Origin of the sequence: Sphingomonas ginsenosidimutans (genome assembly GCF_002374835.1) — a bacterium.
Classification (GTDB): domain Bacteria; phylum Pseudomonadota; class Alphaproteobacteria; order Sphingomonadales; family Sphingomonadaceae; genus Sphingomonas; species Sphingomonas ginsenosidimutans.
Window position 1 is genome coordinate 395,829 of the sequence record NZ_NWVD01000002.1, and the last position, 55,932, is coordinate 451,760.

Here is a 55,932-nt window from a genome sequence, read left to right on the forward strand (position 1 = left end):
CTTCCTTCCTCCGCCCTTAGCGACGCGGTCATTGATCACGCATGGGATCACCGCGACGAAGGCATTGATGAGGAAGACAAGCTGCCGATCGAACCGGGCCGGGGAGGTTGGCGGTGCTTCCATTGCAACGAGCATTTCACGAGCGTGCACCGCGCACGGCTGCACTTCGGACGCGATGAAACGAGCGAGCCGGCCTGCATCATCAAAACCGGCGCAGAAGGGTCGCTGCTGAAGGCGCTGCGCGAGGCGGAGGAAGCCGCCGACGACGCCATCCAGGCGATGCACGCCGAAAGTACCGACGCAGCGAAGGCGTACCATGCCCAGCGGTGTCGCCATACGCAGGCACTGACCGCCGCGGAGGAACTCGGGTACGAACGCGGCCTTGCCGATGGTCGCGCGCTATCGGCACCCCCTGTATCGAAGACGCAGGGGGTGGAGCGGGAAGCCATTGAGGCGGAATGCGCCGCTTTGCTCGCCGCGTATCTCCGCAAAGAGATCGGGCGCCTCATGCAACAAGCGGAGCATTGGGCCACGAATGGCAAGCCACTCGCCGTTCATCACCGGCTGATGAAGGCGGACGATTATTTCCAGATCCTCGTGCTCATGGAGCGCGACCCGGCGAAAGGCTGGAAGCTGCCGTTCGACGAAATCCGGGAAAGCCTGAAGCGTCCGGCGATCTATGAGCCGGGAGCGTATCCGCCGAACGCCGACCTGTACCGCTACCGCGATCCTGCGTTCGTCGTCGCCGCCCTCCACCCCACCGATCAAGAGGCTATCAGGAGAGACGCGCTCGAAGAGGCGGCGAGGGTGGCGGACGCGTGGGCCGAGCCTTTCGACAGCGATGCGACGAAGCCGATTGAATTAGCCGCGCGCAAGATCGCAACCGCCATCCGTGCGCTTATGGCCGGCCACAAAGATCCGGCAGCATTATGATCGACCCGCCGTTCGTCAACGACTGGGCCTATTGCGCCTGGGGCGCGCTGGAGGTGCTGCGCGAGCGCCGCGCCGCCATGCGCGCCCGCGTCGCCGCCGGCACACTGACGCAGGCGGAGGCCGACGACAGCATCGCCGTCGCCCGCGCGATCGTCCTGCAATGGCGCTGGGCGCTCGACCCCGCCATGCCGCCCTTCCCCGCGGCGGCCGACGATCCCGCGCCGTTCGGCGCGCGCGACGTCGACATGGCCGTCCAGCAGCGCGGCCTCGCGCAATGGCGCCGCCAGCGCGCCGATGCCGCCCCCGCCGATCGCGACGCGCGCGAAGCCGCGTTGCTGGCGGAGGCGCTGGCCTGGCATCAGGACATGGGCGGCACCGACCTGCCGCGCATCGTCCACTTCGCGCTCATCGCCCGCCGCTCGCCGGCGCAACGCTTCATCCCCGATCCGGCCGAAGACGCCGGCATCTACCGCGCGTTGGGCCTGACGCTGGACGTCGAAAGGCGCGCGGCGTGACGGTGCTTCTCACCCCGGCAGAGGCCGCCGCCCGATTGCACCTGTGCACGAAAACCTTGCGCCGCCTGCGCCGGGAAGGCCACATTCGCTACGTCGCGATCACCGATCGAAAGATTTTCTACCGCCCGGAAGACTGCGACGAATTCATTGCCAGCCGCGCACGGAAGGCCGTCGAATGTCCGTCTACAAGCCGCATCACACGCAAGGCCAAGCCACGAGCCAGCGGACGCATCCTCTCGTTCACCGATCGGCGAAAGGCTGACGACGGTGGAAGATCCGGAACAGCGTAAGGAGCGCAAGCTCGCGTGGTATCGCGCAAACAGTGAGACGATCAACGCCAAGAGAAGGGCGCGCGGACGAACTGACGAAGAGCGGGCATACGCAAGGGAATATTATGCCCGCAACCGCGACGATCTGCGTGCCGCGGCCGTAGCGCGCAAGAAGCTAATCCCGATTGAGCAGGTCCGCGAGAAGGGGCGGGCTTGGGCGGCAGCAGATCGATTGAAGAACCGCGCCAAATGGCTACTGACTGGCGCGCGATACCGATCGCGAGAGCGGGGAATGGCATGCACGATCACCGTCGCCGACATAGTGATCCCAGCCGTGTGCCCCATTCTTGGTATTCCACTCGTCATGCGTTCCGGTGGCAAGCCCCGGGCCGATGCCCCGACCTTGGATCGAATTGACAACAGCCAAGGCTACATCCCCGGCAATGTCCGGGTCATTTCCGCAAGAGCGAATAGGCTCAAGAGCGACATGACCTATGATGAAGCTCGGCTGTTGGTGGAAAGGTGGTACGCACGATGAGTGTCTACAAACCCAAGAAATCGCCATACTACCATTTCGACTTTACGTGGCAGACCAACAGATACTACGGCTCGACGGGCTGCAAGTTAAAGCGCGACGCAGAACGCTATGAGGCGCGCGAGCGCACGAAGGCGATCCATGGCGGCGGCAACGCGGCGGTCATCCTCCTCGACGACGCGTGCGGTCTCTATGAGGACAAGGTCGGCGACCTGCCCAGCTGGGCCGATACCGAACGCGCCATCAAGCATCTGATCGCCGCGATCGGCGCGGCCATGCCGCTGCGCGACATCAAGCAGCTGGACCTGATGCACCTGGTGGCGAAGCGCCGCGGCACCGGGCTGGCGAACGCCAGCGTCAACCGCGAGATCGACGTGTGGCGCGCGATCTGGCGGCACGCCGCGGACGCGGAATTCGACATCGGCCGCATGCCGAATTGGGGCAAGCTCGTGCTGAAGGTCGCGGAGAAGGCGCCGCGCGAATTGAGTGATGCCGAGGAGGTGTCGCTGTTCAGCGAAATACGCGAGGATCTGTATGCCTTCTGCGAATTCGCCCTGAAGACCGGGTGGCGAAAGAGCGAGGTGCTGGGGCTGCGATGGTCCGACATCGATTTGGGGGCGCGCACGGCCGTCACCAAGATCAAGGGCGGCGACGTGGTGCGCCGGCCCCTGACGCAGGACATGCTGGTCATCATCGCCAATCAGCCAAAGGCCGGGCCATACGTGTTCACCTATGTCGCCCAGCGCACGAAGCCGGCCTTCACCGACAAGCTGGGCCGCAAGCATCCGGCCCGGATGAAGGGCCAGCGGTACCCGATGACCGATATGGTCCTGCGCCGCCCATGGGCAGCGGCGCTGAAGAATGCCGATGTGACGGAGTTCCGCTTCCACGATCTGCGCCACACGCGGGGCACGCGCATCCTGCGAACGACCGGAAACCTGAAGGCGGCCCAGCGCGCCCTCGCTCACCGCTCGATCAAAACGACGCTGCGTTACGCGCACGCCACAGACGACGACATCCGCCACGCGCTGGAGGTCAGCGATTCCCGGACTATTCCCGAAGCCCCGAACCGCAACGCCAAGAAAGCATAGCCTTGTCAGGTGTTTAGGTGATGGTGGAACGCCGTCGTGTAAACGAGCCGCTCTACCAGCTGAGCTAAGCGCCCGGCGCGTGCGCTACGCGGGAGGACCGTCTGTATCGCGCCGCCCCCGCCGATCAAGCGAAAAGGCGCCCGCTCACACCAACGGCAGCTTCGCGTCCGCCAGCGCCGCGACATAGCGGTACATCGCGTCCCGCGCCGCCGGGCTCAGCGACACGAACGCGCGCCGGCGGTCCTGGGGGTCGGGGTGGCGGTGCAGCAGGTCGGCCGCGGTCAGCTTGCCGATCCAGCGCAGCGCGGTGGTCGGCGCCACCGCCGCCGCGATGCACAGGCTCGACACCGACACCTGCGTCCCCTCCAGCGCGGCCGCGAACAGGTCCAGCAGCATGTCCCACGCCGGATCCTCGAACAGCCCCGTACCGAAGAAACGGTCGCGCAGCCGCCGCGCGCGCAGCACGTCGCGCACCGTCGCGGCGGCGATGTCGACCGACGGCGGCGGCGCGCCGAACCGGACATGCCGGTCCGCGGCGCGCGAACCGCTACCCGCGCCGCCTTCCGCCGCGATCCGCGCCAGCAACTCGGCGATGCGCCCGACCTCCGCCTGCAACCGCGCCGCGCGCTCGCGCTCGTCGTCGGCGCTGCGTACGCGGTCGCCGGGCGAGGGGCCCGTAGTGGCGATCGCCAGCGCGGCGATCCATTCGGCCTGGTCCTGGTCGGGTGCGCACAGCAACTGCACCGCATCGGTGCGGTCGCCCAGCGTCGCGACGACCGGGTCGATCTGCGCGATCGTCATCGCCACGATCAACGGCAGCCCGCGCGCCATGCATGTCGCGTCGGTCGCGGCCAGCAACGGCGCGAGCGCGGCATCCGCCACGCCGTCCAGGATCAGCACCACCGCATCCGCCGCAGCGGGGATCACCGACGCCGCATCGCCCCCGGCCGTCGGCGCGTCGATCACCGACCCGCCGATCAGCGCCACCGCCGCCCTTGCCGCGACCGCGTCCGCACCATCGCCGCCCATCACCACGAAGCGCGCGCCGGCACTGCCCGCCAGCCCGAATTGCGATCCCATCATTCCCCGTCCACTGTCGCCATCGTCCCCACTGCCGGCCCGTGGACCGGTCGGTGCGCGTCAGTCCAGAGACTTGACGATTTCCTCGACCATCTTCTTGGCGTCGGCGAGGAGCATCATGGTGTTGTCCATGTAGAAGACGTCGTTGTCGACGCCGGCATAGCCGACACCGCCCATGCTGCGCTTGACGAACAGCACGGTCTTGGCCTTCTCGACGTCCAGCACCGGCATGCCGTAGATCGGCGAGGTCTTGTCGGTCTTCGCCGCGGGGTTGGTCACGTCGTTGGCGCCGATGACGAAGGCGACATCGGTCTGCGCGAACTCGCTGTTGATGTCCTCCAGCTCGAACACCTCGTCATAGGGGACGTTCGCCTCGGCCAGCAGCACGTTCATATGCCCCGGCATCCGCCCCGCGACCGGGTGGATCGCATATTTCACGCGGACGCCATGCTCCTTCAGCTTGTCGGCCATTTCGCGCAGGACATGCTGCGCCTGCGCCACCGCCATGCCGTAGCCCGGGACGATGATAACCTGTTCGGCCTGGCTCATCAGGAAGGCGGCATCCTCCGCGCTGCCGCGCTTCCACGGCCGGTCGACCTTCGCCGCGCCGCCCGCGCCCGCTTCGGGTGCGCTGCCGAACCCGCCAGCGATCACGCTGATGAAGCTGCGGTTCATCGCGCGGCACATGATGTAGCTCAGGATCGCGCCCGACGAGCCCACCAGCGCGCCGGTGATGATCATTGCGCTGTTGTGCAGCGTGAAGCCCATCGCCGCCGCGGCCCAGCCGGAATAGCTGTTCAGCATCGACACCACGACCGGCATGTCCGCCCCGCCGATCGGGATGATGAGCAGGAAACCGATCGCGAACGACAGGATCGTGATCGTCCAGAACACCCACGGGCTCTGGTCGACCGTGAAATACGCCACCAGCGCCAAGATCGCGGCCAGCACCGACAGGTTGATGACGTGCCGCGCCGGCAGCATGATCGGCGCGCCGCCCATGTTGCCGTTCAGCTTCAGGAAGGCGATGACCGATCCGGAGAAGGTGATCGCACCGATCGCGACGCCCAGCCCCATCTCGATCCGGCTGACCGGCAGGATATAGGCCAGCGGCGTGCCAGAGAGCGGGTCGACCAGGATACGCGCGATCCCGAACGCGATCGGGTTCAGGAAGGCGGCGGCCGCCACCAGCACCGCGGCCAGGCCGACCAGCGAGTGGAACGCGGCGACCAGCTGCGGCATCGCGGTCATCGCGATCCGCCGCGCGGTGGTGATGCCGATCACCGCGCCGATCGCGATCGCGGCAACGATCTCCAGCGCCGCGACATAGTCGATCCGCGCGATCAGCGCGGCGTAATCATATCCCTCGATCAGCGTCGTCGTGACCGGCACGTGCGTCACCAGCGTGGTGACGACGGCGATCCCCATGCCGATCATGCCGAACCGGTTGCCGCGCTGGCTGGTGGTCGGGCTGGACAGCCCGCGCAGCGCCAGGATGAAGCACACCCCGGCGATCAGGTACGCCAGCGCGACCCACGGATTGACGGCGACATGCTCCACTAGATCCTGCTCCCCCTTATATCGTCATCCCGGCGAAAGCCGGATCTTTCACCACGAGCGTGCCCTTGCGGCACGAGACCCCGGCCTGCGCCGGGGTGACGATCAATGTTTCGCGACCGCCGGCCGCTCCTTCTTCTTGTACATCGCCAGCATCCGGCTGGTGACCGCGAAACCGCCGAAGATGTTGACGCTGGCCAGCACCACCGCCAGCAGCCCCAGCCACTTGCCCCAAGTACTCCCCGCCGCCGCGCTGGCGATCAGCGCGCCGACGATGATGACGCTGGAAATCGCGTTGGTCACCGCCATCAACGGCGTGTGCAGCGCCGGCGTCACCGACCAGACCACGTAATAGCCGACGAAGCACGCCAGCACGAAGATCGACAGGATCGCGATGAAGTCCATTAATCCTCCCCGGTACGGGGAGGGGGACCGTCAGCCGAAGGCTGATGGTGGAGGGGGCGGGCCGCTTGCGCCACGATGGAAGCGGCAACCGCCTCCACGTCGCGCAACACGTCCGCCGCCGACACCCGGACGACCCTGAACCCGTTCTCTCTCATGAATTGATCGCGACCGCGATCGTGCATCCTGGCCGACGCGCCCGCGTGAATATGCCCGTCGACCTCGACCACCAATCGCGCGCGGGCACAGTAGAAATCGGCGATATAGGTACCGATCGGATGTTGCCGCCGGAACCTGATCCCGCCTGGCTGGCCGCGCAGGCGCTGCCACAGCATGACCTCGGGCAGCGTCATCGAACGCCGCAGCGACCGCGCACGCGCCACCTCGGGACGAAGCGTCCGCGGCACGCCCCCTCCACCGCTCGCCTGCGGCGAGCGGTCCCCCTCCCCTTGCAGGGGAGGATACGCCATCACGACAGCAACCGCGGGTTCACCACCGCACCGTCCCTGGTCAGGCGCACCGCGTCGCCGATCTCGTCGTCGAGTACCGGCTTGCCCGCGTCCTTGTCCCAGAAGGTCGACAGGAAATTGTAGAGGTTGCGCGCGAACAGCGCGGAGGCGTCCGCGGGCAGCCGCCCGGCGACGTTGCGATGCCCGACGATCTTCACGCCGTGGCGCTCGACGATCTCGCCCGCCACCGCGCCCTCGACATTGCCGCCGCTTTCCACCGCCAGGTCGACGATCACCGATCCGGGGCGCATCGTCGCCAGCTGCGCATCGCTGATCAGCCGCGGCGCGGGGCGCCCGGGGATCAGCGCCGTCGTGATGACGATATCCTGCTTGGCGATATGCGCGGATACCAGCTCGGCCTGCGCCTTCTGATACTCCTCGCTCATCTCGGTGGCATAGCCGCCCGACCCCTCGCCCTCGATCCCGGCGACATTCTCGACGAAGATCGGCTTGGCGCCCAGCGACAGGATCTGCTCCTTGGTGGCGGAGCGCACGTCGGTGGCGGACACCTGCGCGCCCAGCCGCCGCGCCGTCGCGATCGCCTGAAGCCCGGCGACGCCGACGCCCATCACGAACACCTTGGCGGCGGAAACCGTGCCCGCCGCGGTCATCATCATCGGGAACGCGCGGCCATAGACGCCCGCGGCGTCCAGCACCGCCTTGTACCCCGCCAGGTTCGATTGCGACGACAGGATGTCCATCGACTGCGCGCGTGTGATGCGCGGCATGAACTCCATCGCCAGCGCCTCATACCCCGCGGCGGCATAGGCATCGACGCGCGCGCGCCCTCCGTTCTCACCGGCACCGAACGGGTTCAGCCCGGCGACGATCCACGCCCCCGGCGCCGCACCGCCCAGCGTCGCGGGGTCCGGACCCTGCACGCCCAGCACGATGCCCGCGCCCGCGAGCGTCGCCACGCGATCGCCCACGCTCGCCCCCGCCGCGGCGTAATCGCCGTCGGCATAGGATGCGCCCGCGCCGGCACCGGCCTCGACCGCCACCTGCGCGCCCAGCGCCACGAATTTCTTCACCGTCTCCGGCGTCGCGGCCACCCGGCTCTCGCCGGCAGCCCCCTCCTTAAGGACCGCGATCTTCATGCCGGGCTTACGAAATCAGCCAGATGACGAGAAAGGCGAGCAGGAAGCACGCCACCGATCCGTACTTCAGCAGGTTCAGCATGCTGAAATAGGTCGCCTCGTGCGCCTTGATGTTGGCGGGGTCGGCCATGTCGATCCTCTTCTATGTGAACGTGCCTAAAGCCTAGATGGCGCGCGGCGGCTAGGCAATATCGGCTACACTGCGCTTAAGTCGGCCTTTACCCCGATCCATTACGCCCTCGCGGATCGCTTATCCTCACGGGGCACGAATGACGCGCAACGGCCAACGCCTGCTGATGCTGATCGACGCGGATGCGGCGCAACAGCGCCAGCTGTCCGCGCTCGCCGCCCGCGGCGGCTGGCGCACCGTCGCGGTGCCCGATGGCGCCGCCGCGCTGGCGCTGCTGGAGACTGCCGCGGGCCGCCCGGTCGATGCCGTGCTGCTCGATCATTCCGCCAGTGAAGAGCCGGTCGCGGACGTCATCGCGGCGCTGCACGAATGCCGCCCGGCATTGCCGGTGCTGGTGCTGACGGCGCACGAATCGGTCGCCGATGCGGTCGCGGCGATGCGCGCGGGGGCGGTCGATTTCCTGGTCCGCCCGGTCGCCCCGCAACGGTTCGTCCAGGCGCTGGAGGCCGCGCTCGCGGGCAGCGTCTCGGGCGAGCTGCGCCCGCTCACCGAAAAGATCCCCGCGCTGCTCGGCTTCGACGAGATCGTCGGATCGGCGCCCGATTTCCGCGCCGCTCTGGCGGTGGCGGCCAAGGCGGCTCGCGCGCGCGTCCCCGTGCTGATCGACGGCGAACCGGGCGTCGGCAAGGAAGTGGTGGCCGAGGCGATCCACGCCGCCTCGCCGCGCGCCGCCGGGCCGCGCGTCACCGTCAATTGCGCCGCGATCGCCACCAACCTAATCGAAAGCGAGCTGTTCGGCCACGAACAGGGCGCGTTCGCGGGCGCGTTCGAACGGCGCATCGGGCAGTTCGTCCACGCCGACGGCGGCACCCTGTTCCTGGACGAGGTCGATCACCTGCCGCTCGACGCGCAGGCCGCGCTGCTGCGCGTGCTGCATAGCGAGGAGGTCGTGCCGCTCGGCGGGCGCCATGCGCGCGCGGTCGATGTGCGCGTCATCGCCGCCACCAACAAGCGGCTGCTGGACGAGGTCGCGGCCGGCCGCTTCCGCGAAGACCTGTATTATCGCCTCAACGCCGTCACCGTGACGATCCCCCCGCTGCGCCAGCGCAGTGGCGATATCCCCGCGCTGACCCGCCACCTGCTGGCGCGCATCGCGACCCAGCCCGGGCTGCGCGAACTCGGGATCACCGACGACGCGCTCGCGCTGCTCGCCGCCTATGACTGGCCCGGCAACGTGCGCCAGTTGCAGGATGCGCTGTTCCGTGCGGCGGTGCTGTGCGAGGGCGATGCGCTGACCCGCGGCGATTTCCCGCAGCTGGCGGCGATCGGCGCGCGTCCGGCGGTGCGGCTGGCGAACGGCGCGGGCACCGCCGCTGCACCGGCGCTGGCCGCGGCGGGCGGCGTCACGCTGTTCCGCCCCGACGGCAACCTGCGCCCGCTGGAGGAGATCGAGGCCGACGTCATCCGCCTCGCCATCGGCCATTACCGCGGCCGCATGACGGAGGTCGCGCGGCGGCTCGGCATCGGCCGCTCGACCCTCTACCGCAAGCTGAGCGACCTGGGGATCGACACCGCCGCCTGATCCGGGGCAGAACGCCGCGATGCCGCCGTTCCGCCACCGCTCCTACCTCGTCACCGGCGCCGCTTCGGGCATCGGGCTGGCCGTCGCGCAGCATCTGGCGGCGAACGGCGCGCAGCGGCTGGTGCTGGCCGATCGCGATGCCGATGCGCTGGCGCGGGTCGATGTCGGCTGCACGCTCGACCTGCTGCCCGGCGATGTCGCGGACGAAGCCTTCTGGGACGCCGCCGCCTCCGCGCTGGCGGGCATCGACGGCGCGGTCGTCAACGCCGGGGTGGCGGGCGCGGGGATCATCGCCGACCTGCCCTTCGCCGAATGGCGCCGCATCCTGTCGGTCAACCTCGACGGCGCGTTCCTGACGCTGCGCGCCGCGATGCGCGCCATGCGGGGGAAGGGGGGCGCGATCGTCGCCACCACGTCTGCCGCGGGGATCAAGGCCGAACCCGGCGTCGCCGCTTACGGCGCGTCCAAGGCCGGGCTGATCCAGCTGGTGAAGGTCGCCGCGAAGGAAGGCGCCGCGGACCGCATCCGCGTCAACGCCATCGCCCCGGCGGGCGTGGAAACCCCGGTGTGGGACGCGGTGCCGATGTTCGCGGACCGCGCCGCCGCGATCGGCCGCGACGCCGCCTTCGCCGAACTCGCCGCGCTGGCCACCCCGCTCGGCCGCTACGCCAAGGCGGAGGAGATCGCCGGGCAGGTCGCCTTCCTCCTCTCCGATACCGCCGCGCTGATGACGGGCGCGGTGCTGGTCAGCGACGGCGGCTACACGCTGTAGGCGCGCGGCCCCCCGTCACCACAGCACGCCCTTCACCGGCTGCAACGGCTCGGGCGCCGGGTCGCCGATCGATTGCAGCAGGTCGATCTCGATCGTCCGGCACATCGCGTTGAGCGGCAGGTCGTGCACGGTGTTCGCGAACGGATCGACTAGGTCGTCGCCGATCGCCAGCACCGCCAGGAACATCAGCCCCGCCATCGTCGACCCCAGCGGCGTCGCAAAGCCCAGCGTCTCGACCAGCCCGATCGGCAGCAGGATGCAGAAGATGTGCGTGAACAACGTGGGGAAGAACCGGTATTGATTGGGCAGCGGGGTGTTCTTCAGCCGCTCCATCCCCCCTTGCGCATTGGCGATATCGACCAGCACGCTTTCCATCGCGCCTTGCTGGATGGTGTCGATCCAGCCGTTCTTCATCGCCAGGTTGATGCGCCGCCCGGTCCCGTCGACGATGCCGTTGGCGACATTGGTGCGGCCCAGCGCGAAATCGGCCTCGCCCTTCGACAGGAAGCGCAGCACCTCCGCATCCGGGCTCTGCTTGCGCAACTGGCAGCGCAGCGCGTTGACATAGGCGACCTGCCGCAGGACGATCGTCCGCTTCATGTCGGTCGCCTCGGGATCGGGCAGGAAATTGCGCGCCTGCCGCGCCAGGTTGCGGCTGGCGTTGATCATCAGCCCCCACAGCGACCGGCCTTCCCACCAGCGCTGGTACGCCGAATTGCTGCGAAACCCCAGGAACAGCGCCAGCGCCGAGCCGAACAAGGTCAGCGGCAACGACGGCGCCCGGAACGGCAGCACGTAATACGTGGCGGTGACGATCACGTCCCAGACGAACAGAAGAGTCAACGGCTTCCAGACTTCGCGCATGATCTGGGTATAGCGGGGCGTAGCGGTGACGATCATGCGCGGGCTAACGCACATCAATCCGCTGCGTTGCAGCAGCGGATCGCGACCGAAACGATTTGTTACGCGGCCGCATACTCCGATACGCCATCCCCCCGAACGTCATCCCAGCGAAAGCTGGGATCTCCCGCGGAGAACGCACCGCCTTCCCCGCAAAGACCCCAACCTGCGCTGGGGTGACGTCGCCGGATGACGAAGCGGGCGGCGAAAGGGGGATGACGATGGCGCCCCCTACCCGATCAACGCCCGGTCGCGCAGCCCGCGCCACACGCGCAGCGCCTGCACCGTCTCGGCCACGTCATGGACGCGCAGCAGCTGCACCCCCGCCGCCGCGCCCATCACCGCCAGCGCGATCGATCCGCCCAGCCGCTCGGCGACCGGCGCCTCGTTGCTCAGCGCGCCGATCAACCTTTTGCGGCTGGCGCCCAGCATGATCGGGCAGCCGATACCGTGGAACAGCGCCAGCGCGTTGATCAGCGCCAGATTGTCGGCCAGCGACTTGCCGAAGCCGATGCCCGGGTCGATCATCACCCGCGCGCGCTCGACGCCCGCGGCGACCACGGCGTCGACACGCGCCTCCAACCAGTCGAACACCTCGGTCACGACGTCGCGATATCCGTCGCGGCCATGCCCGCCCTGCTTGGGATCGGGGGAGTGCATCAGGATCACCGGCGCGCCGGTGCGCGCGACGACGTCCAGCGTGCGCTCGTCCCACAACAGCGCCGACACGTCGTTGACAATCCCCGCGCCCGCCGCCAGCGCCGCCTCGGCCACCGGCGCCTTGCGCGTGTCGATGCTGACCAGCGCGCCGCCGCGCGCCAGCCGCTCGACGACCGGGGCGACGCGCCGCGCCTCGTCCTCTTCCCATACCAGCGCGGCGCCGGGGCGCGTCGATTCGCCGCCGACGTCGATCAGCGCCGCGCCCGCCGCCGCCATCGCCATCCCGGCCGCCGCCGCGCCGGCGGGGTCGTCGACATGCGCGCCGCCGTCGGAAAAGCTGTCCGGCGTCACGTTCAGGATGCCCGCCACCTGCGGCTGGTCGAACCGCAGCGTCCGTCCGCCCAGCACCCATGGCGCGCGCGGCGCGGTGATCCGCGCATGGAGCAAGGCGGCGCGCTCGCCCAGCGCCGCCACCCCGGACACCGGCACGACCCGTCGCTCGCCGTCGCCGGTCACCTCATAGGCGGCGAACCACTGCATCCCCCCCGCCAGCCGCGCGGCGGCACCGTCGGGCAGCCCGACCGGCGTGTCGACGAAATGGACGGGGCGCAGGTACAGGGTCATGGTTCGCTCCTAACAACCCCGTCACGCGGGCGAAACCATCATCCCGTCACCGCGGGTCACGTCGCCCTGCACGTCCCGTCACCCCGGTGAAGGCCGGCGTCTTACCGCAGCGAAAGACCCCAGCCTTCGCTGGGGTGACGGGGCGGGGGAAAACGACAGGCCCTACGGCTGCGTCGCCAGCAGGTATGTCTGCCGCAGCGTGTCGATCGGCGCCAGCGTGCCGTCGCGCTCGACGTGCCAGAACGTCCAGCCGTTGCAGGCCGGCGCGTTCTGTACCGTCGCGCCCAGCTTGTGGATCGAACCGGTCGCGCCGCAATCGCTCGCCAGCGATCCGTCGGCGCGCACCAGCGCGCGGAACCGCCGCTTGGCGTCGGTCAGCACGTCACCCGCGGTCAGATAGCCGTTCTCCACCAGCACGCCGAACGCCACCTTGGGCTGGGTGCGCGGGCTCTGCATCGTCGCCAGCGCCGATTCGTCCAGCGGCAGCGCCGCGGCGATCCGCTCCATCGCGGCATCGACATAGGCGAGTTCGCGCTCGATCCCGATCCAGCGCCGCCCCAGCCGCCGCGCCACCGCCCCGGTGGTGCCGGTGCCGAAGAACGGATCGACCACCACGTCCCCCGGCTTGGTGCAGGCCAACAGGATTCGGTACAGCAGCGCCTCGGGCTTCTGCGTCGGGTGCACCTTCACCCCGCCCTTCTTCAGCCGCTCGTTCCCGCCGCAGATCGGGAATTCCCAGTCGGACCGCATCTGCAATTCGTCGTTCAGCGTCTTCATGCTGCGATAGTTGAACGTATATTTCGCCTTCTCGCCCTTCGACGCCCAGATCAGCGTCTCGTGCGCGTTGGTGAAGCGGGTGCCGCGGAAATTGGGCATCGGATTGGCCTTGCGCCACACGATGTCGTTGAGGATCCAGAACCCCAGGTCCTGCACCGCGGTGCCGACGCGGAAGATGTTGTGATAGCTGCCGATCACCCAGATCGTGCCATCGTCCTTCAGGATGCGGTGCGCCTCCGCCAGCCACGCGCGGGTGAAGGCGTCATATTGCGCGAAGGTATCGAACTTGTCCCAGTCGTCGGTCACCGCATCGACATGGCTGCCGTCCGGGCGGAACAGCTCGCCGCCCAGTTGCAGGTTGTAGGGCGGGTCGGCGAACACCATGTCGACCGACTTCGACGGCAGCGCCTTCATCGCGGCGATGCAATCGCCCATGACGATCTGGTCCAGCGGCAGCGGGGCCTCCGCCTCCACCGTCTGGCGCGCCTTGCGCGCGACCTTCTCGATCACCCCCATCGTTCATCCCCCGTTTCGAGGGGCGAAAGTGCGGCAAAGATGGTTTCCGTCAAGCAAACATTGGTTAACGCGACTCGGCAGGAATCCGTTGTGCAGGCGGAACATTCCGGGGCCATGACCAGATATTGAGTCTGTGCGGGCGGCGCGGACTCAACCACTGGTGTGTTGCGCGAAAGACTCAACGCCACTCGCTTCGTCGCATTTGGCCCGCGACGCGCCCACCCCCGCGCCGAATCACGCCCCCGTCGCCGGCCCCGTCAGCACCAGTTCGAGTTGCGCAACCGGCGCGAAGCTGCGCCGGTGCAGCGGCGACGGCCCATGCTGGCGCAACGCGGCGAGGTGAGCGGCGCTGCCATAGCCTTTGTTGCTGTGCCATCCGTAATGCGGATGCGCCTCGGCCGCCTGGATCATGATCGTGTCGCGGGTATGCTTGGCGATGATCGAGGCGGCGGCGATCGAGCGGCTGACCGCATCGCCGCCGACGATCGCGCTAGCGGCATAGCCCCAGCGCGGCAGGCGGTTGCCGTCGACCAGCACGTGCCCGGGCGCGCGCCCCAGCGCCGCCGCCAGTTGTTCCACCGCCAGCGTCATCGCCTTCATCGTCGCCCAGTGGATGTTGAGCGTGTCGATCTCCGCCGGCTCGACGATGCCGATCCCCACCACCGCGCAGTCGGTCAGCCGTGCGCACAGCCGCGCGCGCTCGGCGGCGGGCAGGCGCTTCGAATCGTCGATGCCGCGCGGCGTGCCGCGTTCGGGCAGCACCACCGCGGCGGCCACCACCGGCCCCGCCAGCGGCCCGCGCCCCGCCTCGTCCACCCCCGCCACCGGGGGCAGGCACAGCCGTTCGTGCTTCAGCCCGGGCATGTCAGGCCAGCCGCCACGGCGGGAAGCGGCGCTGCTCGCCCGCGGTATAGAGCCGCAGCGGGTTGCCCGCCGGATCGGTCAGCCGCGCCTCGCGCCAGCCCCATGGCTGCGCCACCGGATCGTCCACCGCGATCCCCGCCGCCCGCGCGCTCGCCACCGCCGCGTCGAGGTCGACCACTTCCAGATAGACCACCGCGCGCCCGTCAATCTCCGCCGCCGCCTCGATCGACAGTGTCGTCCCGCCCGCGCTGTCGAACCGCGCATAGCGCCCGCCGCTGTCGACGATCGCGGTCAGCCCCAGCGCGCTATAGAAGGCGAGGCTCGCAGCATGGTCAGTCGCGGGCAGCGTCACCTGATTGGGGGTCGGCCCGGCCGGATCGGGCTCGCCGCGCACCCGTGCATGGCCCATCGGGCCATGGCCGCCGCCCAGCCCCGGCGCATCGTGCAGCGCGATCCGCACGAACGCGATCGCCCGCGCGATCGCGGCGGGCATCGCCATTCCCGCCGCCAGCCCGGTCGCGATCGCGCTGGCCAGCGTGCAGCCGGTGCCGTGCGTGTGGCGCGTCGCGATGCGCGGATGTTCCCAGCGCGCGATCTCCCCGCCCGCGTCGAACAGGCGGTCGACCACCGTGTCGCCGTTCGCATGACCGCCCTTCACCAGCACCGCGGCGCGCATCCGCGCAGCATAATCCGTCGCCGCGCGCGCCGGATCGCTCAGCGCACCCGCCCCGCACAGCGCCGCCAGTTCGGGAAGGTTGGGCGTCACCAGCGTCGCGCGCCGCGCCAGCCGCTCCATCGCCGCGACCGTGGCGTCGTCGGCCAGCACCGCGCCGCTGGTCGCGATCATCACCGGGTCGAGCACCACCGGGGCGTCATGGCGCGCGCTTTCCAGTTCCTCGGCCACCGCCGCCGCGATCGCCGGGCCACCCAGCATCCCGATCTTGACCGCATCGACGCCGATGTCGGCGGCCACGCACGCCATCTGCTGCACCACCATCGCCGGCGGGATGGCGTGGACGCCCTCCACCCCCACCGTGTTCTGCGCGGTGATCGCGGTGATCGCGGTCATCGCATGACCGCCCAGCATCGTCACCGCCTTGATATCCGCCTGGATACCCGCGCCGCCGCCCGAATCGGACCCCGCGACGATCAGGACGCGCGGCATCATCCCTTGAAGTGCCGCACGGCCGATGCCGGGTTCTTCGCCAGCGCCTTGCCCACCCGCGCCGGCCGGTCGAGCAATTCGCCGCCGCAGTTCGGGCAGCGTTCGTCCATGTCGTCGGCGCAGTCGGCGCAGAACGTGCACTCGAACGAACAGATGAACGCGCCGCCCTCATCGGCGGGCAGATCGGCGCCGCAACGCTCGCAATCGGGTCGCATCTCCAGCATGGGGTGCGCTCTACCGGGTCGCGGCCCGGCCGTCACCCCAATGCCATGCACCGTCACCCCAGCGAAGGCTGGGGTCTCCCGCGACCGCGGCACCGCGCCAGCCGCAAAAGATCCCAGCCTGCGCTGGGATGACGTTTGGTGTCACGCCGCCTTGCGCACCGCCTCGCAGATACGATCCACCACCTGCTCGACCACCGCCGGATCGTCGCCCTCGGCCATCACGCGGATCACCGGCTCGGTGCCCGACGGGCGGATCACCAGCCGGCCGCTCCCCGCCAGCTCGGCCTCGGCGGCGGCGATCACGGTCTTGACGCTGTCCGCCTCCAGCGGCTTGCCGCCGGCGAAGCGCACGTTCTTGAGCAGCTGAGGCAGCGGGTCGAAGCGGTGCAGCACGCGGCTCGCCGGCTCGCCCGAGCGGCGGATCTCGGCCAGCACCTGCAACGCCGCGACCAGCCCGTCGCCGGTGGTGGCATAGTCGGACAGGATGATATGCCCCGATTGCTCACCGCCGACATTATACCCCTGCCGCCGCATCGCCTCCAAGACGTAGCGGTCGCCCACCTTGGTGCGGATCAGTTCCAGCCCCTGCGTCGCCAGATGCCGTTCCAACCCGAGGTTCGACATGACCGTGGCGACCAGCCCGCCGCCCTGCAACCGGCCCGCGCGCGCCCAGCCGCCGGCGATCGCCGCCATCAACTGGTCGCCATCGATCACGCGGCCCTTTTCGTCGACCACGATCAGCCTATCGGCATCGCCGTCCAGCGCGATGCCGATGTCGGCGCGCACCTCCACCACCTTGGTGGCCAGCGCCTCGGGATGGGTCGATCCGATCTGGTCGTTGATGTTGAGGCCGTTGGGATTGACCCCGATCTGCACCACGTCGGCGCCCAGTTCCCACAAGGCCTCGGGCGCGACCTGGTAAGCGGCGCCGTTCGCGCAATCCACGACCACGCGCATCCCGTCCAGCCGCAGGTCGTTGGGAAAGGTCGACTTGGCGAAGTGGATATAGCGCCCGCGCGCGTCGTCGATCCGCTTGGCGCGGCCGATCTCGCCCGGCGCGGCCAGCGGCACGTCGGCGTCCAGCGCCGCCTCGATCGCCATCTCGTCCTCGTCCGACAGCTTGAACCCGTCGGGACCGAACAGCTTGATGCCGTTGTCGGCGAAGGGATTGTGGCTGGCGGAGATCATCACGCCCATGTCCGCGCGCATCGACTTGGTCAGCATCGCCACCGCCGGGGTCGGCATCGGCCCCACCAATGTCACGTCCATGCCGACGCTGGTGAAGCCGGCCTGCAACGCGCTTTCCAGCATATAGCCCGACAGGCGGGTGTCCTTGCCGATCACCACGCGGTGCCGGTGATGCCCGCGCAGGAAGTGGCGGCCCGCCGCCATCCCCACCTTCATCGCCATCGCCGCGGTCATCGCGCCGCTGTTGGTCAGCCCGCGAATCCCGTCGGTGCCGAAATATTTCCTTGCCATCACGCCTTCCGTTCGCTCCGCTTTGCTTACTCCCTAGCGACTTGCCTGTGAAAGCGCGATTACCGGCAGATGACACAAGCCTCACGTATCCTTGTCGCGCTTCTGGCCGGGCTGTTCGCCGGGATCGCGCTCGCCGCCCTCGCGCCCGCGGTGGTGCCCGGCGCGACCGCCTTCGCCGAGCCGATCGGCACCGCCTGGCTCCACGCGCTGCAGATGACGATCGTCCCGCTGGTGGTCGCGTTGCTCGTCACCGGTGTGGCCGCCACCGCGGAGGCGGCGCGCGCCGGGCGGCTGGCGGCGCGCGCGATCGCGCTCTACGTCACGCTGCTGGCGGTTTCGGCCAGCGTCGCGGCGCTGCTGACGCCGCTGATCCTGTCGATCGTGCCGCTGCCCGTCGCTTCGGCCGACGCGCTGCGCCGCGCGCTGTCGACGGCGGAGGCGGTGCCCCCGGTCGCCCCGCTGGGCGAATTCTTCGCCGGGATCGTCCCCACCAACATCGTGAAGGCGGCGGCGGACAACAGCTTCCTGTCGATCATCATCTTCACGCTGATCTTCGCCTTCGCGATCGCGCGGATCGGCGCGGACGAACGCGCGTTGCTGACGCGCTTCTTTACCGCGCTGCGCGATGCGATGCTGGTGGTAATCGACTGGGTGCTGTGGATCGCGCCGGTCGGTGTGTTCGCGCTGGCGCTGGTGGTCGGCGCGCGCGCCGGGACGGGCGCGTTCGGGGCGCTGGTCCATTACATCCTGGTCGTCTCGGGCGTGGGCGTCGCGGTGACGCTGATCGCCTATCCGCTGGCATTGCTGGGCGCGCGGCTGCGGCTGATGGACTTCGCGCGCGCCGCACTGCCGGCGCAGGCGGTGGCGATCAGCACGCAAAGCTCGCTCGCCTCGCTGCCCGCGATGGTGGAGGGATCGCGCACGCTCGGCGTGCCGGTCGCCACCGCGGGCGTCACGCTGCCGCTGGCAGTCGCGATCTTCCGCGCCACCGGGCCGGCGATGAACCTGGCCGTCGCCATCTATGTCGCGACCTGGTTCGGGGTGCCGCTGTCGCCCGCGACGCTGGCGATCGGCGTCGTCGTCGCGACGCTCACCTCGCTCGGCTCGGTCAGCCTGCCCGGCACGGTCAGCTACGTCAGCGCGATCGCGCCGATCGCCGGGACGATCGGCGCCCCGCTCGCCCCGCTGGGGCTGCTGGTGGCGGTGGAAACGATCCCCGATATCGTCCGCACCGTCGGCAACGTCACGATGGATATCGCCACCACCGCCTTTCTGTCGCGCCGCGGTGCACGGCTGGACGACGATGCCGCGCCGCCGCCCGACCTGCCCGCAGACTGACCCGCGCCCGCGCTTGACTCGGTCCCCGTAAATGACTTATTGACACCTTTGTCAGTAGGAGTTTCAGTCTATGGCGACCCTCCCCCCTCTTCCCGGCACCGATGGCCGGCGCGATTGGCGTACTGCGTTCGACGCGGTGCGCCGGCTGATGGCCGATGCGGACGATACGACGCAGGTGTTCCGCATCATGCGCGCGCTCAACGTCGGCAACGCGCCGCAGAATTACGCCCGCCTGATCGCCACCGAGAAAGGCGGCCGGATCGCCTATGACCGGATCGAACTGGCGCAGCGGTTCAGCGACCCGGCGTTCGTCGCCTCCTTCGCCCCCGGCACGGTCGGCGCGGCCTATCGTCATTTCCTGGAAAGCACCGGCTATTCCGCCGACGGCCTGGTCGAGGTGAGCAAGCTGGAAGGCGATCCGGAGGGGTTCGACCATCCCTATACCTGGATGGGCCGGCGCATCCGCGACACGCACGATATCTGGCACGTCCTGACCGGCTATCAGGCGGACGAGCCGATGGGCGAGGCCGCGCTGGTCGCGTTCAGCTTCGCGCAGGTCGGCGGCCTCGGCTGGGCACTGATCGGCACCGCCGCCGCGCTCAAAAGCCTGAAGGTCGCGAAGAACACGCTGTTCGCCAAGGCGGTGTGGGAGGGATATCGCCACGGCCGCGCCGCGAAGTGGCTGCAGGGCGAGGATTATCTGACGCTGATGCACGAACCGATCGACGCGGCGCGCGCGCGGCTCGGCATCCGCGAACCGGTCCTCTACCGCCGCGCGCAGCGCGAGCTCGGCCCCGCGATGGCCGAGTTCCTGAAGGCGCGCAAGGAAGGCGCAGCGCTCGCGGCCTGACCGTGACGGCCGGCGCGCGGGGGCGGCTCAGTCCCCGCGCCGCCACCCGCCCCAGGCGTATAGCGCGCACCCGGTCCAGATCAGCGCGAACGTGACCAGGTGGACCGGCCGCAACGGTTCGTGGAACAGCGCCACCGCCTCCACGAACTGCAACGTCGGCGCGATATATTGCAGCAGCCCCATCGTCGCGTAGCGCAGCCGCCGCGCCGCCGCGGCGAACATCAGCAGCGGCACCGCCGTCACTGCCCCCGCCAGCACCAGCAGCAGGTCGACCGTGCGGTCCTGCCCGAACGCCCCCTGCCCGCCGACCTGCGCCATCGCGATCACCGCCAGCGCGGGGACCAGCAGCAGCGCGGTTTCCACCGTCAATCCGCCCAGCGAATCGATCGCCGCCACCTTGCGGATCAGGCCGTATGTGCCGAAGCTCAGCGCCAGCGTCAGCGATATCCACAACGCGCCCCCGCCCGACAACGCCATCACCGCGACGCCCGCCGCCGCGACCGCGACCGCCGCCTTCTGCACGCGCCCGATCCGCTCGCCCAGCAACGCCATCCCCAGCGCGACATTGACCAGCGGGTTGATGAAATAGCCCAGGCTCGCTTCCAGCACGTGGCCGTGCTGCACCGCCCAGATATAGACCAGCCAGTTGATCGCGATCAGCGTCGCCGACGCCGCCAGCAACGCCAGCGTCGGCCCGCGCGCCGCCGCGCGGATTGCGCCGGCCCGGCGCGTCACCACGACGATCACGATCAGCAGCAGCAACGACCACACGATGCGATGCGCCAGCACCTCCAGCGAGGGCACGCCGCGCAGCAGCCGCAGGTACAGCGGCAGCAGCCCCCAGGCGGCATAGGCCCCGATCCCCAGGATCAGCCCGCTGCGCGTCGCGTCGTGTCGGTCGGTCATATCCGCGGCCATCGCGGTCCGGACGCCGCGCCGCAACCCCATATCCCCATTCGACACGCCCCGCGCCGCGTCCTACGGCGGTCGGCGATGCTCGCGCGCCTGGTCCTCACCGATTTCCGCAACCATGCGGGCCTCGCGCTGGCGCCGGGGCCGGGATTCGTGATCCTCACCGGCGCGAACGGCGCGGGCAAGACCAACGTGCTGGAAGCGGTGTCGCTGCTCGCGCCCGGCCGCGGGCTGCGCCGCGCCGCGCTGTCGGACATGGCGCGCGGCGACGGGCCGGGCGGGTTCGGCGTCGCCGCGACGCTGGCGGACGGCGTCGATCTGGCGACCGGCGCGCTCGCCGCCGCGCCCGAACGCCGCGTCACGCGCATCAACGGCGCCGCGGCACAGGCGTCCGCGCTGGCCGAACGGGTGGCGGTGCTGTGGCTGACCCCGGCGATGGACCGGCTGTTCACCGAACCGGCGGGGGAACGGCGCCGCTTCCTCGACCGGCTGGTGCTGGCGCTGGCGCCCGGCCATGCACGCCACACCAGCCGCTACGAAGCCGCGATGCGCGCGCGCAACCGCCTGTTGACGGAGGGCGCGCCCGATCCCGGCTGGCTCGACGCGCTGGAGGCGCAGATGGCGCACCACGGCGCCGCGCTCGACGCCGCGCGGCGCCGCACCGTCGACGCACTCGCCGTCGCGCTGGCGGCGCAACCGGCGGGCGACATCCTGCCGCGCGCCGCGATCGCGCTGGACGGCTGGCAGGGGGACGAGGCCGACCTGATGCAGGCGCTGCGCCACGGCCGCGCGCGTGACGCCGCGGCGGGGCGCACGCTCACCGGGCCGCACCGCGCCGACCTGACCGTCACCCATGTCGACAAGGCGCGCGCCGCCGCCAGCGCCTCGACCGGCGAACAGAAGGCGCTGCTGCTCGGCATCGTGCTGGCCCATGCCGAACTGGTCGCGGCGCGCGCCGGCCAGCCCCCCGTGCTGCTGCTCGACGAAGTCGCCGCCCATCTCGATCCCGCGCGGCGCGCAGCGCTGTTCGCGCGGCTTGCCCGGCTGGGGCAGACGTGGATGACCGGCACCGAACCGGCACTGTTCGAGGCCGCGGGCGACGCGACGCGCATGGCGCTGTAGCCCCCCTCCGTCACCCCGGGGGTCAGCCAGACCGTTACGCCCGTGCACCCAATCGCCATCGGCAACGTTATCCCGTCATCATTAGTCCCGGAGCCACCCGTCGTCCCTCCCCCTCCCTTCCCGCGGCCCGATCCGTTGACCCGCGCGGCCGCGCCGCGCAGCCTCGTCGAATGGCGGCGCGGCTGGCCGCTGGTCGGCGCGGCGATGGTCGGCGCGGGACTGGGGCCGGGGCTGTTCCAGAACATGTCCAGCCTGTTCACCCCCGCACTGCAGGCCGCATTCGGCTGGTCGCGCGGCGACATCGCCACCGCCGCGGGGCTGGGGCTGATCGGCGCGCTGGTCGCGCCGCTGGTCGGGCGGCTGGCCGACCGGTTCGGGGTGCGCCCGATCATCCTCGGCTCGATGCTGGTGCTCGCCGCGGGCTATCTGTGCCTGGCGACGCTGGGCGGCGGGTTGTGGCAATATCATCTCGGCGTGTTGCTGATCGTCATGGCACTGCCCGGCACCAGCAGCCTGTCCTATGGCAAGCTGATCGCGGTGGCGTTCCGGCGCCAGCGCGGGCTGGCGCTGGCGCTCGGCACGTCGGGGCTGGCGCTGATGACGATGGTCGCCGCGCCCGTGCTGGGCGCGGTGGTGGCGCATTGGGGTTGGCGCGCGGGCTTCGTGCTGCTCGCGGTGGCGGGCACCGTGCTGGCGCTGCCGCCGATCCTGCTCGGCATCCGCGGCATTCCCGCCGCCGGCGCGCCGCCGGTGGTGGCCGATGCGCCGCTGCTGCCAGGCGTTTCGGCGAAGGAGGCGCGGCGCGACCGGCGCTTCTGGCTGATGGTGGCGTCCGCGCTGCTGGTCAATCTGGCGACCACCGGGCTGGTCACGCAACTGGTCCCGATCGGCGTCGACCGCGGACTGGGCGCGGGTGAGGCCGCGCTGCTGCTGACCGGCTTCGGGGTCAGCGCGATCGCCGGACGCCTGCTGGTCGGCACGCTGATCGACCGGTTCCGGCCGCAGCCGGTCGCGGCCACGGTCGCGCTCATCTCCGCCGCCGCCTTCGCGTTGCTCGCGGGCGGCGCGCACGGGCTGGCGCCGCTGATGGCACTCGTCTTCCTGGCCGGGCTGATGAACGGGGCGGAGAACGACCTGCTGCCGTTCCTGGCGGCGCGACTGTTCGGGCTGCGCGCCTATGCGGAGATCTACGGCTCGGCGATGCCCGTCGCGCTGCTCGGCACCGCGCTGGGCATCATCGGCTTTGGACGGCTGCACGACCTGTTCGGCAATTACGCCGTCGCGCTGGCGATCGGCAGCGCGGCACTGCTCGCGGCAGCGACGTGCTTTCTGCTGCTGCCGGACCGCGCCGAGCCGTCCCCGAACTGACACGCACGCGCGCTACGTCGCGCGAGTGGACCGCCGCCGCCATCCCCCCGGCCTGACCTTCACCGACTGGCATGCTGCAGACGGCTGGGCGCTGCGCCGCTACGACTGGGCGCCCGCCCCCGATATTGCCCCGCGCGGCCCGCTGCTGTTCCTGGGCGGGCGCGGTGATTTCGCGGAAAAGTATCTGGAGGCGATGGCGCACTGGCGCGCACGCGGCTGGCACGTCACCGGCATCGACTGGCGCGGACAGGGTGGGTCGGGCCGGCTGCTCGCCGATCCGCTGGTCAATCACCTGACCACCCTCGACTCGCTGCTGGACGACCTCGCCGCCTTCGCCGCCGCGGTCGCCCCGCGCGTCGCGGTGGCGCATTCGATGGGCGCGCACCTGCTGCTGCGCTGGCTGGCGGAGCGCGACGGGACGCTCGACGCCGCGGTGCTGTCCTCCCCGATGCTGGGGTTGCGCGCCGGCCCGCTCGGCACCGCCCCGCTGGCGCTCACCGCGCGCGCCGCCTGCGCGCTGGGCCGCGGCGAGCGCCGCATCTGGGAGGGCGACGCCGGCAATGTCGGCGGGCGCATGACCTCCTGCCCCGATCGCCAGGCGGACAAGCTCTGGTGGAAGGCGAACGTGCCCGCGATCGCGTCGGGCGCGCCCAGCTGGGGGTGGATGCGCGCCGCCTGCGCCTCGATCGCCGCGCTCGACCGTGCGCCGCTGGGCCGCGTCGCCACCCCGCTCCTGATGCTGGTATCGCGCCGCGATCCGGTGGTGTCGCCCGCCGCGATCGCGCGCATCGCCCGCCGCCTGCCCGCCGCCGCGCTCCACCTGCTGCCCGGCCAGGGGCATGAGTTGCTGCGCGAGGGCGACGCGATCCGCCGCGAGGTCCTCGCCCGCATCGACGCGCATTGGGGACGCTGACGCACACGTCCATTTCGCTTTCGTTGCACGCCTGTCATGCCTATATGCTCCGCATGGCAGAACAGCAGAATTCCAGCGAGTACGGCGCCTCCTCGATCAAGGTGCTGAAGGGTCTGGACGCGGTGCGCAAGCGTCCGGGCATGTATATCGGCGATACCGACGACGGCTCGGGCCTCCACCACATGGTGTTCGAGGTGAGCGACAATGCCATCGACGAGGCGCTGGCCGGGCATTGCGACCGGATCGACATCACGCTCAACGCCGACGGATCGGTCTCGGTGACCGACAACGGTCGCGGCATCCCCACCGGCATCCACCCGGAAGAGGGCGTCTCTGCGGCCGAGGTCATCATGACCCAGCTGCACGCCGGCGGTAAGTTCGAGAATACCAGCGACGACAATGCCTACAAGGTGTCCGGCGGCCTCCACGGCGTCGGCGTGTCGGTGGTCAACGCGCTCAGCGAATGGCTCGACCTCACGATCTGGCGCGACGGGGAGGAGCATTACATGCGCTTCGCCCACGGCGATGCGGTCGCCCCGCTCAAGGTGGTCGGCCCGGCCGAGGGCAAGAAGGGCACGCGCGTCACCTTCTTCCCCTCCCCCGCCACGTTCAAGATCACCGAATTCGATTTCGACAAGCTGGAACATCGCTATCGCGAGCTGGCGTTCCTCAATTCGGGCGTGCGCCTGTTCCTCAGCGACGCCCGGCATGAGGAGCCGAAGACGATCGAGCTGTTCTACGAAGGCGGCATCGCCGCGTTCGTGAAGTGGCTGGACCGCAACAAGCAGCCGCTGTTCCCCGATCCCATCTCGGTGTCGGGGATGCGCGACCAGATCGGCATCGACGTCGCGCTGGAATGGAACGATTCCTATTACGAGAACGTGCTGGCCTTCACCAACAACATCCCCCAGCGCGACGGCGGCACGCACATCGCCGCCTTCCGCGCCGCGCTGACCCGCACGCTCAACAATTATGCGGAAAAGTCCGGGCTGCTGAAGAAGGAGAAGGTGTCGCTGACCGGCGACGACATGCGTGAGGGGCTGACCGCGATCGTCTCGGTCAAGCTGCCCGATCCGAAGTTCAGCTCGCAGACCAAGGACAAGCTCGTCTCGTCCGAGGTGCGCCAGCCGCTCGAAAGCCTGATGGCCGACAAGATGGCCGAATGGCTGGAGGAGAACCCGCAGCACGCCCGGTCGATCGTCGGCAAGATCATCGACGCCGCCGCCGCGCGCGAGGCGGCGAAGCGCGCGCGCGAACTGACCCGGCGCAAGGGCGTGATGGAGGTCAGTGGCCTGCCCGGAAAGCTGCACGACTGCCGCGAACGCGACGCGACCAAGGCCGAACTGTTCATCGTGGAGGGCGATTCCGCCGGCGGCTCGGCCAAATCGGGCCGCGACAGCGACTATCAGGCGATCCTGCCGATCCGCGGCAAGATCCTGAACGTCGAGCGCGCGCGCACCGACCGGATGCTGGGATCGAAGGAGATCATCTCGCTGATCCAGGCGATGGGCACCGGGATCGGCCGCGACGACTTCAAGCTGGAAAAGCTGCGCTACCACAAGATCGTCATCATGACCGACGCCGACGTCGACGGCGCGCATATCCGCACGCTCCTGCTGACGTTCTTCTACCGCCAGATGCGCGAGATCATCGAGGCCGGGCACCTCTATATCGCGCAGCCTCCGCTGTATAAGGCGACCAAGGGCCGGTCGGAGGTCTATCTGAAGGACGATGCCGCGCTCGACGACTATCTGGTCGACGCCGGCCTTTCGACGATGATGCTGGAACGCGGCGGCGAGGGGCTGACCGGCGCGCACCTGCGCCCGCTGGTCGAACATGCCCGGCGGATGCGCACGCTGATGCGCTACGTGCCGCGCCGCTACGATCCGGTCATCATCGAAACGCTCGCGCTGGGCGGCGCGCTGACCCCCGACATGCCGCGCGAGGCGCGCGCGGCCGCGGTGGCGGAGGTGACCCGCCGCCTCGACCAGGGTGACAGCGAAGCGAACTGGACCGCGCGGATGACCGAGGAAGGCGGCATCCATTTCGAACGGCTGTGGCGCGGCGTGACCGACCATCATATCGTCGAGGCCGCATTCCTGTCCTCGGCGGAGGCGCGCAAGCTCCACACGCTCGCCGCCGAACAGGCCGAAAGCTTCGTCCACGCCGCGCGGCTGATGCCGGTCAAGGGCGCCGCGGTCGAGGCCGCCGCCGACACCCCCGCCGACGAAGAGGGCGAGAGCGAGGGCGAGGGCGTCCCCGGCCAGCGTCTGGCGGTCGCCAAGGGCGAGGCGCTCGTCGCGCGCCCATCACAGCTGCTGGACGCGATCCTCGCCGCCGGCCGCAAGGGCCTGTCGATCCAGCGCTACAAGGGGCTGGGCGAGATGAACGCCGAACAATTGTGGGAAACCACGCTCGATCCCTCCAACCGCTCGATGCTCAAGGTGGAGGTCGACCAGGCCGACGTCGCCGACGAAATCTTCGCCCGCCTGATGGGCGACGTCGTCGAGCCACGCCGCGAGTTCATCCAGGAGAACGCGCTCAGCGTCGCCAACCTGGACGTGTAAGCGCGCGACCGTCCGCAGGGCCATCGCCCCTGCGCAGGCAGGGGCCTCCCCGTGGCCGCACCGCGCCTCACCCCGCGCCCAGCACCTCGTCCACCCACGCCGGCACCAGCGCCCCCGCCGCACCAAGCCGCGTCTCGTCGAACCATGCGCTGCCCGCCGACGGCTCCAGGTTCAGCTCCAGCGTCGCCGCGCCATAGGCGCGCGCGGTCTGGACAAAGCCCGCGGCGGGATAGACCGCGCCCGACGTGCCGATCGACACGAACAGGTCCGCCGCCGCCAGCGCCGCGTCGATCCGCGTCATATGGTACGGCATCTCGCCGAAGAACACGATGTCGGGCCGCAGCGCTCCCGACCCACACGCCGCGCAGCGCGTCCCCGGCGGCAACGCCTCGCGCCACGCCGCCCGCGCCCCGCACGCCGCGCACAGCGCGCTGTTCAACTCGCCATGCATGTGCAGCATCCGCACCGCACCGGCGCGTTCGTGCAAATCGTCGACATTCTGCGTGACGATCAGCAACTCGCCGCGCCACCCCCGGTCCAGCCGCGCCAGCGCGTCATGCGCAGCATTGGGCACCACCCCCGCCAGCGCCGCGCGCCGCAGGTCGTAGAAGCGGTGCACCAGCGCGGGATCGTCGGCCAGCGCCTCGGGCGTGCACACATCCTCGACGCGATGCCCCTCCCACAATCCGCCCGGCCCGCGGAACGTGGCGATGCCACTCTCAGCGGACACCCCCGCGCCGGTCAGGACGACGATGTTGCGGATACCGATCATCGGCGCATTCTATGCGGTGTGGGCGGACATTCCCAACGCGGAACGCGCGAGAGGGGGAGGTTCACGCGAAGACAAGAAAGAAGGTTGGTTCACGCAGAGGCGCGGAGGCGCAGAGATGATGGTGCCCCGTGCGAGCGGCAGCTCTTCCCCCGCGAGCGAATGACGAGAGACGCTTCGCGTCAAACGAAACACCTTCGCGTCTCTGCGTCTCTGCGAGAACCAGCTTCTTCTCCGCGCCTCCGCGCCTTCGAGTGAACCCGACAACCCTCACCGGCTCGCCAGCATATCTCCCGCCGCCGCATTCGCACGCGCCACCTCGCCCGCGTCGCTGACCGGCGCGTCCGTGCCCGATACATAGGCCATGTCGGTCACCTCCACCGTCGCGCCCAGTTGCGTGATGTCGAACAGCTTCTTGGCGAACGCGGTCGGCAGGCGGATGCAGCCGTGCGACGCGGGGAAGCCGGGGTTGCGCCCGGCGTGCAGCGCCACGCCGTCCCACGTCAGCCGCTGCATGTACGGCATGGCGGCGTCGTCATACAGGTTCGATCGGTGGAACGCCTTTTTCTGCAGGATCGTGAAGCGTCCGGTCGGGGTCGGCTTCTCGTCGGTGCCGGTCGACACCGCCGATGCCGCCACCAGCGTCTGTCCGCGGAACACATAGGCGCGCTGGTCGGGGATGGAGATCAGCACGCTCACCGCCCCCTCGGCCTGCCGGTCGGTCCACAGATAGCGGTTGGGCGCGAGCGCGGCGGCGGCCTCGGTGATCGCCAGACTGTCCATCGCTTCCGCACCGGCGGGGGCGGCGGGAAGAGCAAGGCCGGCAAGGACCGGCACGATCAGGTAACGGGCGAATCGCCGCATCATCGATCCTTTCATGTCCATCACCCGCCGCATCGCCGCGGCGGGCGTCTGACAGGAAAACGCATTACCCGATTTTTGGTGCCCGGCGACGAAACGTTGGGATTCCGCGGCCAATGTCCGGAACAGGCCCGCAAGCACCGTGCCAGGTTGCGGATTGTTCACGCCTTTCATGCTATCAGCATCGCCAATGGAGCGGGGAATTGTTGAACCTATGAAATGGTCGCAGGATGCGGCGCCGTCGCGCCGCCACTTGTTGAAGACCGGTGGTGTGCTTGCCGGGGCGCTGATGATCCCCGGTGCTGTTTCCGCCGGAATGCGCCAGCGCAGCATGCCCGAATCGCTGCTGCCGCCGGACGTTTATCCGGGCGCGCACCCCGCCCGCGCGGCGGTCGCGGCGCAGCCGGCGGTACGCGACACGATCGTCGCGCCGGGGGTCAATCGCCAGCTGATGCAACGTGCGATGGCCGCGCTGGATCGCCACGGCAGCCGCATCGCGCGGCATGACCGGATGGCGGTGGCGGACTTTTCCGCCGGGTCCAGCCGCCCGCGCTTCCACCTCATCAACCTGGAAAGCGGGCGCGTCACGTCGAAACTCGTCGCGCACGGCAGCGGATCGGACCCGGCGCACACCGGCTATGTCCAGCGCTTCTCGAACGCCAACGGCTCCAATGCCTCGTGCGAGGGCGCGTTCCTGACCGACGACTATTATATCGGCAAGCACGGCCGGTCGCAGCGGCTGATCGGGCTGGATCGCACCAACGACAATGCGCTGGACCGCGCGATCGTCGTCCATGCCGCCTGGTATGCTAATCCCGACATGATCTCGCGCCGCGGGATGCTGGGCCGCAGCCAGGGTTGTTTCGCGGTCGGGGAAAAGGATCTGGCGGAGGTGTTCGAACGCCTCGGGCCGGGCCGGATGATCTACGCCGCCAAGGTGTGATGCGCTATCCCGCCCGCCGGTCGAACGCCGCCAGTTCGTAGGCGATCGACGCCTCGACCAGCTGGTCCCACAGCGCCGCGATCGCCTCGCCGGGCAGCCCGGCGGCCTCGGCGGCGGCGCGCGCCTGCGCGATCACCTGCGCCTTGCGCGCTTCGTCGCGCACCGCGCCGCGTGCCGGCTTGATGCGCGCGGCCGCGTCCATATAGTCGAAGCGGCGGCGCAGCAGCGCCACCAGCTCGCGGTCCAGCGCGTCGACGCCGGCGCGCACCTCGGCCATGGTGGTGCAGTCGGCACCTTTGAGGATCGGGTCACCGGGCAGGATCGGGTTCATGCCCGGCTGCTATACGCCCCGCGCGGCGGCGTCCAGCTTGACTCGCCGCCCCCTCCCGGCTAGGCGCGCCGCTTCGCAATCGCCCCCGCACCCCGGTGAAGCGGCGGGCCTGCTTGTCTCCCCCACAAGACGATGCAGCGCGAAGACCGGGACCAACGTCGTTCGCATATTGCAAGGATACCACATGTCGAAGCGCCACAGCGCCAAGTACAAGCTCGATCGCCGCATGGGCGAGAACATCTGGGGTCGTCCCAAGTCCCCGGTAAACAAGCGCGAATACGGCCCCGGCCAGCACGGCCAGCGCCGCAAGGGCAAGATGTCGGACTTCGGCATCCAGCTGCGCGCCAAGCAGAAGCTGAAGGGCTATTACGGCGACGTGACGGAAAAGCAGTTCCGCCACGCTTATGACGAAGCGTCGCGCATGAAGGGCGATACCTCGCAGAACCTGATCGGCCTGCTCGAGCGTCGTCTCGACATGCTCGTCTATCGCGCCAAGTTCGCGCCGACGATCTTCGCCGCGCGCCAGCTGGTCAGCCATGGCCACATCCGCGTCAACGGCGTGAAGTGCAACGTCGCCTCGCGCCGCGTCAACGTCGGCGACGAAATCTCGCTGGGCAACAAGGCGCAGGAAATGGCGCTGGTCATGGAAGCGCAGCAGCTGGCCGAGCGCGAAGTGCCCGATTACGTCGCGCCCGACGGCAATGCGAAGATCACCTTCGTGCGCGTGCCGACGCTGGACGAGGTCCCCTATCCGGTGAAGATGGAACCGAACCTGGTCGTGGAATTCTATTCGCGCTAACGCGCAGAATGGAATTCGACGACCGGCCGGCCTCGCCACGGCGAGGACCGACGACGCGGCTCCGCCGCGTCGCTACCCGGATCGAGACAGCAAAGGGCGGCCCCGCAACGGGCCGCCCTTTCTGCTTGTGTGCGTCGCACGCCACCGTGCTCCGGCGAAGGCCGAAGCCCTGGGTCGCGAACTGCCACACCGGTCACGCGCCCAGGCCGGATCGACACTCAGGCATACGACCCGTTCGTGCTGAGGAGAGGCTGAGCACCGTCGAAACGGCTCCTAAGGGCAAACGGAGGCGAAGGTCGATACGGGCTGGCCGGGTTCCCCGCCTGCGCCGCGGTAACGCCCCCCGCCCGCTATTGCGCGAACGCCGCCTTCAGGAACGCATCGCTCTTCGCCAGCATCTCGGTGCGTGCCGCGGCATCGTCGATCTGGTGGTCCAGCCCGGGGAACACCACCAGCGTCGACTGCTTGCCCGCATCGCGCAGCCTTTTGTCCATCAGCTTCGACTGCGCGACGCCGACGTTCAGGTCGGTGTCGCCGTGGAACATCAGCACCGGCGCCTTGAACCGGTCGGCGTGGCGCGCGGGCGAGCCCTTGGCCACCGCCTCGCCCGATCCGATCTGCTCGGCCACCAGCACGCGGTTGGTGAAGCCGACCGCCTCGCGCTTGGTCGCCGCCAGATCGGTCACCGGCGCGATCGCCACCACCGCGCGGAACAGGTCGGGGTCGATGACATTGGCCTGCAATGCGGCATAGCCGCCATAGGACCAGCCGACGATCCCCAGCTTCTTCGGATCGGCGATCCCCTCCTTCACCAGCCAGCGGCCGGCATCGGCGACGTCGCTGATCGCCTGCTCCCACGAGCGGAAGGCGTTGTTGGCGAACCAGCCGTCGCCATAGCCCGACGATCCGCGATATTGCGGCTGGATCACGGCGTAGCCGGACGCGGCGAAGAACTGCACCAGCCAGTCGAATCCCCATTCGTCGCGGTACGACGGCCCGCCGTGCGGCATCACGATCGCGGGCAGCCCCCTGGCCGCGCCGCCCGGCGGCAGCGTCAGATAGGCGGGCACCATCGTCCCGTCGGCGGCGGGGAAGCGCACCGCCTTCATCTCGCCCATCGCCACGCCGTCCAACGCCGGGCGCGCGCCGACCAGCGCGTCCAGCCGGCGCGTCGCCTTGGTGAAACGGTAATAGGTGCCCGGATCGACGTCGCTGCCCGCGAACACCAGCAGCTGGCTTTCGTCGGCGTTCGCGCCCACGAAGCGGATCAGCGGCGTCCTGGGCAGCGCCCGCGCCAGCGCCGCGGCCAGCTTGCGATAATCCGGGTCGAAATAGTCGGTCTGCCGCCGGTCGGTGACATAGGTGGCGCCGATCACGCGCCCGCGCCGCCCGATCGTCACCACCGATGTCACGTCGACCTCGGGGTTGCTGGCGACCAGCTCGGTCGCCATCGAACCGTCCAGCTTGACGCTGTACAGCGCCAGCCGCCCGTTCAGCCCGCGCGTGGCAAATGCCACGTCGCGCGTCCCGTCGACCGCCAGCGGCTCCAGCGCGTCGTGGCTGTTCGCCCGCGCGCGGCTGAACGGCTGCCAGCCGCCGCCACCGCCGCCCGTCGGGTGGTAGCGATAGATGGTCTCCCCGGTCAGCAGGCCGGTGCCGTCGCGCGGCATCACCTCCTTGATGCGGATGTTGCCCTGGCCGTCGGCGAGGTAATCGGTCGCCTCGCTGTCGGGCCGCTCGACCAGTTGCGCCTTGCCGGTGACCGTATCGACCAGCTCGACGCCCAGCCCGTCGCGCGACCCGGTCCCGCGGATGTTCGACCCGGTGGCGTCCGCTTCGGGGACGAAGTCGCGCGACATCAGCACCCAGCCGTCGCCCGATCGCCAGTCGATGACATTACCGTCGAACTGGTTGGGGCGCGATGCCAGCCCACGCAGCTTGCGCCCCAGCGGCAGGAGGTGCGTGCCGTCGGCATCGAACCCGACCAGCCGGGTATAGGACACCCGCCGCTCCAACGCGTCGCTGATCCCGTACAGCTTGCACACGATCCGCGTCGGCGACGACCAGCCGCAACGCACCGGCTGCAATCCGTTGCCGTCGCTCAGACCGATCGGCGTCGTCGCGCCGGTGTCGGCATCGACGATCACGGCGGCATCGCCGCGTGTGCCCATCGACGTCAGGATCGCCACCCGCCGCCCGTCGGGCGACATGCTGATCTGGCGCACGTTCTCGCGCGCGCCGAACCGCTCGGCCAGCGTCTGGGGCTTCGCGGGCGCGTCCTTCGCCGCCGGTGCCTGCGCCCCCGCAGCCGACATCGCCGCGCCCGGCATCGCCGCCCCCGCCAGCAGCACGCACAACACCGCCGCCGATCGCCGACCGATCATCACCTTCCCCCCGATCATGTCCCCGCCGCCATGCTATGGCGCGGATCGCCGTGTCACAAGCCGCTTTGCCAACGCCCGCGTGGACAGCCGCCGCGGCGATTGGCAGAAGGCCCCAACGCCTTCTCCCGGTCGGAGCCTCGTTTCATGCGCCTGCGTACCCTCGCCCTCCCGTTCCTCGCGCTCGCCGCCGTGCCCGCCGCCGCGCAGACCGCACCGCCCATATCGGAAGCGACGCTGAAGGACGTGACGAAGGAGCTGTCGTCCGATGCCTATGAGGGCCGCGCCCCCGGTACGGCGGGGGAGGAGAAGACCGTCGCCTATCTGGCGAAGCGGTTCGCCGCGGCGGGCCTCACGCCCGGCAACAGGGGCAGCTGGTATCAGGACGTGCCGCTGGTGGAGATCACCGCGCAGAACGTCTCGCCGCTGACCTTCAGCGGCGCGGGCGCGCCGATCGCGCTCGCCTACGGGCCGCAGATGGTGATCGGTACCCACCGCATCCAGCCGCATATCGCGGTGAAGGACAGCCCGGTCGTCTTCGTCGGCTATGGCATCACCGCCCCCGAAAAGGGCTGGGACGATTATGCCGGCGTCGACGTGCGCGGCAAGACGGTGCTGATCCTGGTCAACGATCCCGACTGGCAGCAGCCGGACGTCGGCGGCCTCTTCAACGGCCGCGCGATGACCTATTACGGCCGCTGGACCTACAAATATGAGGAAGCGGCCCGCCACGGTGCCGCCGCCGCGATCATCGTGCATCAGACCGAACCGGCCGCCTATGGCTGGAACGTCGTCCAGTCGAGCTGGACCGGGGCGCAGCAGCTGGCCGATTCGAAGGACGGCGGCGCCGGGGAAAGCGCGGCGATCGGCTGGATCCAGCACGACGCCGCGCAGCGCCTGTTCGCGCAGGCCGACCAGTCGTTCGACACGCTCGCCGCCGCGGCGAAGCGGAAGGGCTTCCGCGCCGTCGCGCTCAAGGGGGTCACCGCATCGGTGTCGTTCGACAATGCGATCCGCAAGCACATGTCGCGCAACGTCGTCGGCGTGCTGCCGGGGAAGACGCGGCCCGACGAATACATCCTCTATTCCGCGCACTGGGACCATCTGGGCCATTGCGAGGCGGCGCCCGACGGCGACGACATCTGCAACGGCGCGATCGACAATGCCACCGGCACCGCCGCGCTGGTCGCGCTGGCGGAAGCGAATGCGAAGGCCGGCGCGCCCGCGCGCAGCCAGATCTTCCTGGCGGTGACGGGCGAGGAATCGGGGCTGCTCGGCTCCGAATATTATGCCGCCAACCCGCTCTATCCGCTCGCGAAGACGGTCGCGGGGGTCAATATGGACGCGCTGTCGATGGCCGGCCCGGCGAAGAACGTCGTGGTGATCGGCAAGGGCAAGTCCGATCTCGACGGCTGGCTCGACCGCGCGCTGGCCACGCAGGGTCGCGTCGCCAGCGTGGAGCCGACCCCGGAAAAGGGCTTCTACTATCGCTCCGACCATTTCAGCTTCGCCAAGCGCGGCGTGCCGATGGTCTATTTCGAGGGCGGCGATGATCTGGTGAACGGCGGTCGCGCCGCGGGCAAGGCCGCGGCCGAGGATTACGAGGCGCACCGCTATCACGGGCCGAAGGACGAATATGATCCGGCGTGGGACTGGACGGGTGTGGTGCGCGACGTCCAGCTCTACTACACGCTCGGTCGTTCGCTGGCGGACAGCGACGCCTGGCCCAATTGGGTCGCCGGCGACGAATTCCGCGCGATCCGCGACAAGAGCCGCGCCCCCTCCACCCCTGCCGCCCCGTCTGCGAAGTAAGGAACGCTGCCGCGATGACCTCGATGCTGACCCCGCCCGCCGAATGGGCGCCGCACAAGGCGGTATGGATCGGTTTTCCCAGCCACCCCGAATTGTGGGGCGACGATCTGGAGGAAGCGCGGGCGGAGGTGGTCGCCTTCGCCCGCGCGGTCCACGCCGGCGGGCGCGGCGAACAGGTGCTGCTGGTCGCCGCCGATGACGAGGCGGCGGCCGCCGCGCGCGCGATGGCGCCGTTCGCCGAACTGGTTGTCGAACCGTTCGGCGACATCTGGCTGCGCGATACCGCGCCGATCATCGGCGGCGACGCGCGCGCGCGCGATTTCGGCTTCAACGGCTGGGGCGGGAAATACGACCTGCCGGGTGACGAGGATATCGGCGCGCGGCTGGCGCGGCGGCGCGGACTGTCGATCCTGCCGTGCGACTGGGTGCTGGAAGGCGGCGCGATCGACGGCGACGGCACCGGGCTGGTCGTCACCACCGAACAATGCCTGCTCAACCCCAATCGCAACCCCGACCTGACGCGCGAGGCGATCGAGCGGCGGCTGAACGAGGATCTGGGGCTGACGCGCGTATTGTGGCTGGGAGACGGCCTCATCAACGATCACACCGACGGGCATGTCGACAATCTGGCGCGCTTCGTCGGCGAAAATCGCCTCGCCATCCCGCAGGCGGCGGACAACGATCCCAACTGGCGCATTTACCAGGATGCCGCCGCGCGGGCGCGCGCCGCGGGGGTGGAGGTGGTGCTGGTCCCCTCCCCCGGCCGCGTGATGCGCGATGAGGAGATCGTGCCCGCCAGCTACATGAACTTCTACATCGGCAATGCCGCGGTGGTCGTCCCGCTCTACGGCATGCCGCAGGACGACGAGGCGGTGGAGGCGATCCGCGCGCTGTTCCCGACCCGCGACGTCGTCGGCCTGCGCGCCGATGCGATCCTGACCGGCGGCGGCAGCTTCCACTGCATCAGCCAGCAGATCCCGGCATGACCGCCCCCACCGCGCCGCGCGTCCTCGACCGCGTCGACCTGCCGTTCCTCCCGAACCATTACCGGGGGAAGGTGCGCGACAATTACGATCTGCCCGACGGACGCCGGCTGATCGTCGCCAGCGACCGGCTGAGCGCGTTCGACCGCATCCTGTGCGCGGTGCCGTTCAAGGGGCAGGTGCTGACTGAGGTCGCGCGCTTCTGGTTCGAGGCGACGGCGGACATCTGCGCCAACCACGTTATCGACTATCCAGATCCCAACGTGCTGCTGTGCCGGCGGCTGACGATCCTGCCGGTGGAGATCGTCGTGCGCGGCTATCTGGCGGGGACCACCAGCACCTCGATCCTGACGCTGTACAAGACGGGTCAGCGCGCGATGTACGGCACCCTTCTGCCCGACGGCCTGATCGCCAACCAGCCGCTGCCCGAACCGATCATCACGCCGACCAGCAAGGAATTCGACGGCGGGCACGATCGCCCGCTGGCTCCGGCGGAAATCCTCGACGCCGGCCTGCTGACGGCGGCGCAATGGGACGAGGTCAGCGCCACCGCGCTCGCGCTGTTCGCGCGCGGACAGGCGATGGCCGCCGAGCGCGGGCTGATCCTGGCCGATACCAAATACGAATTCGGCGTCGATGCGGACGGCCGCATCCTGCTGGCGGACGAGGTCCACACCCCCGACAGCAGCCGCTTCTGGAAGGCCGCCACCTATGACGCGCGCGTCGCGGCGGGGGAACGCCCCGACAGTTTCGACAAGGACGTCGTGCGCGCCTGGGTCGCCGAACGCGCCGATCCCTATGCCGCCGATCTCCCCGCGATCCCCGACGCGCTGATCGCCGCGACCAGCGCGGTCTATGTCGAGGCCTATGAGACGATTACCGGCCAGCCGTTCGTCCCCGACCTGTCGGGCGCCACGGTCCTCGACCGCATCCGCACCCGCCTCACCCCCTTCGCCACCTGACGCGCGCGCCGCGCCCCGGCAAGGGCCGGGGCGCCGTCCCGCCGCGGATCACCTCACCGCGTCGGCACCGGCTCCGCGCCCGAATAATCGTAGAAGCCGCGCCCGGTCTTGCGCCCGTACCAGCCCGCCTCGACATATTTGACCAGCAACGGCGCGGGCCGGAACTTCGGGTCGCCGGTGCCCTCGAACAGCACGCGCGTGATCTCCAGGCAGGTGTCCAGCCCGATGAAATCGGCCAGCGTCAGCGGCCCCATCGGGTGGTTCAGCCCCAGCTGCACCGCCGCGTCGATGTCGCGGATCGATGCCACGCCCTCGCCCAGCGCGAAGCACGCCTCGTTCAGCATCGGCATCAGCACGCGGTTGACGATGAAGCCCGGCGCATCGTTGGCATTCACCACGCGCTTGCCCAGCGCCGCGGCATAGGTCTCGACCGTCTTCACCGTCGCGTCCGACGTCGCCAGCCCGCGGATCACCTCGATCAGCCCCATCACCGGCACCGGGTTGAAGAAATGCACCCCGATGAAGCGCGCCGAATCGGGGCTGGCCTGCGCCAGCCGCGTGATCGGGATCGACGAGGTGTTCGACGCCAGCACCGCCTGATGCCCCAGCACCGCGCCGACCGTGGCGAAGATCGCGCGCTTGATCTCCTCGCGCTCGGTCGCCGCCTCGATCACCAGCCCGCACGACGCCATGCCCGCGACGTCGCCGACCGGCTCGATCCGCTCCAGCACGCGGTCGCGCGCATCGGCGTCGATCTTGCCCTTTTCCACGTCGCGCGCCAGCCGTTTGGCGATTCCCGCCTTGCCCGCCTCGGCGCGCGCCTGGTCGACATCGCTCAACAGCACGCGATAGCCCGCGGCGGCGGAAACCTGCGCGATCCCCGCGCCCATCTGGCCCGCACCGATCACTCCGACAGCCTGCATCATCATCTCCCGTTCATGGCGTTTTCCCTTTAGACACCCGCACGGCGAACAGACCAGCACGGAGATGGCGATGCGGTGGACGGCATATCTGGCGGCGGCGAGCGGCTGGCTCGCGGCCTGTTCCTCCCCCGCGCCCGATGCGGCGTCGGCGAACCGGACGACGGCCACGGCCGCCCCCGCACCCACACCGGCACCGACCGTTGCCGCCGACACCCACGCCCGCCCCGCCCCGGCCGAGCCGCGCACCTTCCGCGACTGGGCGGTGGCGTGCGACAATGGCGCGCGCTGCACCATGGCCTCGCTCGCCCCCGGCGACGCCGGCGACTTCCCCGCCTTTACGCTGTCGGTCACGCGCGATGCCGGGCCGGCGGGCGGCTTCGCGCTGTCGCTGTCGGCGATCGAAGACAAGCCCGCGCCCGCCGCGATCGTCGTCGACGGGCGCCGCTTCGCGCTCGCCGGTGACGGGCTGACCGGCGCGCGCGCCGCCGCGGTCGTCGCGGCGATGGCGAACGGCCGCGCGATGCAGGTGCGCGGCGGCGGCGGGGCGGCGCTGGGCGACGTGTCGCTGGCGGGCGCGTCGGCGGCGCTGCGCTATATCGACGACCGCCAGGGGCGCGTCGGCACCGTCACCGCCGCAGTGGCCAGGGGTGCCGCGCCGCCCGCGCGCGTCCCCGCCGCCCCCGCGCTGCCGGTGGTGGTCGCCGTCGCGCCGGGCGGGCGCGCCGCGACGATCACGCCTTCGCTGCTCGCCGCGATGCAGGCGACCGGCCGATGTGAGACGAAGCGCCCCGATGGCGAACCCTGGACCGCCGAGGCGCACGCGCTGGGCGGCGGCGCGACGCTGGTGCTGCTGCCCTGTTCGATGGGCGCCTATAACGAGGTGCAGGCATTGTTCGTCGTGCGCGACGGCAAGGCCGCGCCCGCGCGGGTCGATGCGCCCGCGGGCTTCGCCGCTACCGGCGCGGACCCGGAAACGCCGGTGCCCAGCCTCGTCAACGCGGCATTCGACGGCGGCGTCCTGAGCAGCTATGCGAAGGGCCGGGGACTGGGCGACTGCGGCCTGTCGCAGGCGTTCGTATGGGATGGGGCCATGCTACGACTGACCGACCAGAACGAGATGCGCGAATGTCGCGGCAATCCGGAATTCCTGTCGCTGTGGCGCGCGCGCGTGGTGCGGCGATGATCGCGCCGCTCGCGCTGCTGCTGTTCGCCCCCGCCGCCGCGCACGCGCCCGGCGACCTGCGCACCTTCACCGACTGGATCATGGGCTGCGACAACCAGCGCGCGTGCCAGGCGGTGGCGCTGGTGCCCGATGATGCGGACGGCGACGGCTATCTGATGCTGGTGCTGCGCCGCGACGGCGCGGCGTCGGCGCCCGCGCAGCTGCAGGTGCCGGTGCCCGATGCGGTCGCGGCGGGCGCACGCCTGTCGTTCGCGGTCGATGGCACGCCGGTGGCGCAGATCGTCGCCCCCGGCAAGGGCGCCGGGCTGGCGCTGCCGTTCGAGGGCGCGATCCGCGCCGCCTTGCTCGGCGGGCGGCAGGCGACGTTGAGCGACGCGCGCGGACGCACGCTGGCGCGCGCGTCGCTGGCGGGGCTGTCGGCCAGCCTGCTGGCGGTGGACGAGGCGCAGCAACGCGTCGGCACCCGCACCGCGCTGGTTCGCCCCGGCGCGCGTCCGGCCACCGCGGTGCCGCCGGTCCCGCCGTTGCCGGTGATCCGCCAGGCGCCCGCGCTGGTCGCGCCGCCGCGCACCATTTCGCCCAAAGAGGCCGCGCAACTGATCGGGCGCGACAATGCGTCGTGCCAATATGCGATCGGCCCGGTGAAGCCGAAGTCGTACCGGCTCGACGCCACCCACTCGCTGATCGCGATCGAGCATCCGTGCGGCAACGGCGCCTACAATATCTACACCAGCCTGTTCGTCGCCGGTGACAAGGGCAAGCCCGCGCCCGCCATCCTCGACGCGCCCGCCACGTTCGGCAATTCGCCCGTCAATCAGGTCGTCAACGGCGACTGGGACGCGCGCACCCGCCGCCTCACCTCGTTCGTGCGCGGGCGCGGGCTGGGCGATTGCGGGTCGCGACAGGCGTTCGCCTGGGACGGCGCGCGCTTCCGGCTGGTCGAACAGGCGCAGATGGGCGAATGCCGCGGCGCTTACGACTATATCACGACATGGCGCGCGCGCGTGGCCGTCAACTGAACGGCTGATCGCCGGTCAGGGCGCGGGCCGCTCCGCCTGCGCCTCCGCCAGGATCACCGCGAACCGCCCGTCGGGATCGGTCCATTCGCGCACCGGCGTCCATCCGCCCGCGCGCAGCAGGATGCGCGCGTCGCGGGGGCCGTATTTGTGGCTGTTCTCGGTGTGGATCGTCTCGCCCGCGGCGATGTCGAACGCGCGCCCCTCCACCTCGAACGCGGCATTCTCGGTCGCCTCCAAATGCATCTCGATCCGCGCGCGATCGTCGTTCCACACCGCCTTGTGGCGGAACGCCTCGACCGGGATCGTCCCATCCAGTTCGCGGTTGATCCGCTCCAGCAGATTCAGGTTGAACGCCGCCGTCACCCCCGCCGCATCGTCATAGGCCGGGACCAGCACGTCCTCCCCCTTGATCCGGTCCATCCCAATCAGCAGCATCGCGCCTTCCTTCAGCGACGCGCGCATCGCCCGCAACAGGTCGATCGCCGCCAGCGGAATCAGGTTGCCGATCGTCGATCCGGGGAAGAACCCCAGCTTGGGCATGTCCTCGATCGTGCGCGGCAAGGTCAGCGGGCGGGTGAAATCCGCCTCGAACGGCAGGATCAGCAGTTCCGGAAACCGCTGCGCCAGCGGGCGCACCGATTCGCGCAGGAAATCGCCCGAAATGTCGATCGGCACATAGGCGCCGGGTGCCAGGCATTCGAGCACGATCGGCGTCTTGGTCGACGATCCCGATCCGAATTCCACCACCGCGCGCCCGGTGCCCACCATCTCGCGCAGTTCGCCGCACATCGCGTGCAGCAGCGCGGTTTCGGTGCGCGTCGGATAATATTCGGGCAGCTCGGTGATGCGTTCGAACAATTGCGACCCGCGGTGGTCGTAGAACCAGCGCGCCGGGATCGCGCGCGGGCGGCGCGCCAGCCCCGCCAGCACGTCGGCGCGGAATTGCGGGTCGGCCAGCCGGGTCTGGCCATCCTCGATCTCGGGCTTCAGCATCGCGTCACAGGTCCTTTGCCAGGCGCACGCCGGTGAACTGCCAGCGTTGATGGGGGTAGAAGAAATTGCGGTAGCTGGGCCCCGCATGGCCGCGCGGCGTCGCGCAGCTGCCGCCGCGCAGCACGAACTGCCCGCTCATGAACTTGCCGTTATATTCGCCGACCGCGCCCTCGGCGGCACGAAAGCCGGGATAGGGGCGGTACGCCGATCCGGTCCATTCCCACACGTCGCCGAACAACGCCGGCCCGCCCGTCGACGGTCGCGGCTCGATCGCGCCGGCCATATCCAGCTGGTTGCCCCCCGCGGCGTCATGTGCGGCGGCGGCGGCTTCCCATTCGAACTCGGTCGGCAATCGCGCGCCCGCCCAGCTGGCATAGGCGTCCGCCTCGAAGAAGCTGACATGCGTCACCGGCGCCGCCGGATCGACCACGCGCCGCCCGTCCAGCCCGAAGCGCGTCCACACGCCGTCGCGCCTTTCCCAGTACAGCGGCGCCTCGATGCCCTCGCGCTGCACCCATGCCCAGCCGTCCGACAGCCACCAGCGCGCATCGCGATAACCGCCATCGGCGATGAACGCGGCCCATTCGCCGTTGCTCACGGTGCGGTCGGCGATCGCATGCGCGGGCACCAGCGCGCGGTGGCGCGGCCCCTCGCAATCGAACGCGAAGCCGTCGCCGGCATGGCCGATCTCCACCACGCCCTCGTCGCGTGCGATCCATCCGATCGGCCCCGGCATCGCCACCGGCACCTTGGGCGCGGCCGGCCAGACCGCCGGCTCCAGCGGGTTTTCGGAAAACAGGTGCAGCATGTCGGTGACCAGCAGTTCCTGGTGCTGCTCCTCGTGATGGCACCCCAACGCCACCAGCGCGCGCGCCGCCGGCGGCAGCGTGTCGATTGCCGCGAGCACGCCCGCGTCCACCGCCGCGCGATAGGCCCGCACCTCGTCCAGCGTCGGGCGTGTCACCATCCCGCGCCGTCCGCGCGCGTGCCGGCGCCCCTCCGCCTCGTAATAGCTGTTGAACAGGAACGGGAAGCGTTCGTCATGCAGCCGGTAATCCGGCACATGATCGCGCAGCACGAACGTCTCGAAGAACCAGGTCGTATGCGCCAGATGCCATTTGGCGGGCGACGCATCGTCCATCGACTGTACCGTCGCATCGGCGTCGGACAGCGGCGCGGCCAGCGCCAGCGTCAGCGCACGGACATCGCGATAGCGTGCGGAAAGGGCACGGGCATCCTGATCGGCGTACCCTGCCGTTGCGTGTCGCTGCGCTTCCATCGATCCGTCTCCCGCGCGCCGGCCATCCCGGCATGCAGAAGATCAGCCGCGCGTCAGCGGTTGGCCCCTGCTACCCACAAAACGTCGCCACCGGCATTTTTGTTCACGTGCCGGCATGCGACAAAAAGGTAGTCCGACAGGCGGTTGAGGTACGCCAGCGCCTGCGGATTGGCCGCATCGCCCATCGCCACGGCCGATCGTTCCGCGCGCCGCACCGTCGCGCGCGCGACATGCAGCGCCGCCGCCGCGCCGCCCGGCAGGATGAAGCTGGTCAGCGGCGGCAGTTCGGCATTGAGCGCGTCGATCGCCGCCTCCAGCCGCGCGACCTGTGCCGGCACGACGCGCAACACCATCTCGGACGGCGTGAAATCCTCGCCCGGCGTGGCCAGGTCGGCGCCCAGATCGAACAGGTCGTTCTGCACCCGCGACAGCTCGCGCGTCACCTCGCCCTCGGGCAGCGATGCGATCGCGACACCGATGACGCTGTTCGCCTCGTCGACGTCGCCGATCGCCTGCATCCGCGCGTCATGCTTGGCCACGCGGCTGCCGTCGACCAGCCCGGTCGTCCCGGCATCGCCGGTCCGGGTGTAGATACGGTTCAGCTTGACCATGCCCCGCGTCAGGTGCGCCCGGCCGCGAACAGGATGACCACCACGATCAACACCGCCAGCGCCTGGAAGAAGACGCGCATCTGCATCATGCGGTTTGATTTCAGCTGCGCCGCGGTCGGCCCGGCCCCGGTCCCGCGCGCCTCCGCCGACGCTTCCTGAAGGAACGAGACGATGCCGCGCACCAGCGCGACCACCGTGGCGATCATGGCCGCGATCAGCAGGATGACGAGGAATGTGTTCATGCGCCGAATGTAGGACGCGCGGGCCGGTGGGGCAATGCGCCGTATCGGCCACCCGTTACCTGCGTTCCGGCGAACGCCGCAACCCAGGGCCAAGCAGAACCATGCCCGCCGACCCGCTACCTCCCCCGCAACCGCGCCGCCACCGCGCGCCCGTCCTCGCCGGCCGCGCGCATCGCCGCCAGCGTCGGCGCGCCGTGGCGCTTGGCCAGCCGCTCCCCGTCCGCGCCGGTCAGCAGCGCGTGGTGGTGGTAACGCGGCACCGGCAGGTCCAGCAGCGCCTGCAGCAACCGGTGGATGTGCGTCGCCGCGAACAGGTCGCGCCCGCGCACCACGTCGGTCACCCCCTGCGCGGCGTCGTCCACCGTCACCGCCAGGTGATAGCTGGCCGGTGCATCCTTGCGCGCCAGCACCACGTCGCCCTGCGCCAGCGGATCGGCCGCGATCGTCCGCCCATGGTCGGTGAAGGCCAGCGCCCCCACGCGCGCCACCGCCGCGGCCATGTCGATCCGCCAGCAATGCGGCGCGTCACGCTCGCCCGCGCCGCGGCACGTCCCCGGATAGATCGCCACCGGCCCGTGCGGCGCGCTCATCGCCCCGGCGATCTCCGCGCGGGTGCAATAGCAGCGGTAGAGCAGCCCCATCTCGCGCAGCCGCTCCAGCGCCGCGGCGTACCGATCCAGCCGCGCCGACTGGCGCACCACCGGCCCGTCCCAGGCCAGCCCCAGCCACGTCAGGTCGTCCAGGATCGTCGCGACATGCTCGTCGCGGCTGCGCGTCCCGTCGATATCCTCGATCCTGAGCAGGAACCGCCCGTCCGCCGCCCGCGCCATGTCGTGCGCCAGGATCGCGGACACAGCGTGGCCCATGTGCAGCCGCCCGGTGGGCGACGGGGCGAAGCGGGTGACGATCATGACCGGCGATGTGCGCGGGCATGGACCCGCGATCAAGTCCGCGGCTATCACGCGGGGCATGACGCTTACCCCCCCGATCGCGCCGCAGCGCCCGCATTCCTTCACCGCCCACGGCATCACCATCGACGATCCCTGGGCGTGGCTGAAGGATCCGAACTATCCCGACGTCACCGACCCGGACGTGCTCGCCTATCTGGAGGCGGAGAACGCCTATTTCGAGGCGCAGATTGCGCCGCACCGCCCTTTGGTCGATCGCCTGTACGAAGAGATGAAGGCACGCATCAAGGAGGACGAATCCTCCGTGCCGCAAAAGGATGGCGACTATCTCTACTGGACCGCGTTCGAAACCGGCGGCCAGTATCGCCTGTGGTGGCGGCGCCCCGTCGCGGGCGGCGCGGACGAACTCCTGCTCGACGAACCCGCGCTGGCGGCGGGGAAGGAATATTTCCGCCTCGGCGCGTTCGCGGTGTCGAACGACGCGACGAAGCTCGCCTATGCGATCGACGACAACGGTTCGGAACGCTTCACCATCCATGTGAAGGATCTGACCACCGGCGCGCTGCTGTCCGACGTCATTCCGGGGATGCTGTCCGACATCGTCTGGGCGGCGGACGACAGCGGCTTCCTCTATGGCCTCGCCAACAAGGAATGGCGCACCGACAATGCGCGCTTCCACCGACTGGGCACCGATCCGGCGCAGGACGTCGAACTCTATCACGAGGCGGACGAGGGCTATCGCGTCGCGGTGGGGGAAACCAGCGACCGGCGCTGGATCGTCATCGGCACCGGCGATCACGTCACCAGCGAGGTGCGGCTGCTGCCCGCCGCCGATCCCTTCGCCGAACCGATCCTGGTCGCGCCGCGGCTGGCGGGGCGCGAATATGACGTCGATACCCACGGCGACACGCTGTTCATCCACACCAACGATACCGATCCGATGTGGCGGCTGGTCACCGCGCCGATCGCGTCGCCCGGCGAATGGACCGAGCGGATCGCGCCCAGCCAGCGTTTCTACATGACCGGGGTGGAATGTTTCCGCGACTTCTTCGTGGTGGAGGGGCGCGAGGACGGGCTGGACCAGATCGAGCTGCATTCCTACGACCCCGCCGTCCCCGCGCACCGCATTCCCTTCCCGGAGGCGAGCTACACCGCCGGCACCGGCGACAATCCCGAATATGACCAGAGTGTGATCCGCCTCGGTTATGAATCGATGGTCACCCCCGGCACCGTCTACGATTACGACACCGCCACCGGCGCGCTGACGGTGCTGAAGGTGCAGGAGATTCCGTGCGGCTATGACGCCGCGCGCTACGCCACCGAACGGCTGACGATCCCCGCGCGTGATGGCACCGCGATCCCGGTGTCGATCGTCTATCCCGCCGGCTTTCCGCGCGACGGGTCGCGCCCGCTGTTCCTCTATGCCTATGGCGCCTACGGCCATGCGATCCCGCCGGGCTTCTCGACCGGGCGGCTCAGCCTGCTCGACCGCGGCTTCGCCTATGCCATCGCGCATATCCGCGGCGGCGACGATCTGGGCCAGCAATGGTATCACGACGGCAAGCTGGAAAAGCGCACCAACACCTTCACCGATTTCGTCGATGTGGCGCGCGGGTTGGTCGCGGACGGCTGGACCAGCGCGGGGCGAATCGCGATCGCGGGGCGCTCGGCCGGGGGCGAGTTGATGGGCGCGGTGGTCAATTCCGATCCCGACCTGTGGGGCGCGGTGATCGCCGACGTGCCGTTCGTCGACGTCCTCAACACGATGCTCGACGAAACCCTGCCGCTGACGCCGGGCGAATGGCCCGAATGGGGCAATCCGATCGAGGACCGGGAAGCGTTCGAGCTGATCCGCAGCTATTCGCCCTACGACAACGTGACGGCGCAGGATTATCCCCCGCTGTTCATCTCCGGCGGCCTCAACGACCCGCGCGTCACCTATTGGGAACCGGCCAAATGGGCTGCGAAGCTGCGCGCGACCAAGACCGACGACAACGTCCTGCTGCTCAAGACCAACATGGGCGCCGGCCACGGCGGCAAGTCCGGCCGCTTCGAGAGCCTGCGCGAGGCGGCGGAGGAACACGCCTTCGTGCTGTGGCAGCTGGGTATCGAGGGGTGATCCACGCCCCCCGCCGTCATGCCGAGGTGCGGCGCGCCGCACCGTCGCCGGGCGTGCGATGCCGGCGGCTTCGGAACCGGTGCGGACCGCGGCGATACCCGACTTCTTCATGCCGGACGTGTTCCGGCATCCACCGCGCCGCAGACGCGCACGCCGTCGGTGGCGCGGAACCGTGGACCCCGGAACCGGTCCGGGGTGACGGGTGTGTTGAGCGTTTCGCACCGGTTGCGACCCCGTCCGCACCGGCGCCGCGCGCATGACGATCGAGGCAATCGTCGCGAAATACGGCCTCGCCGCGCTGTTCGCGGGTGCCGCGCTGGAGGGGGAGGCCGCGGTCGTCGCCGGCGGCGTGCTGGCGCACCAGCAATATTTCCCACTGTGGGCCGCGATGATCGCCGCGGCCACCGGGTCGTTCTGTGCGGATCAGGCGTGGTTCTTCGCCGGGCAACGGATGCGCGACCATCGCTGGGTCGCCGCTGCGCGTGCCAGGCCGGCGTTCGCGCGCGCGCTGGCGATGCTGGAGCGACACCCGGTCGGCTTCATCTTCGCCTTCCGCTTCCTCTACGGCTTCCGCACGATCAGCCCGATCGCGATCGGCACCACCGCCGTGGCGCCGCGACTGTTCGCGGCGGTCAATGCGGTGTCCGCGATCAGCTGGGGCATCATCTTCTGTTCGATCGGCTATTGGTTCGGCCATGCGTTCGAGGCGCTGGTCGGCCGGTTGACGCAAGGGCCGCGGCTGTGGTGGCTGGTCGGCGGCATCGTCGCCGCCGGGCTGGCCGCGGCGCTGATCTACCGGCAAAGGAGCCGTGCGCGATGACCTTCCAGCAACGCTTCACCGCCGCCGCGGGCGACATCGACGAACTGGGGCACGTCAACAATGCCGTCTGGGTGCGCTGGATCCAGGAACTGGCGGTCGCCCACTGGGATGCGGTCGCCCCGCCCGAACATCGCGCGGCGCTGGTGTGGGTCGTGACCCGCCACGAAATCGACTATCGCGGCAACGTGGCGGAGGGGGAGACGGTGACCGGCGAAACCTGGGTGCCGGCGCCGCCGCGCGGCGCTCGCTTCGACCGCCACGTCCGCTTCACCGGCTCCGACGGTCGCATCCGGGTGGAGGCGATCACCACCTGGGCACTCCTCGACCGCGCCACCGGCCGCCTGCTCCGCGTCCGCCCGGACATCGCCGCGCCGTTCCTGGCGGGGTAATGGGGGGGTTACCGGCCCAGCCTGCGCACCAGCCGGATGCCCAGCGTGTCGATACCGGGGTTGGTGTCCGAAAAGATCCGGCGGTGGCTGAAATGCTCCCACGCCAGTTCGGCGGCCCAGCGCCGGTTCAGCCGCACGCCGATCGCGGCATTGGGATTGAACAGCACACGCGATCCCCACGACGTGCGCCTGCGATAGATGTCGTAGCGTCGCCGCGCCTCTGCGTCGGAAATGCCCGGCGCGAACGGATCCGGGGTGAAGCGATAGCCGTCATGCACGGTCACGCCGATGCCGATCTGACCATAGATCCGGTCGCCAAGCGCATGCTGGCGCCATTCCGCGCCCAGGCTCGCAAAATGGGTGCGTCCGGCGGTGTTGATCTGCACCTTGGCGGTGACGCGCGGCTTCAGAACGAAGCGTATGGGGGCGGAGCGATACGAAAGCTGGATGTCGGCGGTGCCATATTCCTCCTCGCCTTCATACAGCACGCCCGCCGGCGTCGCGGGCGCAAACAGCTTGTCGCCCAGCGGGTGGAAATTGGAACCATGGTCGAAAGCGCCGACCGCGATTTCCGGCCGCGCCGAAAGCGCCGGATCGTCCATCGGGCCGGCGCGCTCCTTCGCCACCGCTGTCGTCGAGACGAACGCCATCGCCGCGCCAAGCGCGCGTTTCCATGCACCGATCATGTAGCTGCCCCTTCAAACAGGCGTCGCCCGCCCGCCGGAAATGGCGTAAGATAGCAACGAATTTCTGTCAAACAGAAAGATATTGATGACAGACGGCTATTTTCTACCTGCGGGAAAGGCACGCCTGTGCCGCTGGGCGGGTATGATGTTCCTGTTGGCGGCGGCGGTGATGCCGATCGTGATCGCGTTCGCCGGACTGACGCCGGGCGCGACACCGATCTGCGGTGGCGGCTATGGCTGTGTCTGGAAAGCAAGCGCGACGGCGCTGCTGCCGGAAGAAACCCGGGCCGGCATCGAGGAATCGCCCCGCGCCCGTGCCCGATTGGAAACCTACGCCGCGCGGGCCGATGTGCGCGCCGGGCTGGCGGCGATCAGGGCGATCGACCTGCTGCCATTCATGGCGCTGCTTGGCAGCATCGGCGTGGCATTGCGTCGGCTGGGTGGCACCGGCGTCGACACGCTGGAACGGGCATTGCCATGGCTACGCTACGCATCGCTGGCAGCGATCGTCTGGGCGCTCGCCGGCCCCGTCTACGAAAGTGCGCTGGAAACATGGCTGTCGCCGGGCACGCCATCCGGCTTTCAGGTCGTGACGACGGTCACGCTCGCACCGATCGCCGGCGGGCTGCTGCTCGCCCTTGCCGCTTACGCCGCGATCTGGGCGGTGGAAGCGGCGCTGGAAGCGCGACGCGATCTGGATCGCTTCGTCTGATGCCGATGATCGTCAACCTCGACGTCATGCTGGCGAAGCGAAAGGTTCGTTCGAAGGAACTCGCCGAGGCGATCGGTATCACCGAATCCAACCTGTCGCTGTTCAAGTCGGGCAAGGTGAAGGGCGTACGCTTCTCCACTTTGGCGGCGATCTGCCGCTACTTGGAGTGCCAGCCGGGAGAGATTCTTGCTTACGAGCTTTCCGACGACGATCTGCGGCCGGAAAGCGGGGAGTGACGGCATTCACGCCAAACCCGCCGCCTTCTACGCCGTCGCGTGAAGCAATGACCTTCATCTTCGCGCGGCTCATCCACAGTATCCGCACCACCGGCGGCGGTCGGGAACCACCGCCCGCGGGCACACGATCACGCCGGCTGCTTTTCTCCGATCACCTTCAGCAGGTCGTCGAACGACGTGGCGAAGCTCGCCACGCCTTCCTCCACCAGCGTCGCGGTGACGCCGTCCAGGTCCAGCCCCAGCCGCTCGGCATCGGCCATCACCTGCCTCGCGCCCGCGACGTCGTCGGTCAGCGTCTGCGCGACGGTGCCATGGTCGCGGAATGCGTCCATCGTCTTGGGGGGCATCGTATTGACCGTCTCCGGCCCGATCAGCGCGTCGACGTACAAAGTGTCGGGGTAATCGGGGTTCTTGGTGCCGGTCGATGCCCATAGCAGCCGCTGCGGCTGCGCACCCTTGGCGGCCAGCTTCTGCCAGCGGTCCGACGCGATGAATTCCTGATACCAGGCATAGGCCAGCTTGGCGTTGGCGATCGCCACCTTGCCCTTCAGCGCCTTGGCCTCGTCCCCGCCGACGCCGGCATCGATCTTGTCGTCGATCTTGCTGTCGATGCGGCTGACGAAGAAGCTCGCCACGCTGGCGATGCGGTCGATCGGCAGCCCCTTTTCGGCGCGCTCCTCCAGCCCCTCGACATAGGCGTTCGCGACCTTCTGATACGCCGCGATCGAGAACAGCAGCGTGACGTTGACGTTGATCCCCTTGGCGATCGTGTCGCGGATCGCGCGCACGCCGTCGTCGGTGCCGGGGATCTTGATCATCAGATTGGGGCGGTCCACCGCCTTCCACAGCCGCTCGGCCTCCTCGGCGGTTTCCGGCCCCTTCATCGCCAGATAGGGGGATACCTCCAGGCTGACATAGCCGTCCTTGGCGTCCAGCCGGTCATAAACGGGGCGCAGCGTGTCGCACGCCGCCTGGATGTCCTTCACCGCCTGCGCCTCGTACCGCGCCATCGCGGTCGCGCCGGGGTTGGCCTTGTCGAACGCGGCGAAGCCCTCGTCATAGGCCTCGCCCGAACCCATCGCCTTTTCGAAGATCGTCGGGTTGGAGGTGACGCCGCTCAGCCCGTCCTCGTCGACCAGCTTCTGCAGCCCGCCGGCGTTCAGGAACTTGCGATCCACGAAGTCCAGCCACACCGCGGTGCCGGCGTTGCTCAGATCCTGCAGCTTGCTCATCCCGATCTCCTGTTACCCTCGGCCCCGCGCGGGGGGCGGGGCCGATGTTCGCCATCTCAACCGATATAGTGTCGCCCGCCCGCCTTCGCAGCGGCGGCGGGTCAGTTCGCGGCCATCGCTTCCTTCGCCACCTTCACGACATTCGCCACCGTGAAGCCGAACTTGTCCTGCAGCTTGGCGATCGGGGCCGATGCGCCGAAGGTCGACATGGTGATCTGCCGCCCTTCGTAGCCGACATAGCGGTCCCAGCCGAGCGATCCGGCCATCTCGATCGCGACGCGCGCCTTCACCGCCTTGGGCAGCACGCTTTCCTTATAGGCGGCGTCCTGCACTTCGTAGCGGTGCCAGCTGGGCATCGACACGACACGCGCCTTCACCCCCTCGCCGGTCAGCTGCTCATAGGCCTTCACCGCCAGCGCGACTTCCGATCCGGTCGCGATCAGGATCACCTCCGGCGTACCATCGCTGTCGGCCAGCACATAGGCGCCCTTCTCCAGCCCCTCGGCACCGGCATATTTGCTGCGGTCCAGCGTCGGCAGCGCTTGGCGCGACAGCACCAGCGCGGCGGGCGTGCCCGCGTCCTTCATCACCGCGCGCCATGCCGCGGCGACTTCGTTGGCGTCGCACGGGCGGATCGTGTCGAGCCCGGGGATCGCGCGCATCGTCGCCAGATGCTCGATCGGCTGGTGGGTCGGCCCGTCCTCGCCCACGCCGATCGAATCGTGCGTGAACACGAACACCGAGCCCAGCTCCATCAACGCCGCCAGCCGCACCGGCGCGCGCATGTAATCGAGGAAGACGAGGAAGGTGGAGCCATAGCCGCGCAGGTGCGACAGCGACATGCCGTTCACCACCGCGCCCATCGCATGTTCGCGCACGCCGAAGTGGAAATTGCTGCCGGCGTAATTGTCCGCCTCGAACGACGCCGCGCCCTTGATGTCGGTCTTGGTCGACGGCGCCAGGTCGGCGGACCCGCCCAGCAGCCACGGCACCTTCTTCGCGATCGCGTTCAGCACCTTGCCGCCCGCGTCGCGGCTGGCGACGCCCTTGTCGTCGGCCTCGAACACCGGGATCTCGCTGTCCCAGCCCTCGGGCAGCTCGTCCTTCCACATCGCGTCCAGCTCGGCGGCCTTGTCGGGATGCGCGGCGCGATAGCGGTCGAACAGCGCGACCCAGGCGTCGCGCGCCGCGCCGCCGCGGTCCTTCACCGCTGCGCCGAACGCTTCCTTGACGCCCTCGGGGACGTAGAAGTCCTTGTCGGTCGGCCAGCCGTACGCTTCCTTGGTCTTGACGATATTCTCCGCGCCCAGCGGCTCGCCATGCGCCTTTTCCGTGCCAGCGCGCGGGGAACCCCAGCCGATCACCGAATGGACGACGATCATCGTCGGGCGGTCCTGCTCATCGCGGAACGCCTGAATCGCGGCGGTCAGCGCGCCGACGTCATTGGCGTCGTCGACATGGATGACGTTCCAGCCATAGGCCTCGAAGCGCTTGCCGACATCCTCGTCGAACGCCAGGTCGGTGCCGCCCTCGATCGAGATGTGGTTGCTGTCATAGATCCAGCACAGGTTCGACAGCTTCAGGTGCCCGGCCAGCGACGCGGCCTCGGCGCTGACGCCCTCCATCATGTCGCCGTCGCCGCACAGCGTGTAGACGTCATGGTCGAACAGCGCGAAGTCCGGCGTGTTGTAGCGCGCCGCCAGCCAGCGTTCCGCGATCGCCATGCCCACCGAATTGCCGCAGCCCGCGCCCAGCGGGCCGGTGGTCGTCTCCACCCCCGTCGTGTGGCGATATTCGGGGTGGCCCGGCGTCTTGGAGCCGAGCTGGCGGAACTGCTTGATATCGTCCAGGCTCACCGCCGGCTGGCCGCTCTTGTTACCCTCCGCGTCGATCTCCTCGACGCCGGCCAGGTACAGCAGCGAATAGAGCAGCATCGACGCATGGCCGACCGACAGGACGAAGCGGTCGCGGTTCGGCCAGTCGGCGTGCGCGGGGTCATAGCGCAGGAACTGCGTCCAGATCGTCCAGCCGACCGGCGCCAGCGCCATCGGCGTGCCGGGGTGGCCCGAATTGGCCGCCTGCACCGCGTCCATCGACAGCGTGCGGATGGTATCGATCTGCAGCCGCTCGGGGCTGCCGTCTTCATGAACGCCCGCAGGCAGGGTGGCGGTATCGGTCATGGAAACCTCTTATCCGGAATGGTCATGCCAACGCACCGGCGGGGCGCCGGTTGCCGAGTCCCGGCCCCCTTAACGGCTCGCGTCGCCGCGTTCCAGCCGCGTAACGACACCCGCGTCGGCGATATAGGCGGCGTCGACCTCGGTGAGGAACAGGCCGTGCCCCAGCGCACCGGGAACGGCGTCGATCGCGCGCGCCAGCCCCGCCGGATCGGCGATCGCGCCGAAACGCGCGTCCAGCACGATATTGCCGTTGTCGGTGACGCCGTCGCGCACCGTCACCGCCGCGCCCAGCGCCGCCAGCCGCTCGGCGACGAAGGCGCGCGCGAACGGCAGCACCTCGACCGGCAGCTTCGCCGCGCCGATCGCAGCGACCCGTTTCGATCCGTCGGCGATCACCACCATCCGCGCGGACGCCGCCGCGACGATCTTCTCGCGCAGCATCGCACCGCCCGCGCCCTTGATCGCCAGCAGCCGCGTATCGACCTCGTCCGCGCCGTCGATGGTCAGGTCGACGCGCGCCACATCGGCGAAATCGCGCACCACCAGCCCGCCGGCACGCGCCTTCGCCGCGCTGTCGATGCTGGTCGCCACCGTCTCGATCCGCGCGCCGCGCGCGATCAGCGCCGCGATCGCGAACGCCACGGTCGATCCGGTGCCCAGCCCGACGAGCATCCCGTCACGCACCTCCGCCACCGCCGCCTCGGCTGCCAGCCGCTTGTCGTCATCGCGCACACCACACCTCCGCCCCGCCCAACGCGCCAGCCGCCATCCCGCCCCGAACCCCACATGTCATCCCGGCTAAAGCCGGGATCTCCCGCGGCAAGCCGCATCGCCCGCCCCGGAAAGGCCCCCGCCTGCGCAGGGGCGACGGACATTGGCACAGGAGCAGCCATCAGCCCCGCCGCACACCCCCTCCGCGTCTCCGCGCCGCTGCGCGAACCCCGCTTCCACGTCGCGCCTTCGCGTCTTCGCGTGGCTCCAGACCGCAACCCGGCCGTCACGAATAACGCTGTTCCTCCCACCACGGCACGAAGTCCGGCATGTCGCGGCTCACCCGGTCGGGATACACCGGCGCGCGCTTCTCCAGGAACGAGGTCACGCCCTCCTTCGCGTCGCCCGACCGCCCGCGCGACAGGATCGCGCGGCTGTCGACCTTGTGCGCGTCCATCGGGTGCGAATAGCCAAGCCCGCGCCACAACATCGCGCGCGTCAGCGCCACCGATACCGGGGCGGTGTTGTCGGCGATCTCGCGCGCCAGTTCGTTGGCGCGCGCCAGCAGCCGGTCGGCGGGCAGCACCTCCTTCACCAGCCCGCCCGCGTGCGCCTCGGCGGCGTCGAACACCCGGCCGGAATAGCACCATTCCAGCGCCTGGCTGATCCCGACGACCCGCGGCAGGAAATAGCTCGACGCCGCTTCCGGCACGATCCCGCGCCGCGCGAACACGAAGCCCATCCGCGCGGTGTCGCTCGCCAGCCGGATGTCCATCGGCAGCGTCATCGTGCTGCCCACGCCCACCGCCGGGCCGTTGATCGCCGCGATCACCGGCTTGACGCTTTCGAAGATGCGCAGCGTCAGCCGCCCGCCGCCGTCGCGCGCGCTCTCGCTGGAATAGCGCAGCTCGCCGTTCGGCCCGACCGGCGATTCCTCGCCGCGGCTTTCGTAGTCGAACGTTTTGCCCCCGCCCGACAGGTCCGCGCCGGCGCAGAAGGCGCGCCCCGCGCCGGTCACGATCACGCAGCGCACGTCGTCGTCGGCATCGGTCGCGTCGAACGCCGCGATCATCTCGGCCATCATCGTGCCGGTGAAGGCGTTGAGCTTCTCCGGCCGGTTCAGCGTGATCGTCGCGACGCCGTCGGCGACCTCATAGATGATCTGTTCGTATGCCACCGGCCTCTCCTCGTGATGCTTACGGCGGCATAACAATACTTACGGAAGGCGCCCGTCAAGCGCCGATCCCGGCCAACGCCGACAGCGTCGTCCGGCGAAGGCGCGAATTTCCCGCTGCCCCTGCATCGCGCGACCCGTAAAGACCCCGGCCTGCGCCGGGGCGACGCTCGTGGCGGTCGTGCCCTCTCGCGGAACCTCACCGCCCGCCACCACCGTCATCCCGGCAAAGGCCGGGATCTCCCGCGGCTCCCGCATCGCGCGCGCCGCAGACGCGCCGCTACACCCGCTTTCCGAACAGCCGCCCCAGCACCGCGTCGGCCGCCTGCACCACCGCATCGGCCACCGCCTGCGGATCGGGCGCGCGCTGCGTCCCCTGCGGCGCGGCCGCGTCGCCCGTTTCCGGCCCCGGCCCGGCAGCAGCGGGCGAGGGCGCCGGAGCGGGCGCCGCTCCCTCCGCCGCCTTGCGCGCGATCGCCGCGCTGGCCGCCGCCGCCGCGACCGTCAGCGCCCCCGCGATCGCCTGCCGCCCAGCGGCGCTCGCCATCGCCGCGCCGGCCTGCCCGATCAGCTCGTCGCCCGCCTTGCGCAGTTCCTTGGGCAGCTTCACGCCCAGGATTTCCTTGGGCAATCTGCCCTTCTTCGCCTTCTTCCCGCCCACGTCGCTCACCTTCGCTGTGTGACAGGGATATAAGACACCTAAAGCGCGCTGCAATGCCCGCCCCTGCCTCAGGAAGTGTGCCACGCGACCGTCAACAGCGCATGGCTGGCGACCGGCGCACCATCGTGGCCGACCGCCGGGGCGAAGCGCAGCGGCCGGGCGGGGCGGCAACTGGCGGTGTCGATGTCCGCCCGGCCGCTCGACAGGATCGGGCGACACCCCGTCGCAGCGCCCGCCGCGTCGATCGTGACGAGGATGCCGGTCGTCCCTCCCGCTCCCGCGCGCAGCGCCGTGCGCGGATAATCCTGGACACTGTAATAATCCGCGATCCCGCCGATCAGCGATGGTGGCGTGGCGATCCGGGCGTCCTCCGCCGGGTCCAGCCCCCAGAAGGCGGCCACCTTTGCCACGCACGCATCCGTCGCGCGCCACGCCGCCGCAAAGGTCGGCAGCGTGATGACGATCGGCGCGCCCGTCGCGCCCGTCGCGGCCGGCCGCTCGGCCGGAGCCAGCATCAGCGTGTCGCCCTCCTTCGCGCCAGCGAACAGCGTGTCGTCCAGGACGACGCGCCAGCGCCGCTGCCCAGCGTCATGCCCCGCCGCGTGCTGCGGATCGGGCAAGGCACGGACCGTCGCGGTGCGATCACCGAACGTCACGCGGACGCTGCCGGGGTCTGCGCCCCTCCCGCCCGCCTCGGTAACCCACAGGGTCGAGCGGCGCGTCGTCGGTACGCGCCACCATGACAGCGTGACCGAGGCCGCGTCCGAGCCGAACCGGCGCGTCAGCGTGCATTTGTCGGCCCCAGCATCGACGACCCATTTGTCGCCGGCCACGGGCATTGCGGCGGGCGCTCCCCATGCCGGAACGCCCACCCCCGCAAGGATCAAAGCCACCGCTCGCATCGTTCCCCCCGTCATCTTGCCCCGCTCCCCCCATCGCCCCACATCCGGCCGGCACGCGCCGTCTGGACGCGCGCGAACAAATCTGGAACATATTCCCGCATGGCACTCACCACGATTTCGGTCCGCGGCGCGCGCGAGCATAACCTCAAGGACGTCAGCGTTGATATCCCGCGCGATACGCTGACGGTCATCACCGGCCTGTCGGGTTCGGGCAAGTCCAGCCTCGCCTTCGACACCATCTATGCCGAGGGGCAGCGCCGCTACGTCGAATCGCTGTCGGCCTATGCGCGCCAGTTCCTGGAGCTGATGCAGAAGCCCGACGTGGACCATATCGAGGGGCTGAGCCCCGCGATCTCGATC

At 69.8% G+C, this 55,932-nt stretch carries 57 protein-coding genes (2 of these 57 running past the window's edge); 26 read left to right on the plus strand and 31 right to left on the minus strand.

The features are described from left to right. The 5 genes in view from COA17_RS07510 to COA17_RS07520 are tightly spaced (each overlapping or abutting the next) and all read left to right on the plus strand, a layout consistent with a single transcriptional unit that may run on beyond the window. Positions 1-933 carry the 3' portion of a hypothetical protein gene (locus COA17_RS07510; protein ID WP_141397047.1) on the plus strand. Its footprint begins 105 nt before the window's first position, so only the last 933 of its 1,038 coding nucleotides appear in the window; its start codon lies off the left edge, out of view; it ends in the stop codon at positions 931-933. After that, on the plus strand, positions 930-1,448 hold the full coding sequence (locus tag COA17_RS19330) for a hypothetical protein (protein WP_176484834.1): 519 nt from the start codon (positions 930-932) through the stop codon (positions 1,446-1,448). Before COA17_RS07510 ends, COA17_RS19330 begins: the two co-directional genes overlap by 4 nt. Continuing rightward, entirely contained in the window at positions 1,445-1,738 is a 294-nt protein-coding gene (locus COA17_RS19335; protein WP_176484835.1) for a helix-turn-helix domain-containing protein, read from the plus strand. The genes COA17_RS19330 and COA17_RS19335 overlap by 4 nt, the downstream gene beginning before the upstream one ends. Continuing rightward, positions 1,716-2,255 carry a hypothetical protein gene (locus COA17_RS18750; RefSeq protein ID WP_141397048.1) on the plus strand — a complete coding sequence of 180 codons (540 nt, stop codon included), beginning with the start codon at positions 1,716-1,718 and terminating at the stop codon, positions 2,253-2,255. The genes COA17_RS19335 and COA17_RS18750 overlap by 23 nt, the downstream gene beginning before the upstream one ends. Continuing rightward, positions 2,240-3,343: a tyrosine-type recombinase/integrase gene (locus COA17_RS07520; RefSeq protein ID WP_245857530.1), complete on the plus strand. Its 1,104-nt coding sequence runs from the start codon at positions 2,240-2,242 to the stop codon at positions 3,341-3,343. The genes COA17_RS18750 and COA17_RS07520 overlap by 16 nt, the downstream gene beginning before the upstream one ends. 144 nt (positions 3,344-3,487) lie before the next feature. Here COA17_RS07520 and COA17_RS07525 read toward each other — a convergent pair whose 3' ends face one another. The 6 genes from COA17_RS07525 to COA17_RS07550 form a co-directional block, all read right to left on the minus strand. Further along, positions 3,488-4,426, minus strand: a complete 939-nt coding sequence (locus tag COA17_RS07525) for a MarR family winged helix-turn-helix transcriptional regulator (RefSeq protein WP_096611353.1) — start codon at positions 4,424-4,426, stop codon at positions 3,488-3,490. A 57-nt stretch (positions 4,427-4,483) separates the two neighbouring features. Continuing rightward, positions 4,484-5,983 (minus strand): NAD(P)(+) transhydrogenase (Re/Si-specific) subunit beta, encoded by a 1,500-nt coding sequence (locus COA17_RS07530; protein WP_096611355.1) that lies wholly within the window; start codon positions 5,981-5,983, stop codon positions 4,484-4,486. 102 nt (positions 5,984-6,085) lie between these two features. Continuing rightward, positions 6,086-6,385 (minus strand): NAD(P) transhydrogenase subunit alpha part 2, encoded by a 300-nt coding sequence (locus COA17_RS07535; RefSeq protein ID WP_096611357.1) that lies wholly within the window; start codon positions 6,383-6,385, stop codon positions 6,086-6,088. Further along, entirely contained in the window at positions 6,385-6,789 is a 405-nt protein-coding gene (locus tag COA17_RS07540) for an endonuclease domain-containing protein (protein WP_339345539.1), read from the minus strand. Before COA17_RS07540 ends, COA17_RS07535 begins: the two co-directional genes overlap by 1 nt. 62 nt (positions 6,790-6,851) lie before the next feature. After that, entirely contained in the window at positions 6,852-7,988 is a 1,137-nt protein-coding gene (locus COA17_RS07545) for an NAD(P) transhydrogenase subunit alpha (protein ID WP_096611361.1), read from the minus strand. A gap of 7 nt (positions 7,989-7,995) precedes the next feature. Beyond that, positions 7,996-8,118, minus strand: coding sequence for an aa3-type cytochrome c oxidase subunit IV (locus COA17_RS07550; RefSeq protein ID WP_082740447.1), 123 nt, complete (start codon positions 8,116-8,118; stop codon positions 7,996-7,998). Positions 8,119-8,257: 139 nt separating this feature from the next. Between COA17_RS07550 and COA17_RS07555 the strand changes: the two genes are divergently transcribed. Next, positions 8,258-9,700, plus strand: a complete 1,443-nt coding sequence (locus COA17_RS07555) for a sigma-54-dependent transcriptional regulator (protein WP_066484969.1) — start codon at positions 8,258-8,260, stop codon at positions 9,698-9,700. 19 nt (positions 9,701-9,719) lie between these two features. Next, positions 9,720-10,472 carry an SDR family NAD(P)-dependent oxidoreductase gene (locus COA17_RS07560; protein WP_096611363.1) on the plus strand — a complete coding sequence of 251 codons (753 nt, stop codon included), beginning with the start codon at positions 9,720-9,722 and terminating at the stop codon, positions 10,470-10,472. A gap of 15 nt (positions 10,473-10,487) precedes the next feature. On the opposite strand, the gene COA17_RS07565 is transcribed toward COA17_RS07560, so the two are convergent. From COA17_RS07565 to glmM, 7 genes are all read right to left on the minus strand, one after another. Continuing rightward, positions 10,488-11,372 (minus strand): bestrophin family protein, encoded by an 885-nt coding sequence (locus COA17_RS07565; protein ID WP_096611365.1) that lies wholly within the window; start codon positions 11,370-11,372, stop codon positions 10,488-10,490. Positions 11,373-11,603: 231 nt separating this feature from the next. Continuing rightward, positions 11,604-12,656 (minus strand): dihydropteroate synthase, encoded by a 1,053-nt coding sequence (gene folP, locus COA17_RS07570; protein WP_096611367.1) that lies wholly within the window; start codon positions 12,654-12,656, stop codon positions 11,604-11,606. 162 nt (positions 12,657-12,818) lie between these two features. Beyond that, complete coding sequence (locus COA17_RS07575) at positions 12,819-13,949, minus strand: site-specific DNA-methyltransferase (RefSeq protein ID WP_066484956.1); 1,131 nt, start codon at positions 13,947-13,949, stop codon at positions 12,819-12,821. A 234-nt stretch (positions 13,950-14,183) separates the two neighbouring features. Beyond that, positions 14,184-14,813: a ribonuclease HII gene (locus tag COA17_RS07580; RefSeq protein ID WP_096611369.1), complete on the minus strand. Its 630-nt coding sequence runs from the start codon at positions 14,811-14,813 to the stop codon at positions 14,184-14,186. A gap of 1 nt (position 14,814) precedes the next feature. Continuing rightward, complete coding sequence (gene thiD, locus COA17_RS07585; RefSeq protein ID WP_096611371.1) at positions 14,815-15,981, minus strand: bifunctional hydroxymethylpyrimidine kinase/phosphomethylpyrimidine kinase; 1,167 nt, start codon at positions 15,979-15,981, stop codon at positions 14,815-14,817. Continuing rightward, complete coding sequence (locus COA17_RS07590; protein WP_096611373.1) at positions 15,978-16,202, minus strand: DUF1272 domain-containing protein; 225 nt, start codon at positions 16,200-16,202, stop codon at positions 15,978-15,980. The genes thiD and COA17_RS07590 overlap by 4 nt, the downstream gene beginning before the upstream one ends. A gap of 141 nt (positions 16,203-16,343) precedes the next feature. Then, positions 16,344-17,681: a phosphoglucosamine mutase gene (gene glmM, locus COA17_RS07595; RefSeq protein ID WP_066484365.1), complete on the minus strand. Its 1,338-nt coding sequence runs from the start codon at positions 17,679-17,681 to the stop codon at positions 16,344-16,346. Between the two features lie 69 nt (positions 17,682-17,750). Here glmM and COA17_RS07600 point away from each other — a divergent pair, with 69 nt between their 5' ends. Together COA17_RS07600 and COA17_RS07605 are read left to right on the plus strand one after the other, a co-directional pair. Next, positions 17,751-19,019, plus strand: coding sequence for a dicarboxylate/amino acid:cation symporter (locus COA17_RS07600; protein ID WP_096611375.1), 1,269 nt, complete (start codon positions 17,751-17,753; stop codon positions 19,017-19,019). A gap of 70 nt (positions 19,020-19,089) precedes the next feature. Further along, positions 19,090-19,869 carry a Coq4 family protein gene (locus COA17_RS07605; RefSeq protein WP_066484367.1) on the plus strand — a complete coding sequence of 260 codons (780 nt, stop codon included), beginning with the start codon at positions 19,090-19,092 and terminating at the stop codon, positions 19,867-19,869. A 27-nt stretch (positions 19,870-19,896) separates the two neighbouring features. Here the strand turns inward: COA17_RS07605 and rarD are convergent, their stop codons facing one another. After that, on the minus strand, positions 19,897-20,775 hold the full coding sequence (gene rarD / locus COA17_RS07610; protein WP_096611668.1) for an EamA family transporter RarD: 879 nt from the start codon (positions 20,773-20,775) through the stop codon (positions 19,897-19,899). Positions 20,776-20,862: 87 nt separating this feature from the next. Here rarD and recF point away from each other — a divergent pair, with 87 nt between their 5' ends. The 4 genes from recF (at position 20,863) to gyrB (ending at position 26,751) form a co-directional block, all read left to right on the plus strand. After that, positions 20,863-21,903, plus strand: coding sequence for a DNA replication/repair protein RecF (recF, locus tag COA17_RS07615; protein ID WP_096611377.1), 1,041 nt, complete (start codon positions 20,863-20,865; stop codon positions 21,901-21,903). Between the two features lie 135 nt (positions 21,904-22,038). Beyond that, complete coding sequence (locus tag COA17_RS07620; RefSeq protein WP_066489451.1) at positions 22,039-23,271, plus strand: MFS transporter; 1,233 nt, start codon at positions 22,039-22,041, stop codon at positions 23,269-23,271. Between the two features lie 25 nt (positions 23,272-23,296). Then, complete coding sequence (locus COA17_RS07625; RefSeq protein WP_176484836.1) at positions 23,297-24,184, plus strand: alpha/beta hydrolase; 888 nt, start codon at positions 23,297-23,299, stop codon at positions 24,182-24,184. A 53-nt stretch (positions 24,185-24,237) separates the two neighbouring features. After that, a complete protein-coding gene (gene gyrB, locus COA17_RS07630) occupies positions 24,238-26,751 on the plus strand; it encodes a DNA topoisomerase (ATP-hydrolyzing) subunit B (RefSeq protein ID WP_096611670.1) in 2,514 nt (837 codons plus the stop codon). A gap of 67 nt (positions 26,752-26,818) precedes the next feature. Here the strand turns inward: gyrB and COA17_RS07635 are convergent, their stop codons facing one another. After that, a complete protein-coding gene (locus COA17_RS07635) occupies positions 26,819-27,523 on the minus strand; it encodes an NAD-dependent deacylase (RefSeq protein ID WP_096611381.1) in 705 nt (234 codons plus the stop codon). 267 nt (positions 27,524-27,790) lie between these two features. Beyond that, positions 27,791-28,387: a L,D-transpeptidase family protein gene (locus tag COA17_RS07640; RefSeq protein WP_245857535.1), complete on the minus strand. Its 597-nt coding sequence runs from the start codon at positions 28,385-28,387 to the stop codon at positions 27,791-27,793. A gap of 208 nt (positions 28,388-28,595) precedes the next feature. Here COA17_RS07640 and COA17_RS07645 point away from each other — a divergent pair, with 208 nt between their 5' ends. Further along, positions 28,596-29,324, plus strand: coding sequence for a murein L,D-transpeptidase catalytic domain family protein (locus COA17_RS07645; protein WP_096611383.1), 729 nt, complete (start codon positions 28,596-28,598; stop codon positions 29,322-29,324). Between the two features lie 4 nt (positions 29,325-29,328). On the opposite strand, the gene COA17_RS07650 is transcribed toward COA17_RS07645, so the two are convergent. Beyond that, a complete protein-coding gene (locus COA17_RS07650) occupies positions 29,329-29,655 on the minus strand; it encodes a chorismate mutase (protein ID WP_066485241.1) in 327 nt (108 codons plus the stop codon). Between the two features lie 184 nt (positions 29,656-29,839). Between COA17_RS07650 and rpsD the strand changes: the two genes are divergently transcribed. Further along, positions 29,840-30,454, plus strand: coding sequence for a 30S ribosomal protein S4 (gene rpsD / locus COA17_RS07655; RefSeq protein ID WP_066485242.1), 615 nt, complete (start codon positions 29,840-29,842; stop codon positions 30,452-30,454). Positions 30,455-30,804: 350 nt separating this feature from the next. Here the strand turns inward: rpsD and COA17_RS07660 are convergent, their stop codons facing one another. Then, the gene (locus tag COA17_RS07660) at positions 30,805-32,856 is read right to left on the minus strand and encodes an alpha/beta hydrolase family protein (RefSeq protein ID WP_245857537.1); all 2,052 of its coding nucleotides are present in this window, start codon (positions 32,854-32,856) and stop codon (positions 30,805-30,807) included. Between the two features lie 126 nt (positions 32,857-32,982). Between COA17_RS07660 and COA17_RS07665 the strand changes: the two genes are divergently transcribed. The 3 genes from COA17_RS07665 to COA17_RS07675 are packed head-to-tail and all read left to right on the plus strand — an operon-like array spanning position 32,983 to position 36,592. Beyond that, complete coding sequence (locus COA17_RS07665) at positions 32,983-34,647, plus strand: M28 family metallopeptidase (RefSeq protein ID WP_096611385.1); 1,665 nt, start codon at positions 32,983-32,985, stop codon at positions 34,645-34,647. 14 nt (positions 34,648-34,661) lie between these two features. Next, complete coding sequence (locus COA17_RS07670) at positions 34,662-35,633, plus strand: agmatine deiminase family protein (RefSeq protein ID WP_096611387.1); 972 nt, start codon at positions 34,662-34,664, stop codon at positions 35,631-35,633. Further along, positions 35,630-36,592, plus strand: coding sequence for a phosphoribosylaminoimidazolesuccinocarboxamide synthase (locus tag COA17_RS07675; RefSeq protein ID WP_096611389.1), 963 nt, complete (start codon positions 35,630-35,632; stop codon positions 36,590-36,592). Before COA17_RS07670 ends, COA17_RS07675 begins: the two co-directional genes overlap by 4 nt. Positions 36,593-36,645: 53 nt before the next feature. Here COA17_RS07675 and COA17_RS07680 read toward each other — a convergent pair whose 3' ends face one another. Beyond that, on the minus strand, positions 36,646-37,515 hold the full coding sequence (locus tag COA17_RS07680) for a 3-hydroxybutyryl-CoA dehydrogenase (RefSeq protein ID WP_096611676.1): 870 nt from the start codon (positions 37,513-37,515) through the stop codon (positions 36,646-36,648). A 70-nt stretch (positions 37,516-37,585) separates the two neighbouring features. Between COA17_RS07680 and COA17_RS07685 the strand changes: the two genes are divergently transcribed. Beyond that, positions 37,586-38,698 (plus strand): DUF1176 domain-containing protein, encoded by a 1,113-nt coding sequence (locus COA17_RS07685; RefSeq protein WP_096611678.1) that lies wholly within the window; start codon positions 37,586-37,588, stop codon positions 38,696-38,698. Beyond that, positions 38,695-39,717, plus strand: coding sequence for a DUF1176 domain-containing protein (locus COA17_RS07690; RefSeq protein ID WP_176484837.1), 1,023 nt, complete (start codon positions 38,695-38,697; stop codon positions 39,715-39,717). Before COA17_RS07685 ends, COA17_RS07690 begins: the two co-directional genes overlap by 4 nt. Before the next feature lie 15 nt (positions 39,718-39,732). Here COA17_RS07690 and egtD read toward each other — a convergent pair whose 3' ends face one another. From egtD to gluQRS, 5 genes are all read right to left on the minus strand, one after another. Continuing rightward, the gene (gene egtD / locus COA17_RS07695; protein WP_096611393.1) at positions 39,733-40,710 is read right to left on the minus strand and encodes an L-histidine N(alpha)-methyltransferase; all 978 of its coding nucleotides are present in this window, start codon (positions 40,708-40,710) and stop codon (positions 39,733-39,735) included. A 4-nt stretch (positions 40,711-40,714) separates the two neighbouring features. Then, complete coding sequence (egtB, locus tag COA17_RS07700; protein WP_096611395.1) at positions 40,715-41,989, minus strand: ergothioneine biosynthesis protein EgtB; 1,275 nt, start codon at positions 41,987-41,989, stop codon at positions 40,715-40,717. A 53-nt stretch (positions 41,990-42,042) separates the two neighbouring features. Next, positions 42,043-42,600, minus strand: a complete 558-nt coding sequence (locus tag COA17_RS07705) for a cob(I)yrinic acid a,c-diamide adenosyltransferase (RefSeq protein WP_066492218.1) — start codon at positions 42,598-42,600, stop codon at positions 42,043-42,045. An 8-nt stretch (positions 42,601-42,608) separates the two neighbouring features. Next, complete coding sequence (locus COA17_RS07710; protein ID WP_066492220.1) at positions 42,609-42,842, minus strand: twin transmembrane helix small protein; 234 nt, start codon at positions 42,840-42,842, stop codon at positions 42,609-42,611. A gap of 116 nt (positions 42,843-42,958) precedes the next feature. Next, positions 42,959-43,753 (minus strand): tRNA glutamyl-Q(34) synthetase GluQRS, encoded by a 795-nt coding sequence (gene gluQRS, locus COA17_RS07715; protein WP_096611397.1) that lies wholly within the window; start codon positions 43,751-43,753, stop codon positions 42,959-42,961. Between the two features lie 58 nt (positions 43,754-43,811). On the opposite strand from gluQRS, the gene COA17_RS07720 reads away from it, so the two are divergent. From COA17_RS07720 to COA17_RS07730, 3 genes are all read left to right on the plus strand, one after another. Beyond that, the gene (locus tag COA17_RS07720; RefSeq protein WP_096611680.1) at positions 43,812-45,869 is read left to right on the plus strand and encodes a S9 family peptidase; all 2,058 of its coding nucleotides are present in this window, start codon (positions 43,812-43,814) and stop codon (positions 45,867-45,869) included. Between the two features lie 256 nt (positions 45,870-46,125). Then, the gene (locus COA17_RS07725; protein WP_096611399.1) at positions 46,126-46,689 is read left to right on the plus strand and encodes a DedA family protein; all 564 of its coding nucleotides are present in this window, start codon (positions 46,126-46,128) and stop codon (positions 46,687-46,689) included. Beyond that, entirely contained in the window at positions 46,686-47,078 is a 393-nt protein-coding gene (locus COA17_RS07730) for an acyl-CoA thioesterase (RefSeq protein WP_096611401.1), read from the plus strand. The genes COA17_RS07725 and COA17_RS07730 overlap by 4 nt, the downstream gene beginning before the upstream one ends. 8 nt (positions 47,079-47,086) lie before the next feature. On the opposite strand, the gene COA17_RS07735 is transcribed toward COA17_RS07730, so the two are convergent. Then, on the minus strand, positions 47,087-47,764 hold the full coding sequence (locus COA17_RS07735) for an acyloxyacyl hydrolase (protein WP_066492232.1): 678 nt from the start codon (positions 47,762-47,764) through the stop codon (positions 47,087-47,089). An 85-nt stretch (positions 47,765-47,849) separates the two neighbouring features. On the opposite strand from COA17_RS07735, the gene COA17_RS07740 reads away from it, so the two are divergent. Together COA17_RS07740 and COA17_RS07745 are read left to right on the plus strand one after the other, a co-directional pair. Beyond that, on the plus strand, positions 47,850-48,476 hold the full coding sequence (locus COA17_RS07740) for a hypothetical protein (RefSeq protein ID WP_245857539.1): 627 nt from the start codon (positions 47,850-47,852) through the stop codon (positions 48,474-48,476). Further along, positions 48,476-48,712: a helix-turn-helix domain-containing protein gene (locus COA17_RS07745; protein WP_066709688.1), complete on the plus strand. Its 237-nt coding sequence runs from the start codon at positions 48,476-48,478 to the stop codon at positions 48,710-48,712. Before COA17_RS07740 ends, COA17_RS07745 begins: the two co-directional genes overlap by 1 nt. A 128-nt stretch (positions 48,713-48,840) precedes the next feature. Here the strand turns inward: COA17_RS07745 and tal are convergent, their stop codons facing one another. The 6 genes from tal to COA17_RS07775 form a co-directional block, all read right to left on the minus strand. Continuing rightward, positions 48,841-49,944: a transaldolase gene (tal, locus tag COA17_RS07750; RefSeq protein WP_096611405.1), complete on the minus strand. Its 1,104-nt coding sequence runs from the start codon at positions 49,942-49,944 to the stop codon at positions 48,841-48,843. A gap of 101 nt (positions 49,945-50,045) precedes the next feature. Then, entirely contained in the window at positions 50,046-52,124 is a 2,079-nt protein-coding gene (gene tkt, locus COA17_RS07755) for a transketolase (RefSeq protein ID WP_096611407.1), read from the minus strand. A gap of 69 nt (positions 52,125-52,193) precedes the next feature. Continuing rightward, a complete protein-coding gene (gene rpiA, locus COA17_RS07760) occupies positions 52,194-52,856 on the minus strand; it encodes a ribose-5-phosphate isomerase RpiA (RefSeq protein WP_096611409.1) in 663 nt (220 codons plus the stop codon). 265 nt (positions 52,857-53,121) lie between these two features. Then, positions 53,122-54,012, minus strand: coding sequence for a crotonase/enoyl-CoA hydratase family protein (locus COA17_RS07765; RefSeq protein WP_066485581.1), 891 nt, complete (start codon positions 54,010-54,012; stop codon positions 53,122-53,124). Positions 54,013-54,289: 277 nt separating this feature from the next. Then, positions 54,290-54,679 carry a hypothetical protein gene (locus tag COA17_RS07770; protein WP_245857541.1) on the minus strand — a complete coding sequence of 130 codons (390 nt, stop codon included), beginning with the start codon at positions 54,677-54,679 and terminating at the stop codon, positions 54,290-54,292. Between the two features lie 59 nt (positions 54,680-54,738). Next, positions 54,739-55,563, minus strand: coding sequence for an energy transducer TonB (locus COA17_RS07775; RefSeq protein ID WP_176484838.1), 825 nt, complete (start codon positions 55,561-55,563; stop codon positions 54,739-54,741). Positions 55,564-55,671: 108 nt separating this feature from the next. On the opposite strand from COA17_RS07775, the gene uvrA reads away from it, so the two are divergent. Then, on the plus strand, positions 55,672-55,932 hold the beginning of the coding sequence (uvrA, locus tag COA17_RS07780) for an excinuclease ABC subunit UvrA (RefSeq protein WP_096611411.1). 2,640 nt of this gene lie beyond the right edge of the window; the window shows 261 of its 2,901 coding nt (coding positions 1-261); it begins with the start codon at positions 55,672-55,674; its stop codon lies beyond the right edge, outside the window.

Coding starts and splice junctions, on each gene's coding strand:
- COA17_RS07565 (WP_096611365.1), bottom strand. CDS start 11,372: ATGATCGTCACCGCTACGCCCCGCTATACCCAGATCATGCGCGAAGTC.
- COA17_RS07535 (WP_096611357.1), bottom strand. CDS start 6,385: ATGGACTTCATCGCGATCCTGTCGATCTTCGTGCTGGCGTGCTTCGTC.
- COA17_RS07730 (WP_096611401.1), top strand. CDS start 46,686: ATGACCTTCCAGCAACGCTTCACCGCCGCCGCGGGCGACATCGACGAA.
- tal (WP_096611405.1), bottom strand. CDS start 49,944: ATGAGCAAGCTGCAGGATCTGAGCAACGCCGGCACCGCGGTGTGGCTG.
- COA17_RS07740 (WP_245857539.1), top strand. CDS start 47,850: ATGACAGACGGCTATTTTCTACCTGCGGGAAAGGCACGCCTGTGCCGC.
- COA17_RS19330 (WP_176484834.1), top strand. CDS start 930: ATGATCGACCCGCCGTTCGTCAACGACTGGGCCTATTGCGCCTGGGGC.
- COA17_RS07690 (WP_176484837.1), top strand. CDS start 38,695: ATGATCGCGCCGCTCGCGCTGCTGCTGTTCGCCCCCGCCGCCGCGCAC.
- COA17_RS07560 (WP_096611363.1), top strand. CDS start 9,720: ATGCCGCCGTTCCGCCACCGCTCCTACCTCGTCACCGGCGCCGCTTCG.
- COA17_RS07525 (WP_096611353.1), bottom strand. CDS start 4,426: ATGATGGGATCGCAATTCGGGCTGGCGGGCAGTGCCGGCGCGCGCTTC.
- gluQRS (WP_096611397.1), bottom strand. CDS start 43,753: ATGATCGTCACCCGCTTCGCCCCGTCGCCCACCGGGCGGCTGCACATG.
- COA17_RS07590 (WP_096611373.1), bottom strand. CDS start 16,202: ATGCTGGAGATGCGACCCGATTGCGAGCGTTGCGGCGCCGATCTGCCC.
- COA17_RS07635 (WP_096611381.1), bottom strand. CDS start 27,523: ATGATCGGTATCCGCAACATCGTCGTCCTGACCGGCGCGGGGGTGTCC.
- COA17_RS07550 (WP_082740447.1), bottom strand. CDS start 8,118: ATGGCCGACCCCGCCAACATCAAGGCGCACGAGGCGACCTATTTCAGC.
- COA17_RS07645 (WP_096611383.1), top strand. CDS start 28,596: ATGAAATGGTCGCAGGATGCGGCGCCGTCGCGCCGCCACTTGTTGAAG.
- glmM (WP_066484365.1), bottom strand. CDS start 17,681: ATGGCAAGGAAATATTTCGGCACCGACGGGATTCGCGGGCTGACCAAC.
- tkt (WP_096611407.1), bottom strand. CDS start 52,124: ATGACCGATACCGCCACCCTGCCTGCGGGCGTTCATGAAGACGGCAGC.
- rpsD (WP_066485242.1), top strand. CDS start 29,840: ATGTCGAAGCGCCACAGCGCCAAGTACAAGCTCGATCGCCGCATGGGC.
- COA17_RS07580 (WP_096611369.1), bottom strand. CDS start 14,813: ATGCCCGGGCTGAAGCACGAACGGCTGTGCCTGCCCCCGGTGGCGGGG.
- rarD (WP_096611668.1), bottom strand. CDS start 20,775: ATGACCGACCGACACGACGCGACGCGCAGCGGGCTGATCCTGGGGATC.
- COA17_RS07545 (WP_096611361.1), bottom strand. CDS start 7,988: ATGAAGATCGCGGTCCTTAAGGAGGGGGCTGCCGGCGAGAGCCGGGTG.
- COA17_RS07720 (WP_096611680.1), top strand. CDS start 43,812: ATGACGCTTACCCCCCCGATCGCGCCGCAGCGCCCGCATTCCTTCACC.
- thiD (WP_096611371.1), bottom strand. CDS start 15,981: ATGATGCCGCGCGTCCTGATCGTCGCGGGGTCCGATTCGGGCGGCGGC.
- COA17_RS07680 (WP_096611676.1), bottom strand. CDS start 37,515: ATGCAGGCTGTCGGAGTGATCGGTGCGGGCCAGATGGGCGCGGGGATC.
- COA17_RS07735 (WP_066492232.1), bottom strand. CDS start 47,764: ATGATCGGTGCATGGAAACGCGCGCTTGGCGCGGCGATGGCGTTCGTC.
- COA17_RS07600 (WP_096611375.1), top strand. CDS start 17,751: ATGACACAAGCCTCACGTATCCTTGTCGCGCTTCTGGCCGGGCTGTTC.
- egtB (WP_096611395.1), bottom strand. CDS start 41,989: ATGGAAGCGCAGCGACACGCAACGGCAGGGTACGCCGATCAGGATGCC.
- COA17_RS07710 (WP_066492220.1), bottom strand. CDS start 42,842: ATGAACACATTCCTCGTCATCCTGCTGATCGCGGCCATGATCGCCACG.
- COA17_RS07705 (WP_066492218.1), bottom strand. CDS start 42,600: ATGGTCAAGCTGAACCGTATCTACACCCGGACCGGCGATGCCGGGACG.
- gyrB (WP_096611670.1), top strand. CDS start 24,238: ATGGCAGAACAGCAGAATTCCAGCGAGTACGGCGCCTCCTCGATCAAG.
- egtD (WP_096611393.1), bottom strand. CDS start 40,710: ATGCTGAAGCCCGAGATCGAGGATGGCCAGACCCGGCTGGCCGACCCG.
- COA17_RS07650 (WP_066485241.1), bottom strand. CDS start 29,655: ATGAACCCGATCCTGCCCGGTGACCCGATCCTCAAAGGTGCCGACTGC.
- COA17_RS07665 (WP_096611385.1), top strand. CDS start 32,983: ATGCGCCTGCGTACCCTCGCCCTCCCGTTCCTCGCGCTCGCCGCCGTG.
- COA17_RS07670 (WP_096611387.1), top strand. CDS start 34,662: ATGACCTCGATGCTGACCCCGCCCGCCGAATGGGCGCCGCACAAGGCG.
- folP (WP_096611367.1), bottom strand. CDS start 12,656: ATGACCCTGTACCTGCGCCCCGTCCATTTCGTCGACACGCCGGTCGGG.
- COA17_RS07640 (WP_245857535.1), bottom strand. CDS start 28,387: ATGATGCGGCGATTCGCCCGTTACCTGATCGTGCCGGTCCTTGCCGGC.
- COA17_RS07725 (WP_096611399.1), top strand. CDS start 46,126: ATGACGATCGAGGCAATCGTCGCGAAATACGGCCTCGCCGCGCTGTTC.
- COA17_RS07745 (WP_066709688.1), top strand. CDS start 48,476: ATGCCGATGATCGTCAACCTCGACGTCATGCTGGCGAAGCGAAAGGTT.
- COA17_RS07555 (WP_066484969.1), top strand. CDS start 8,258: ATGACGCGCAACGGCCAACGCCTGCTGATGCTGATCGACGCGGATGCG.
- COA17_RS07660 (WP_245857537.1), bottom strand. CDS start 32,856: ATGATCGGGGGGAAGGTGATGATCGGTCGGCGATCGGCGGCGGTGTTG.
- COA17_RS07685 (WP_096611678.1), top strand. CDS start 37,586: ATGCGGTGGACGGCATATCTGGCGGCGGCGAGCGGCTGGCTCGCGGCC.
- COA17_RS07575 (WP_066484956.1), bottom strand. CDS start 13,949: ATGGGGGTGATCGAGAAGGTCGCGCGCAAGGCGCGCCAGACGGTGGAG.
- COA17_RS07605 (WP_066484367.1), top strand. CDS start 19,090: ATGGCGACCCTCCCCCCTCTTCCCGGCACCGATGGCCGGCGCGATTGG.
- COA17_RS07675 (WP_096611389.1), top strand. CDS start 35,630: ATGACCGCCCCCACCGCGCCGCGCGTCCTCGACCGCGTCGACCTGCCG.
- recF (WP_096611377.1), top strand. CDS start 20,863: ATGCTCGCGCGCCTGGTCCTCACCGATTTCCGCAACCATGCGGGCCTC.